We start from the raw sequence: 56,423 nt of genomic DNA on the forward strand, positions 1-56,423 counted from the left end.
CTCACCGAGCCGACGACGGACCTCGTCTACGTGCGGTTGCACGGCGACACCGAGCTGTACGCCAGCGGCTACACCCCCGGGGCGCTGGACGAGTGGGCGGCCCGGATCCGCGGTTGGCGCTCCGAGGGGCGCGACGTGTACGTCTACTTCGACAACGACATCAAGGGCTACGCGCCGTGGGACGCGCTCGAGCTGCAACGGCGGGTGTGACACGGATGTCGGTGCAGGCTGGCAGGCTGGCGGCGGCACGTCGGCAACGTGGGAGGACAACGTAGGAGGACAACGTAGGAGGACATCGTGTGGCCAACGCAGTGGCCGGAGATCGCACGCGACGTTGCGGATCACACCGCGACCGCGCTCGCCGCGGCCCGGGCGCAGTCGGTGCCGGCGTGGGAGGACGCGGTGACCGAGCTCGCCGCGTTGCCGTACGAGCAGGTCGCCGGGGTACACGCGACGATGATGCGGGAACTGCTCGAGGAGTTGCATCCGGACGGGCTGACCGGCGAGGACGTGCAGGCGGTGCTGGAGCGCAGCGCGCGCACGGCGTCGACGTGGCTGCCGTCGCTGCAGCCGGACACGCTGGTCTCGGTGCTCACCGGCACGCTCGGGGTGTCCGATCCCGACGCGCCGAAGGCTCGCCCCGACGAGTACCTGCGGGCGGGGCTGGTCGTGCTCGCGGATCTGCTCGCGGCACGCCGGGTGGGTCCCGAGCTCTACCTGCGCCGCGCGCTGGGCGAGATCGAACGCGCCGAGACGATCGAGCTGCCCTGACGTCCCGGATCAGGGCCGGGTCTGCGCCTCGACCTCGCGGGTGAGGCGCCGCAGCAGAGCGGTGAGGGTGTCGAGTTCGCCGTCGGTGAATCCGTCGAGCAGGTGGCGTTCCCGGGTGACCCGGCGCGGGAACTCGGTGTCGACCACGGCTCGCCCCGCATCGGTGAGTGCGAGCAGGACCACGCGACCGTCCCGCTCGAAGCGCTGACGTTCGACGAGTCCGAGCCCGACGAGGCGGTCCGCGTGCTTGGTGGTGGAAGCACCGCTCAGTCCGGTGACGGAGGTGACTTCGCTGGCGCGCAGCGGTGATTCGCTGCGGGCGAGGGCGCACAGCACCTCGAATTCGGGGCGCGTGACGCCGCTGGGGACGAGTTCGCGGTCCAGTTGGGCGAGCACCAGGGAGCTGATCCGCGTGACGCGGCCGACGACGTCGATGGGTCGCGTGTCGATGTCGGGGTACGTCTCGGCCCAGCCGACCCGCACGCGGTCGACGAAGTCCTCGGGCTGGGTGGCGTCCGTCATGGGCCCATTCTAGCGATGAGTCTCACAATCGATTTATATTTAATTTATATGTGAATTATCTACAGTGGGGGAGTGCCCCTCGCTACCTCTGCCCCGGACCGCAGCCGCCTCCGTCACTCGCGGACCGCCCTCGCGCACTCCCTCTCGCCGACGGCGTGGCGCGAGTCGCTCGAGTTCCGCAGTGCGGACGCCACGCGCGCTCCGGCGCTGCGCGTCGGGGCGGCAGTTCTCGTAGTCCTCGTCGCGGGAGGGCTGCTGGATCTGCCGCATCTGGCCGGCTTCGCCGCCCTCGGTGCGCTCGCCTCGGCGTTCGGCCGGTACGAGCCCTACTCGCAGCAGGCCGGCAAGATCGCGGTCGTCGGCCTCGGGGTGGTCGGGTACGCCGCACTCGGTGCCGCCGTGGGGACCACCGGTGCGGCCATGTGGACGCAGATCGCGGTGCTCTCCGTCGCGGCCGCGATCGCCTTCTGGATCCTCGGGGCCTTCCGGCTGTCCGGCCCCGGCCCGGTGATCCTCATCTTCGCCGCGGCCGGTGCCGCCGGATTCGCCCGCACCGCCGTGGACGTGCGCGACGTGGTCGTCGCGACGGCCCTCGGCGCGCTCGTCGGCTGGGCCGTCGCGATGCTGCCCGCGCTGCATCACCCGCACGGTCCCGCCCGGCTCGCCGTGGCCCGGGCCCTGGCGGCGGTCGCGGCGATCGAACGCGACGGCGAACGGGCCGTGCCGGACGCTCGGGCCGCCATCGCCCGCGCCCACGAGGTTCTCGCGCTCGGATTCAGCCGGACCGACCGGCACACCCACGAACTGCTCGCGCTGCTCGACGCGGCCGAGACGGTCGTCGACGGGGCCGCGTCCGGCGTCGCGGCCGATCGCGTCGCCGAATTCGCCCTGTTCGAGGCCGAGCTGCGAAAGGTGCGGCGCGACATCGCCATTCCTCGCGTCGATGCGGCGGGGGCGCCGGTCCTCGAGCGCCCCGCCGGGTTCGTGCGAGAGGGATTCGCCCGGTTGCGCGATCGCGCGCTTCTCGTCGGCGCGGGCCGGGTGCTGCTCGCCGCGCTGATCGCGGGCTGGTTCGCCGAGGCCGCCGGTCTGCAGCACCCGCTGTGGGCGACGATGGGTGCGATGGCCGCGTTGCAGGGGGCCAACTACCGGAACACCGTGCAGCGCGCGATCCAGCGGTTGCTCGGCAACGTCGCAGGCGCGGTGCTCGCCGCCGCGCTGCTCGCGCTGTCCCTCGACTACTGGCCGTACGCGCTGGCCATCGTCGTCCTGCAGACGGTGGCGGAACTGTACGTGATGAAGAACTACGCAGCGACCTCCGTCGCGGTGACCGCGATGGCGCTGCTCCTCACCGGTCTCGGGGCGTCCGTCGGGCCGGAGATCGCGCTGAGCCGGATCGCCGACACCCTCGTCGGCGTGGTGGTCGGCGTGCTCGTCGCGGCCGCGACGATTGACCGCTCCGACCGGCACCACCTCACGGCAGCGCCGGCGCGCTGAGTGAGCCCCGCACGTCGGCGCTGCGTAACCCCGCGGATCGCGGGTCACCCGTTAGCATCGGCGCATGCGCGTGCGCCGGATCGTCGACCTGAGCCGCACCGTCTCCGGCGACACCCAGGTCTACCCGGGCGATCCCGTGCCGGTGCTCACGCCGCACGCGACGCTCGAGCGCGACGGGTACAACCTGCTGCGGGTGGAGATCGGCTCGCAGACCGGAACGCACGTCGACGCCCCGCTGCACATGCGCGCCGGGGCCGCGCCGATCGACCGGGTGCCGCTCGACCATTTCGTGGGTCGCGGGATCATCCTGGACGTGCGGGGCCTGCCGCCGCGCACCGCGGTGACGCGGCAGCACCTCGTCGACGGAGTGGCCGGCGGACCGGACCCGGGCCTCGGCGACATCGTCCTCGTGCATACCGGGTGGGCCGAGCACTACGGCACCGACGCCTACTTCGAGCACCCCTATCTGTCGGAGGACGCGTGCCGGTGGCTGCTCGGGCGGGGCGTGCGCACCGTCGGCCTCGACGCCCCGAGCATCGATTCCGCCCTCGGCAGTGACTACCCCGCGCATCGGCTCGTCGCCGAGGCCGGCGGCATCGTGTGCGAGAACCTGTGCAACCTCGAACTCGTCGACTTTCCCGATCCGCTGATCAGTCTTCTTCCGCTGCGGCTGCGGGACGCGGACGGCGCCCCGGTTCGGGCCGTGGCGATCGCGCTCGAGCCGTGATCAGGGCACCTGCGTCGCGACGATGCGTGCGGTGCCGTACGCCGCGGTACCGAGCGTGACGACCGCGAACGCCACGATCCACACCGTCGTCGGCACCCGGGTGAGCCACCGCAGCTGATCCGCGTCGGAGCCCTGCCCGCGCCCGCGCCGGTGGGTGCGCGCCAGTTCGAGCACCGGCCGGGTGGCCCCGAACAGCAGCACCCAGGTGGTCAGGTACGCGACGGTGTAGCGCACCAGCTCGTCGCCGTAGTAGGCGGCGGTCCCGATCACCGCGCCGGCCGCCAGCACCGAGACGAATCCGAAGAAGTTGCGGATCAACAGGATCAGCAGGGCGAGCGCGGCCAGCACGGACCACAGCACCGCCGCGGGCCGATCGACGGTGAGCAGGGTCGCGGCCACGAACCCGAGCACGGCCGGGCCGGTGTACCCGGCGAACGCGGTGGCGATCATGCCCGGCCCGCGTGGGTTGCCGGAGGACACGGTCACGCCCGAGGTGTCGCTGTGCAGGCGGATGCCCGCCAGCTGCCGGCCCACGAGCCGTGCGACGAGCGCGTGCGAGCCCTCGTGTGCCTGGGTGATCACGTGCCGGGTCACCAGCCACAGCGGGCGCACCGTCACCAGCACCAGCGCGACGGTGGCGGTGAGGGCGACGAGCAGGGGCGGCGCGGGCTCGCTCACCGCGGAGACGGCGTGCCATCCGGCGCGGACCGCCGACCCGAAGGACTCGAGTGGCGTGGACGGATCGGCCTCAGGGTCCACGGTCGGCACCTTTCTCTGGGAGTCCGCCATCGTACGGTCCGGCGATTCGCTCCACGGGCGCCGGGAATGTGTCACCCTCTATAGGGGCTAATCATTCATATCAATAGGGAGGCCGGGTGTCGGTCGAGGTTCTGGAAAGGCGCCGGGTGGCTCGGCCGTCGTGGATCGCACTGTCGGTGTTCCTCGTGTTCGCGGCGAGCAACGCTCCGGCTCCGCTGTATGTGGTCTGGCAGCGCGAGATGGGTTTTCCACCCAGCACGGTCAGCCTGATCTTCGTCAGCTACATAGTCGGGTCGGTCGTGGCGCTGGTGTTCGGTGGCCGCGCTTCGGACCGATTCGGGCGGCGGGCTGTCCTGCTGCCCGCACTGGGCCTCGCGATCGTGGCCTGCCTCGTGTTCGCGACGGCCCGCACGCCGCTGTGGCTCGAGGCGGGGCGGTTCTTCATCGGCCTCGCGTCCGGGGCGTTCGGCGCGGCGGGGTCGGCGGCGATCGCCGACGCGTTCGGGCCCGGCCGCGGAGCGCGTGCCGCCCTGTACGCGAGCGCGGCACCCGTCGCCGGGTCGGCCGTGGGCCCGCTGCTCTCCGGGGTGCTGGCCGACGTCGCGCCGGCGCCCACACGCCTGGTCTTCCTGGTGCTGATCGTTCCACTGGCGGCCGCCGCGATACCGCTGACCGCCGTCGGCGGTCGCCCGGCCGGGGTGGGCGGTCGCTGGGTGCAACTGCCGAGCGTCCCGCGCGAGATCGCGGGAACCGTGCTGCTGGCCATGGCCGTGGCCGGCAGCCCCTTCGCGCTGGCGGGGCTGTTCATCTCCCTCGGCCCGGCGTTGATCGCCGACCTGCTCGGCAACGACTCGCGAACCCTGGCCGGCGCGGTGTCGTTCGTGGTCTTCGGGGCCGGGGCCGGGGCGCAGTTCCTCGTCCGCCGGATGAGCATCTACCGGGTCGCGGTGGTCGGGCTCTCGGTTTCCGCGCTGGCTGCGGTGCTCATCGCCGGCGCCGTCGGCGCCGCCTCGGTGCCCGTCATCGTCGTGGCCGCGATCGCGGCAGGCCTCGGGCAGAGCCTGGCCCAGCTCGCCGGGCTCACCCTCGCGCGCGGGTATGCGCCGGAGGGGCGGACCGCCGAGGTGGTGTCCATGGTGTGGCTCGCCGGATACGCCACCGTCGGGTCGGGGATCCTCGGGCTGGGGTTCCTGGCGGACGGAATCGGCTTGCGCCCGGCGACTTACGCCTTCTGCGGGTTCTTCCTGGCCTGCGTGTGCGGTGCCGGGGTCGCGGTGGTGCGTCGCCGGCCGGTCGTCGAGGCCCTCGGAGCGGACACCCATTGACACCGGACAATCAATGAATATGATTATGACCTAAATCACGCGGTCATCGAATCGGAGGAGTGCGCAGTGACCTACACCATCACCGAGCCCTGTGTCGACGTCCTCGACAAGGCGTGCATCGAGGAGTGTCCGGTGGACTGCATCTACGAGGGCGGCCGGATGATGTACATCAACCCGGAGGAATGCGTCGACTGCGGCGCCTGCGAACCGGTCTGCCCCGTCGAGGCGATCTTCTTCGAGGACGACGTCCCCGAGGACCGCGCCGGGTACACGCAGATCAACGCCGACTTCTTCGCCGAGATCGGCTCGCCGGGCGGCGCTTCCAAGATCGGAAGGACCGACTACGACCCACCGCTCGTGAAGAGTCTGCCCGTACGGGCATGATCGCGGTCCGGGCTCCGCGACCCGGCCGGGGACCGGTGCTCCTGGGGGCCGCGGTGGCGGCCGCGTTCACGTTCGCCGTCGTCGGGTCCAACATTCCGGGCCCGATCCTGCCGTTGTACGAGGACCATCTGGGCCTGTCCCCGTTCGTGCTGGCCGCCCTGTTCGTGACGTACTTCGTCGCCCTGGTGTCGATGTTCCTGCTCGTGAGCAGGACCGCGCTCGGACGGTTCGCGTGGGCGGTCCTGCCGGGTGCGCTCGTCGTCGGGCTTCTCGGCGACGTCGCCCTGTGGTCCGGCGCCGACACCGCCTGGCTGCTCTTCGTCGGCCGTGCCCTGACCGGAACGTGTGTCGGGCTCGCCACCGGATCCGCCGCCACGCTCGCCGTGGCGGCGCGCGGCGACGCGGGCCGCACCCTTGCGGCGACCGGCGCGATCGCCGGCTCGTTCCTCGGCCTGATCGCCGCGGCGACCGTCGCCCAATTGCTGCCGGAGCCCACCGTTCTCATCTATCGGCTGCACGCCGTCTCCCTCGTGCTCTCGGGACTGCTGCTCGCCGCCGCGCTGTGGGGGAACAGGCGCCGACTTTCCGCGCTCCGGCACGCCGAGCCCCCGCGACCGGCGGGGCCCGTTCCGGCCGGCGCGGGCGCCGCGTTCGACCGGAACAGGTTGCCCGCCTACGGATTGGGTGCGGCCGGGTGGACAGTCGGCGGCATCGCCGTCGGCGTGCTGCCGTCGGCGTTGCGCGACGGGATCGGGTCCGAGCTGCTGGTGGTCGGCGTCCTCGCCGCCATCATCCTGCTCGTCACGGCCTGGTCGGGCCCCTACCTCGCCCGGGCCGCAGGCCGTTCCCCGGGGCCCCAGCTGTGTCTGCTCCTGCTCGCCGGCGGTGGCGTGTTCGTCGCCGCCGGCCTCGTCGCCCACACGCTGTGGCCGGTACTGGCCGGCAGCTTCCTGTGGGGCATCGGGCAGGGCTTCGCGTACGCGCAGGGCCTCATCCTGCTCACCGCCGGCATGACGCCGGTGGAGCAGGGGAGGAGCACCTCGCTGTACGCGTGTTCGTCGTACGGCTTCGCGGCGGTGATGATCCTGGTGGCCGGCGCCTTCTCGTCGGCGTGGGGATACTCCTACGGATCCGCCGGTGCGGTAACGATTTTTGTCCTCTTGTGTGTGGCCGTCGCGGGGGCGGGACGGGGTCGGTGGACACCGGCCGTCGCCGTGGACCCCGTACGCGTCCCCGCCCGCAAATAATTCCTGCGCATATCCGGGTCGACCTCTGGACATTTCGTCGGCGTGGCTCTACTGTGACGGGCATCACGACTAATGATGCATATCATTCGACCGGAAGGTGCACACATGTCTCGAGTCGACCGGAAAGTCCGGCGTCGTCTGCTCGGAGCCGCGAGCGCGTTCGGCGTCCTGTTCACGGCCGCCTGCGGTTCCGGCGGAAACAGCACCGTCGCCGACGGTGACCTGCCGGCCGAGATCAAGGTCGTCTCCGTGACCGACCAGACCGGCACCACGGCGTACGTCGGTAACAGCCAGCTCAAGGGCATCGAACTCGCGATCCAAGAGATCAACGAGCAGAACTACCTGGGCGACTCGAAGATCGTTCTGCAGAAGCGTGATTCGGCGAGCGACACGCAGACCGCGGTCAGCCAGGCCACCGAGACGCTGACCGACAAGAGTGTCAGCGCTCTGCTCGGGCCGGTGCTCAGCGCCCATGCCGTCGCCATCGCCCCGCTCGTGGAACGGGCCGGGCTGCCGACGATCTTCACCCAGTCCGGCAGCGAGGGCGTCGTCATCGGCGACTACACCTATCGCGCGACGGCTCCGATGGAGACCTACTTCGTCAAGGCGCTCGAGCGGCTGCAGCAGCAGGGCGTGAAGACCGTGAGCGTGCTCTACAACGCGGGCAACGTCACGCTCGCCGGACTCGGTGAGAAGACCATCCCCGAGGGCCAGGAGAAGTACGGCTACCGGATCCTGTCGAGCACCTCCGTCCAGGCCACCACGCAGGACTTCGGCACCACCGCAACGAAGATCGCCGGTGAGAAGCCCGACGCGGTCATCGTCCTGCTCGTCGGCGCCGGCAACTCCACGGCCATGTCGCAGCTGCGCCAGGCCGGCTACACCGGCACCGTGGTGGGCAACCCCGCCGCCGGCGCGGGCAACCTCGCACCCGCCGGTGCCGCGGGCGCGGGCATGTACTGGGCCACCGACTTCAGCTTCCACCAGAAGGACGAGTCGTCGCAGCAGTTCGTCGAGGCGTACCGCGCCGAGTACAACGGGGAGAATCCGCTGAACTACGCGGCCGAGGGCTACGACGCGACCTGGATGCTCGCCCACGCTGCCAAGAACTCCGGCGGTGCGTCCCGCGACGACCTGCAGCGCGGTCTCGAGCAGGTCGTGGCCGAGGGCTTCGACGGCGCGCTCGGCCCGGTGCGCTTCGAAGGCAACGACATGCGTGTCAACGGCGTGCTCGTGGAATGGAACGGCACGGAAGAAGTGCTGATCGACGACCAGGAATCGGCGAAGTAGTGCGGATCGCTCCGCACCTGTGCACCAAGGAGTTCGACGAATGACCGGAAGAACATCGCACCGCCGCCGGGGCATCCCGGCCGGAGGAAGGCAGGCGTCATGTCACAGCTGGTGATCGACGCGCTCGTGCTCGGCTCCATCTACCTGCTCTTCTGCCTGGGAATGAGCATCTCCTGGGGAACGATCGACATCCTCAACTTCGCCCACGGCGGGATCTTCATGTTCTCCGCGTTCGTGGCCTCCCAGATCGTGTCCAACGTCGGTCTCGGGCTCGTCACGGTCTGCCTGATCTCCGTCGTGGTCGGGGCGGCGCTCTCGGCGGCCATCGACGTCTTCGCCTTCCAGCCGATCCTGCGCCGGGCCAAGAACCAGCGGACCGCCGAACTGCAGATCCTCATCGGCGGCATCGGAATCGGCACCATCCCGGTCGCCGTCGTGCAGTTCCGCACGCTGAGCGAGCCGTTCGGCTTCGTGGGCAGCTCGTATGAGACGTCGGTCTACACCGTCGGCGACCTGCGACTGACGAGCACGGGCCTGATCGTGCTCGGCTGCGCGCTGATCCTCACGCTGGCGATCTCCTTCTGGCTCAAGAACACCAGCCACGGGCTCGCCCTGCGGGCCATCGGCGTGGACTCGGAGACCGCCGAACTGATGGGTGTCAAGCGGCGCCAGCTGTCGCTGCTGACGATGGCGGTGTCGGGCGGCCTCGCCGGCCTCGCCGGTGCCCTGCTCACCTACAACCTCGGCGCCATCACCGCCGAGAGCGGTGAGACCCTCCTCATCAAGGCGTTCGCCATCATCATCCTCGGCGGCGTGGGCAGCACCGGCGGCGCCGCGCTCGGCGCGATGGTGCTCGCGTTCTCCGAGGTCCTGGTGCTCCGCTACACCGGCGGCGGCTGGGTCGACGCCGTCGGCTTCGGCCTCATCCTCGTGGTTCTGCTGCTGCGGCCGCAGGGCATCTTCGGAAGGAAGGAGGTGCGACGGGTATGAGCGACTTCTACTTCTCCAACATCGTCCTCATCCAGAGCACGTTCACGGTCCTGCTGCTCGCCCTGAGCATCCAGATCCAGTTCCGGATGGGAGTGTTCTCCTTCGCCGGCGCCGCCTTCTACGGCATGGGCTCCTACGGCGCCGCAATATTCGTGCTGCACTACGGATTCGACGCGATCTCCGCGACCGCGGCCATCGTCGCGATCTGCGCGGTCATCGGATACCTGCTCTCGCTGATCCTGCAGCGCCTCGCCGGTCTGTATCTGGCCATGGCCACCGTCGCGTTCGTCATGATCGTCACCGTCGTCGCCCACAACGGGGGCGAGCTCACCGGTGGCTCGGTCGGCCTGTTCGGCGTTCTCACCACCCCGGAGATCTCCGTCCCGCACCTGGCCGTCGTCTGTGCCGCCGTGGTCGCGGCGATGATCCTCAGCGAGCGCGGCCGCATGGGCCGGCGCATCGAGGCGGTCCGCGAAGACCCGGAACTCGCCTCGGCCATGGGCATCAACGTCGCCCGCTACCGCCGGATGTCCTTCGTGATCAGCGGTGTGCTCGGCGCGCTCGGAGGCGCCCTGAACATCCTGATGATGACGGCCATCGCCCCGGAGAACATCGGCTTCCCGCTGATCGTGCTCGCGCTGACGATCATCATCGTCGGTGGTTCCCGGTCCTGGCTCGGTGTGCTCATCGGCGCCCTCATCTTCACGTGGCTTCCGGTGATGCTGGAGCAGGTGGGCACCTACCAGAGCATCGTCTACGGCATCATCGTCGCCATCGCCGCGATCTTCATGCCCGGCGGTATCACCGGCGTCGTCACCGATCTGTACCGTCGGCGCCTCGCCCGCCGCGACAGCGCGGCGCTCGAGGACGAGGCCGCTGCGGAACGTCTCGCCGACGCGGCGGACGACGCGGCCGCCGCCGAACTCGGCGCCGAACTCGCCGGCACCGGTGCCCACTCCGCCTCGACAGGAGAAACGCGATGACCACCGAAGCCGCTCCCCAGGAGGGCCTTCCCGGCCGGCGGGTTCCGGACCAGGTGCTGCGCATCGAGGATCTTGCGGTCCACTTCGGTGGCATCAAGGCCGTCGACGGCATCACCCTCGGCCTCGAGCGCGGCCTGATCTCCGGCATCCTCGGACCCAACGGGTCGGGCAAGAGCACCCTGCTCGGCGCCGTCACCCGGCTCACGCCCCTGACCCGCGGATCGATGCACTTCGAGGGGCGGGACTTCTCCGGCGTCCAACCGGAGCAGGTGGCCCGGCTCGGCATCGGGCGCACCTTCCAGACCGTCCGTCTCCTCGACGATCTCACCGTGCACGAGAACGTCGAACTCGGGCACGATCTGATCGCGGGACCGCGACGGTGGTGGCGACGGGTCGACAGCACCGAACGCGATGCCGCCGAGGCGGCCGTGCGCACCGCCCTCGAGCGCACCGGGCTCGACGGCAAGGAGAAGCTGCGCCCCGGCCAGCTCTCGTACGGCCTGCAGCGCCGGGTGGAGATCGCCCGCGCCATCGTGATGTCGCCGAAGCTGCTGCTGCTCGACGAACCCACCGCCGGCATGAACCGCTTCGAACGCGAGGAGATCGGCCGGCTGATGTCCGACCTGCGCTCGGAAGGACTCACCCAGCTGATCGTCGAACACGACGTGCAGATGATGGTGGACGTCTGCGATCACCTCTTCGCCATGAACTCCGGACAGCTCATCGCCTCCGGTTCCCCCGCCGACGTGGTGCGTGATCCGGCGGTACGCGAGGCCTATCTCGGAAAGCAGGACAACGATGATCGAGATTCGTGATCTGCACGTCGATTACGGCAAGGTCAGTGCGGTGCGCGGGGTGTCTGTCACCGCGCGGCCGGGCCGGGTGACGCTCGTCCTCGGCGCCAACGGCGCCGGCAAGACCACCACCCTGCGCACCGTCGCGGGGCTGACCACGCCCAGCTCCGGGGACGTGCTTCTGGACGGCGAGTCGATCAAGGGATGGCCCGCCCATAAGATCCTCAAGCGGGGTATCTCCCTGGTTCCCGAGGGCCGCAAGGTGTTCGGCTCGCTCACCGTGTACGAGAACCTCAAGATCGGTGGCCTGGTGGCGTCGAAGAAGGCCCGCGAGGAATCGATGCGGACCGTGTTCGAGATGTTCCCCATCCTCGAGGAGCGGCAGTCCGGCCCCGCCGGCCTGCTCAGCGGCGGCGAGCAGCAGATGCTCGCCTTCGGCCGCAGCCTCATGTCGCAGCCCGGGTACATCCTCATGGACGAGCCGTCGATGGGTCTGGCCCCCGCCGTGGTCGACCGGGTCATGGCCAGCGTGCGCAGCATCGCCGACCGTGGCATCGGCGTCCTCATGGTCGAACAGAACGCCGAGGCCGGCATGAAGATCGCGGACGACGTCGTCGTGGTCAACCGCGGCGAATCCGTGTACTCCGGACCGGTCGACGAGGCGCGGAACCACTCGTCCGTGGTGCTGGCCTTCCTCGGTGAAGCCGCGCTCACCGGAACCGACAACTGAACCGAGAACGGAAGAGAATGAAGAACAAGCGTATTGCCGTCGCCGCGTTGGCCGGTGTCGCCGGGCTCGCCCTGACCACCGCGTGCGGCTCGGGCGGCGGCGGAACCGTGGGGTCCGGCGAGATGCCCGGCGAGATCAAGATCGTGTCCGTGACCGACAAGACCGGTCTGACCGCCTTCGGCGGCCTGCCCCAGTTCCGGGGTATCGAGCTCGCCGTCGAACAGGTCAACAGCAGTGGGTTCCTCGGTGAGTCGAAGCTCGTGCTCGAGAGCCGCGATGCGGCCAGCGACACGCAGACCGCTGTGAGCCAGGCGACCGAAGCGACCGCGGACCGCTCGGTCAGCGCGTTGCTCGGCGGCATCTCCAGTGCCCAGGCGATCGCGATCTCGCCGCTCGTCGACCGGGCGAAGCTGCCGACCGTCTACACGCAGTCTGCCAGCGACGGGGTGCTCGGCGGCGACTACACCTTCCGGGCGACCCCGCCGCAGACCACGCACATCGGCACCTCCCTGGCTCATCTCGAGGACCTCGGCGTCGAGCGGGTCAGCGTGTTGTTCAACGCGGCCAACCCGGCCCTCGCGGAGATGGCGGAGAAGAACCTTCCCGAGGGGCAGGCCGAGCACGGCTACCAGATCCTCTCGACGACGTCCGTGCAGAACACCACCCAGGACTTCGCGTCCTCGGCGACGAAGATCGCCGGGGAGCGGCCCGACGCCGTGGCGATGCTGCTCACCGGCGCCCAGAACGCCACGGCCATGCGGCAGTTGCGCCAGGCCGGATACACGGGACCGGTGCTGGGCCAGACCGGTGCAGGCGCGAAGAACCTCGTCCCGGCGGGGGCTGACGGCGCCGGCATGTTCTGGACCGCCAACTTCACTCTCGACCAGCCGGCGGCGTCGTCCCAGGACTTCGTCGCGGCGTACCGGGCGAAGTACAACGAGGACCCGTTGAACTACGCGGCCGAGGGCTACGACGCCGCATGGCTGCTGGCGCGCGCGATCAAGGCCTCCGGCGGTGCGTCCCGCGAGGACATCCAGCGCGGCCTCGAGCAGGTCACCGCCGAAGGATTCGACGGTGCACAGGGCGAGATCACGTTCGACGGTCACGACATGCGCACCCCGGGCGTGCTCGTCGAATGGGACGGCAGCCGTGAGGTGGTCGTCTCCAAGCCGTCGGCCTGATTCATTCTGTGGCCGAATGTCACACCGCTTCGATCTGATCGAAGCGGTGTGACATTCGGTCTTTCGACGCACGAATGCGAGCGGGGCCCGGGGATTTCCTCCCCGGGCCCCGCTCGTCGTACCGCTGAGTCAGCGTCCCTGCCAGACGGGTTCGCGCTTCTCCTTGAACGCCAGCGCGCCTTCCTTCGCGTCGGCGGAGGAACGCACCGGCTCGTAGATCTCGCGCATGCGCTCGAACTCCTCCTCGTTGGACCAGTCCCGGGCCTGCGCGATGATCTGCTTGGTGGCGCGCAGTGCGAGCGGGCCGTTCTTCGCGATGGTCTTCGCCAGGGCGATCGCCTCGGTGAGCGCCTGCCCCTCGGGCACGAGGCGGTTGAGCAGCTTCGCCTCGTACGCGGTCTGCGCGGAGAAGTACTCACCGGTGAGGCACCATTCGACGGCGAGCTGGTGCGGGACACGGCGCGGCAGCCGCAGGAGTCCGCCGCCCCCGGCGAGCAGGCCGCGCTTGACCTCGGGGAGGCCGAAGACGGCTGTCTCGGAGGCGACGATGAGGTCGCAGGCGAGCACGATCTCGAACCCGCCGGCCACGGCGTGTCCCTCGACCGCCGCGACGAGCGGCTTGGCAGGGGACTTCTCGGTGATGCCCGCGAAGCCGCGACCCTCGACGGAGGGGCGTTCGCCGGCGAGGAAGGCCTTCAGGTCCATCCCGGTGCAGAAGGTCTTGCCGGCGCCGGTGATCACGCCGGCGACGAGATCGTCGCGGGCGTCGAGGTCGTCGAGGGCCGCGGCGACGGCGACGGCGGTCTCGGTGTTGATCGCGTTACGCACCTCGGGCCGGTTGATCGTGATGATCTGCACGCCGTCGGACTGTTCGACGTGTACGGGGGTGTCCATGGCTGTCTCCTAGCGGGGCTGCATGCGGATCGCGCCGTCGATACGGATCGTCTCGCCGTTGATCATCGCGTTGTCCACGATCGACAGGGCGAGCTTCGCGTACTCGTCGGGCTGCCCGAGGCGGGCGGGGTGCGGGGTCTGGGCGGCGAGTCCGTCGCGGATCTCCTGCGAGAACCGGGACAGGATCGGTGTGTCGAAGGTGCCCGGCGCGATGCTGTTGACGCGCACGAGCTTCCGGGCGAGATCACGGGCGGCGACGAGGGTCATGCCGACGACACCGGCCTTGGCGGAGGCGTAGGGGATCTGGCCGATCTGGCCCTCCCACGCCGCGACCGACGCGGTGAGGACGATGACGCCGCGTTCGCCGTCGACGGGCTCGTTGTTCACCATGCGGGCGGCCGACAGGCGCAGCACGTTGAACGATCCGATCAGGTTGATCCGGATCAGGTTCTCGTACATGTCCAGCGAACCGGGGGTGCCGTCCTTCTCGACGACGCGGACGGTGCCGCCGCGGCCGGCGCAGTGCACGACGGCCCGGAGCGGAGCGCGTTCCTCGGCCGCGTCGAGTGCGCGGTTCACCGCGTCGGGCTCGGTGACGTCGGCCGGTGCGAATACGGCGAGCTCGCCGAGTTCCTTGGCGACGACCTCCCCGTCGGAGGTGGGCAGGTCGAGGATCACCGTCGGCACGCCGAGGCCGACGAAGCGCTTGACGGTGGCCAGACCGAGGCCGGAGGCCCCGCCGGTCACTACCGCCGATCCCTGGGTGATGTCCATGATTTCTCCTGAGTCGGAAGTGGGTTTCTACAGGCGTTCCACGACGGTCGCGTTGGCCATTCCGCCGGCTTCGCACATGGTCTGCAGGCCGTAGCGCCCGCCGGTGCGTTCGAGGTGGTTGAGCAGGGTGGTCATCAGCCGGGCACCGGACGCGCCCAGCGGGTGTCCGAGGGCGACGGCGCCGCCGAGCGGGTTCAGGACGTCGTCGGACGCGCCGATCTCGCGCTGCCAGGCGAGGGGGACCGCGGCGAATGCCTCGTTGACCTCGAAGGCGGCGATGTCCCGGACGGACAGGCCGGCCCGGGCGAGGACCTTTTCGGTGGCGGGGATGGGGCCGGTGAGCATGAGGGTGGGATCGTCGCCCACGACGGCCGAGGCCACGATCGCGGCCCGGGGGCGCAGGCCGAGCGCGGCCGCCTTCTCCTCGGACATGATCAGCAGGGCGGCCGCGCCGTCGGAGATCTGCGAGGAGTTGCCCGCGGTGACCCTCCAGTCCAGGTCGGGGAAGCGCTCGCGCCACGTGTCGGTGTCGAAGGCCGCGGGCAGACCGGCGAGCCTGCCGGCGGTGGTGCCCTCGCGGATGGTCTCGTCGGCGGTCACCACGCCGTCGGGGGTGGTGACGGGGACGATCTCGCCGTCGAACCAGCCCGCGGCGCGCGCGTGTGCCGCGCGTTCGTGCGAGCGGGCCGAGTACTCGTCCAGCTCGGCTCGGCTCAGAGCCCACTTCTGCGCGACGAGCTCCGCGGCGATGCCCTGCGGGACGAGATCGGGGAAGCGCTCGCGCACGGCGGGCCCGTGCGGGTCCTTGCCCATGGCCGCCGATCCCATCGGGACCCGGCTCATCGACTCGACGCCGCCGGCGACGACGATGTCGTACGCGCCGGCGGCGATGCCCTGGACCGCGAAGTCGACGGCCTGCTGGCCGGAGCCGCACTTGCGTTCGATGGTCACGGACGGCACGTGCGTGGGAAATCCGGCTGCGAGCAGGGCCTGCCGCCCGGGGGTGGCGGACTGTTCGCCGGACTGGTTGACGCAGCCGATGAGGACGTCGTCGATCAGGCCGGGATCGAGGTCGTTGCGGCCGACGAGCCCGGCCAGCACCTGGGCGAGCAGATCGCTGGGGTGCACCCCGGCCAGCGCTCCCTGTGCTTTGCCCCGTCCGATGGGGGATCGGACGGCGTCGACGATGACAGCGCGGGTCATGGGCGTTCCTCCAGTCGGGAGATCAATTCATGATGATGGTTACTATAAACCATTGTCCGGCCGATCGTATGGCCCGCGTCACACCGGTAGGGCCCTCATCGGTAGGTCGACCAGGTCGGCAGGGACTCGGGGAAGTCGGCGCGCCGGGGCGGGGTGCCCGGCCACTGGATGCGCTCGGTCGTGCACAGGCCCGCATTCATCCGCTCGAACGGCACGGCGTACATGAACCGCAGGTCCCGGCGCCGGAACAACCAGCGGCCGTCCACGCGGGCGTACTCGTCGGAGTACCGGTACGCCGCCATCATCAACGTCCCGTCGAGCGCCAGTTCTGCTCGGCCCGTGAGCAATCCGCGTGCGCGGTCCCCGTCGACGGAGATCTGGTCGCTCTGCGGCGAGTGCAGGGTCAGGCTGTAGCGGTCCATGGCGGCGACGTAGAACTCGCGGATCTCCTCGCGCCCGTGGGCGATGGAGCCGGCGCGCTCGAACTCGCCGTCCTCGGTGAACAGCGAGAGCAGGGTCTCGAGGTCGTGGTCGTCGACGGCGATGGCGTAGGCCGCGACGAGGTCCTGGATGCGCGCACGGTCCTCGAGCCGGGTGAGGCGCCGGGCCAGGTCCTCCAGCGCCCCGGGGGACGAGTCGAGTGTCGTCATGTGACCTCCGCAGAAACTGATAACGATTGTGATGTATTGCACAATAGGTGGTGGAGGCGCGGGAAGGACAGGGCGGCGCCGGCGACGTCACGGATTCCGCAGGTGACGGCCCTCTCGGGCCTGGATGGCGACCATCAACCAGAGAAGCGATTGCCTCTTAATCATTATCATGGTTAGTATGTGAGTCATCGAACTGAGTGACCTTGACCACATCCGGTGGGCGCTTTAGGTTAATGATGAACACAGAAAGGTGGGGACATGGCGACATCGCACGTCGACGACGAGCTCCGGGACATCCGTGCGGCCGCGGCGACCGTAGCCCGGGAGCGCTACGCACCGAAGGCTGCGCAGTGGGATCTCGAACGCACCGCGTTCCCGCACGACGAGCGTCGCTTCCTCGGCGAGCTGGGCTATCTCGGCATCTCGCTGCCGGAGGAGTACGGAGGGTCCGGCGCCCCGCTGTCCCACGCCCTGGCGGTGATCGAGGAGTTCGCGAAGGTGTGCCGGCCGGCGGCCTTCCAGATCTTCGAATCCAACACCGGCCCGGCGCAGGCCATCGCCCGCCTGGGCACGGAACACCAGAAGAAGACGTTCCTGCCGCAGATCGTCGCCGGCGAGAAGACCATGGCCGTCGCGATCTCCGAGCCCGACGCCGGCTCCGCCGCCACCGACATGACCACCAAGGCCGTGCGCACCGACAAGGGTGTCGTCGTCAACGGCATGAAGCGGTGGATTTCCAACGGCAGCGAGGCCGACGTCTACCTCACCTACTGCCGCATGGGCGATGCCCCCGGCGCCAAGGGCATCGGGGCCGTCCTCGTCGAGGCCGACCGGCCCGGCATCAGCTACGGCGCCCGCGAAAAGCTCATGGGTTTCCGGGGCATTCCGTCGGCCGACATCTTCTACGACGACGTGGTCGTTCCGGAGGAGAACATCGTCGCCGAGGCCGGCGGCTTCAGGAAGCTGTTCGGCGCGTTCACCATCGAGCGCCTGGGCAACACGACCATGAGCCTGGCCATCGGGCAGGAGGCGCTCGACCGCACCGTCACCTACGTGCAGGAGCGCCACCAGTTCGGCAAGCCGCTCGTCGAGTTCCAGTCCGTCCAGATGACCCTGGCCGACATGGTCCTGCAGGTCGAGGCCGCTCGGCTGCTCCGCGATCGCGCCGTCGCGAACATCACCGACGGCCTGCCCGATCCGCTCGAGGTCTCCCTCGCCAAGTGCACCGCCAACGAGATGGCCAAGCGCGTCACCGACATGGCGATCCAGCTGCACGGCGGCAACGGGTACACCGAGGAGTTCGGAATCGAGCGGCTGCACCGCGATTCGCACGGATGGGCGCTGGCGGGCGGCACGCCGACCATGCAGCGCACCCGGATCGTCTCCGAGCTCCTGGGCCGCACGTTCGATCAGCGCGCCTGACATTGCACATCAACGAAGAACTTCTCGAGAACGAGGTGAACGAAATGCTGGGTCGTTACGAGGGACGTATTGCCGCGATCATCGGCGGTGGTTCGGGCATGGGCCGCGCGATCAGCCATCGCATCGCCCAGGAAGGCGGCCACGTGTACGTCGCCGACCTGTCCGAGGACGGTGCGGTCACCGTCGCCGAGGAGATCCGGGCCGAGGGCGGTCAGGCCACTCCGATGCGGGTGGACGCGACGAACAACGACGATCTCCGGTCGCTGTTCGGCAAGATCGACGCCGACCACGGCGTCCTCCATGCGCTGCACGCGCAGGTCGGCATGCCCGGCCCGGGCGGCCTCGAGGTCGGCGACGCCGACTGGGAGAAGAACATCGCGGTCAACGTCAAGAGCGCCTACTACTCCACCACCCTCGGCTTCGACCTGCTGAAGAAGGCGGAGGGCAAGGGCTCGGTCACCCTCACGTCGTCGACGTCCGCGCTGATCGGTTCGCCGTTCAGCCCGATCTACTCGATGACCAAGGGCTCGCTCGTCCCGTTCGCCCGCTCCCTCGCGCTCGTCGGCGCCAAGGACGGTATCCGGGTCAACGTGATCTGCCCCGGCCAGGTCGTCACGCCGATGCTCTCGCAGTTCTTCGGGCGCGAGCCCGGCGCCGACGTCTCGGCTCTGACCAAGGACTTCGTCGCCACCATCCCGCTCGGCCGGGGTGCTCAGCCCGAGGAGATCGCGTCGGTGATCGCCTTCCTCAACAGCGACGATGCCAGCTACATCACCGGCGTGACCATTCCGGTCGACGGCGGACTCACCGCTCAGTAACGACCACTTCGACCGGGAGGGACAAGACCATGGTTCAGGTCGGATTGCTGCTCAGCGACGTTCCGAAGTCGGTGAGCCCCGCACAGCAGTTCAAGGACGTACTGCGCATCGTCGACGCGGCGCAGGAGAACGGCTTCACCTACATCGCGATCGGCCAGCACTTCCTCTACGGGGAACTGCGGTGGCTGCAGCCCGTGCCGCTGCTCGCGCGCCTCGCCGCGCACGTCGAGCCGCACATCAAGCTCGTCACCCAGATCATGATCGCGCCGCTGTATCACCCCGTGATGCTGGCCGAGGAGATCGCCACGCTCGACGTGGTCACCGAGGGGCGGCTGATCTTCGGTGCCGGCCTGGGCTATCGACCCGAGGAGTTCGACTACCTCGGTATTCCGTTCAAGCAGCGGGCCGGACGGTTCGACGAGTCGCTGCAGATCATGAAGAAGCTGTGGACGGAGGAAGAGGTCACCTTCCACGGCAAGTACTTCCAGCTCGAGGGCGTCAAGCCGCACCTGTTCCCGGTGCAGGATCCGCATCCGCCGATCTGGATCGGCGCGCACGCGATGGGCGGTGTCCGCCGCGCCGGCAAGTACGGTGACGCGTACGCGACGCCGCCGGAGACCCCGAAAGAAGAAGTGCTCGAACGCTTCCGGGTCGTGCGGGATCTCTTCGCCGAGCGGGGCAAGGAATTCGGCCCGCAGCCGCTGCGCCGCAACGTGCTGGTCGCCGACACCCGCGAGCAGGCGATGCAGGAGTACGCCCGCGTGGCGCAGGGCCGCTACCTCACCTACGCGAACAAGGGCCTGGACGTCATGAAGGGCACCGACCTCGAGAACGAGTTCGCCAAGGCAGTGTCGAGTCACGCCGTCGTCGGCGATCCCGAGCAGGTCGTCGCCCAGCTGACCGACCTGGTGACCACCATGCCGGTCGACCCGCTGCTGATGCGTCCGCAGTGGCCGACGATGGACGCGGACGAGACCATCGCCGCCATCTCCCGGCTCGGCAAGGAAATCGTTCCGTCGATCACCGCGATCCCCGCAAACCGGGAGTTGTCCTGATGCAGACCTACACCGATCTGAAACCGACCTTCACCGACCCGGAGGACTGGACGCTGGGCCACGTGCTGCGCACGTACGCTGCGTCCCAGCCGGATTCGGAGTTCCTCGTCACGCCGGAGGAGAATCGGCGCTTCACCTACGCCGAGATGCTCTCCTCCGCCGAACGGATCGCGAGCTCCTGGTACCGGGCCGGCGCGCACCAGGGTGACCGGGTGATCATCATGGCGCAGAACTCGTCCCAGCTCGTGCGCTCCTGGTTCGGCACGGCGGTCGGCGCACTCGTCGAGGTGCCGATCAACACCAACTACGAGGGCGAGTTCCTCCGCCACCAGGTGGTGACCGTCGAGCCGCGGTGGGCGGTGATCGACGACACCTACGCCGAGCGGTTCGTGGCGATCGCCGAGCATGCGCGTGGCATCGAGAAGTTCTGGGTGGTCGACTCGGGCGCCGGAAACCGCGACCTGGCACTCGAACTGCTGCGCGCCAACGGCTGGGACGCCGAGGCGTGGGAGACGCTGGAGGCGGGCGAGGTGCAGGAGCTGCCGCAGGCACGGCCCCAGGACCTCGGCGCGATCTTCTTCACCTCCGGGACCACCGGCCCGTCCAAGGGCGTGGCGATGCCGAACTCGCAGCTGTACTTCTTCGCGCAGGAGGTGGTGTGCTTCACGCGGCTCACCCGCGAGGACACCTACCTCACCACCACGCCGCTGTTCCACGGCAACGCCCAGTTCATGGCGGTCTACCCCGCCCTGGTGGCCGGGGCGCGGGCCGTGGTGCGCTCGAAGTTCAGCGCGAGCCGCTGGATCGACCACGTGCGCGACGACGACGTCACCGTCACCAACTTCGTCGGGGTCATGATGGACTTCGCGTGGAAGCAGCCGCCGCGCGAGAACGACCTCGACAACCGCCTGCGCTGCGTGTACGCGGCGCCGACGGCCAGCTCCATCGTCGAGGACTTCAAGAAGCGCTACGGCATCGAGGCCTTCGTCGACGCGTTCGGGCTGACGGAGACCTGCGCGCCGATCGTCGCGCCCTACGGGGTGCCCCGGCCGGCCGGTGCCGCGGGGCTCGCGGCCTCCGAGTGGTTCGACATCCGGCTGGTCGACCCGGAGACGGACCGCGAGGTCGAGGTCGGCGAGGTCGGCGAGCTGGTCGTGCGTCCGGTGCAGCCGTGGACGTGCAGCATGGGGTACTACAACATGCCGGAGAAGACGCTCGAGGCGTGGCGCAACCTGTGGTTCCACACCGGCGACGCCCTCAAGAAGGACAAGGACGGCTGGTTCTACTTCGTCGACCGGTACAAGGACGCGCTGCGCCGTCGCGGCGAGAACATCAGCTCCTACGAGATCGAGCAGGCGGTGCTCGGGCACCCGGCCGTCGTCGAATGCGCGGTGATCGGTGTCCCCGCCGACGTCGAGGGCGGCGAGGACGAGGTGCTCGCGACCGTGGTCGGCACCGGCGACGTCGGTCCGGAGGAGATCCTGGCCTGGTGCGACGGCCGGATTCCGGCCTTCGCGATCCCGCGCTACCTTCGATTCGTCGGCGCACTGCCCAAGACACCGTCGGAGAAGGTCCGCAAGGCGGTCCTGCGCGAAGAGGGCATCACCCCCGACACCTACGACCGCACCGCGGTCTCCGACGCCGACCGCACCGCGGTCCCCGCGGTCTGACGGCCGGGAAAGGCAACCGAGATGGACTACAGCAAGAACGAGACCCACGAGGAGATCCGGCGGGGGATCCACGATCTGTGCAAGCGGTTCCCCGACGAGTACTGGGCCGAGCACGACGAGTCCCACGAGTTCCCGTGGGAGTTCTACAACGCCATGGCCGAGGGCGGCTGGATGGGTCTCACCGTCCCCGAGGAGTACGGCGGCGGCGGCCTCGGCGTCACCGAGGCCGCGATCGTCGAGCGGGAGATCGCCGCGTCCGGCGCCGGCATGGGCGGGTGCAGCGCGGTGCACATCGGCATCTTCGGATTCGAGCCGATCATCCACCACGGTTCCGAGGAGATGAAGCGCAAGTACCTGCCGCGCGTCGTCACCGGCGAGCTGCACACCTCGTTCGCCGTCACCGAGCCGGACGCCGGCACGGACACCACCAACATCCGCACCTTCGCCAAGAAGGTCGACGGCGGCTGGCTGGTGTCCGGCAAGAAGGTGTGGATCACCAAGGCGCAGGAGGCCGAGCGCATGCTCCTGCTGTGCCGCACCAGCCCCCGCGACGAGAACGCCAAGCGCACCGCCGGCATGACGCTGATGTTCGCGGAGATGGACCGCAGCAAGGTGCAGATCCGGCCGATCCCCAAGATGGGCCGCAACGCCGTCGACACCAACGAGCTGTTCATCGACGAGCTGTTCGTCGCGGACGAGGACGTCGTCGGTGAGGTCGGGCACGGCTTCCGCACCATCCTCGGCGGCCTCAACGCCGAACGCGTCATCTCGGCGAACGCCGCCCTCGGCATCGGTGAGGCGGCGTTGCGTCGCGGCGTCGACTACGCCAAGCAACGCGAGGTCTTCGGCCGTCCCATCGGGAAGAACCAGGGCATCGCGTTCCAGCTCGCCGAGGCCCGCATCCGCCTCGACGCCGCCGAGGCGGTCCTGGACAAGGCGACGTGGATGGTCGACCAGGGCCTGCCGTGCGGACGGGAGGCGAACGCGGCGAAGTTCCTGTGCGCCGAGGCCGGCTTCTACGCCGCCGACGTCGCCCTGCAGACCCACGGCGGCTTCGGCTACGGCAAGGAGTTCCACGTCGAGCGGTACTTCCGGGAGGCGCGGCTCATGCGGATCGCGCCGATCAGCCAGGAGATGGTCCTCAACTACACGGCCGAGCACGTGCTGGGCCTGCCGCGAAGCTACTAGGAGGACGACGTGCAGCCGTATCGTTCGATCCTGTTCGTCCCGGGGCACCGCCCGCAGTGGGTGGACAAGGCCGTCGCGGCCGGCGCCGACTGCGTCGTGCTCGACCTCGAGGACTCCGTGCCGGCGGCGGAGAAGGCGGCCGCCCGCGCGACCGTCGCCGAGTCCATCGCGCGGGTGCGCGAGTCCAACCGGGACGTCGGGCTGTTCGTGCGCGTCAACCCCCTCGCCACCCGGCTGACCGGGGCCGACCTCGAGGCGGTCGTGGTGCCGGGCCTGACCGGCATCTTCGCCCCGAAGATCGAGCAGGCCACCGACGTCCTGCGCTACGACGCGCTGCTCGACCACTTCGAATTGCGCAACGGGGTGGCGGGGCTCGAGTACATCGTGCCCGTCGAGACGGTGAAGGCCATCCACAACTGTCTCGAGGTGGCCACGGCGTCGCCGCGCGTCGGCGCCATGATCGGCCCGTCGGCCGAGCACGCCGACATCGCCCGCGAGGTCGGCTACGAGTGGACCCCCGAGGGGCAGGAAACCCTCTACCTGCGCAGCCGGGTGCTGCTCGCCTGCCGGGAGGCCGGCATCCACGCCCTGACCGGCCTGTGGGAGGATCTCGAGAACCTGGACGGGCTTCGCGACTTCGCGGTGCGAGGCCGGCAGCTCGGGTTCCGCGGGATGATTGCGATCCACCCCTCCCACGTGGCCACCGTCAACGACGTGTTCAGCCCGTCGGAGCAGGACCTGGAGTTCTACCGCGGACTCGCCGAAGCCTACGAGAAGGCGGAGGCGGAGGGCGTCGGCGCGCTGCGGTATCGCGGCCTGCACATCGACAAGGCCCACTACGACAAGGCAATTCAATGGCTCGAACGAGCCGAGGCGATCCTACGGAGAGGTGAACGGTGATGCGCGGTCTGTACTTCGAGGAGTTCGAGGTCGGGAAGCACTACAAGCACTCGATGACCCGCACCGTCACCGAGATGGACAACGTGCTGTTCACCTCGCTGACGATGAACATTCAGCCGCTGCACCTCGACGAGGAGTTCTGCAAGACGACGATCCACAAGCAGCGGGTGGTCAACAGCCTGTTCACCGTCGCGCTCATCGGTGCGTTCCACGTTCCCGAGCTGACCATGGGGACCACGCTCGGGAACCTCGGCTACGACAAGGTCAAGTTCCCGAATCCGGTCTTCCACGGCGACACCCTGCGCGCGGAGACCACCATCCTGAAGAAGCGGGAATCCGAGAGCCGCACCGACAGCGGCATCGTGTGGTTCGAACACCGCGGCTTCAACCAGCGCGACGAACTCGTCTGCCTGCTCGAGCGCGTCGGCCTGATGGCCAAGCGCCCCACCACCGAGGAAGGTGCCTGAGATGACTGCAGCGCCCGAAACCGAATTCCCGTTGAAGGACTGGGTTCCCGAAACCCGGACCCTGCTGATCGGCGACCGGGAGGTCGAGCCCGCCGGTGAGACGTGGGACGTCTACAACCCGGCCACCGAGGAGGTCATCGCCACCGTCGGCGGCGCCTCCACCGACCAGGTCGATGCCGCCGTCGCCGCCGCCCGCGCCGCCTTCCCGGCGTGGTCCGCCCTGAGCGGCGAGGAGCGCTCCCGCCACATCCACCGCTTCGCCGACGTGCTCGAGAAGGCCGCCGACCGGCTGCTGCCCTCGATCGTCAACGAGGTCGGCACGCCGGTCGCGCTCGCCGAGTACCTGCAGGTCAAGATGGCCGTCGACGAGCACCTGCGGTGGGCCGCCGAGGCCGCGAAGACCGACCGCACCGTCCATCTCGGCGAGTACGACAAGCCGGTGCCGACGATGAGCGACGTCGTGTACGAGCCGGTGGGCGTCGTCGCGGCGATCACCGGGTACAACTACCCGCTGAACCTGGCGATCTTCAAGTTCGGCGCCGCGCTCGCGGCCGGCTGCACCGTGGTGCTGCTCCCGTCCCCGCGCACCCCGCTGACCACCCTTTTCCTGGGCGATCTCATCCGCGAGGCGGGTCTGCCGCCGGGCGTGATGAACGTCGTCATCGGCGGCGCGGACGTCGGGCAGCGGCTGTCCTCGCATCCCGACGTGGACCGGGTGTCCTTCACCGGTTCCGACGGTGTGGGCGCGAAGATCATGGAGCAGGCCGCGGCGAACCTGGCCGGCGTGACCCTCGAGCTCGGCGGCAAGTCGCCGAACATTGTGCTGCCCGGCGTGGACGTGCAGAAGATCGCCGTCGAGATGCACCTGCGCTGGTCCCGCAACGGCGGTCAGGGCTGCGCCGCCCTCGCCCGGCTGCTGGTGCACGACTCGGTCTACGACGAGTTCCTCGAGGCCGGCGCGTCGGCGTTCGACCAGATGGTCGTCGGCGACCCGTGGGACCGTGCGACGAACATCGGCCCGATGATCCGGCCCGACCACCAGGGCCGCGTGCAGGGCTTCATCGACGGCGCGGCAGCCGAGGGCGGCAAGAAGCTGCTCGAGGTGACCAAGCCACTGCCCGAGAAGGGCTGGTTCGTCAATCCGGTTCTGCTCGGCAACCTTCCGCCCAACGCGCGCGCGGTGCAGGAAGAGATCTTCGGTCCCGTCGCGGTGATCCTGCCGTTCAAGGACACCGAGGAGGCCATCCGCCTCGCCAACGACACCCCCTTCGGTCTCGCCGCGAACGTGTGGTGCGACGACCCGGTCGAGGCGCGCCGCGTCGCGGAGAAGATCCGCGCCGGAACGGTGTGGATCAACGGCGGCGGTGCCATGCGGCCGGACGCGCCCTTCGGCGGCTACGGGCGCTCGGGAGTCGGCCGCGAACTCGGTGAGTGGGGGATGCGCGAGTACCTCGAGGTCAAGCACATCCAGTGGCGGATCTGATTCGCCGGCAAGGTATTCGGCAACATCGCATTCGGCAGGGCCGAACCGGACGACAAGGCTAGGAGAGACGACGATGAACGCATCCGCTGCGGGTCCGCTCGCGGGAGTCAAGGTGCTCGAGCTCGGCACCATGTATGCCGCCCCCACCGCGGGGCGCATGCTCCGCGACTTCGGCGCCGAGGTGGTCAAGGTCGAGGACCCGACGACCGGAGACTTCGCACGCCAATGGGTTCCGCAGAAGGAGGGGTTGTCGCTGGGCTTCTCCCGTCTCAACGCCGGGAAGAAGTCCCTCGGCATCGACCTGCGTTCGCCGGAAGGCCGCGACCTGGTGCGCCGGCTCGCGGCCGAGGTCGACGTCGTCGTCGAGTCGTTCCGTCCCGGCCGGCTCGAGGAGTGGGGCCTGGGCTACGACGTGCTGAGCGCGGACAACCCGGGGCTCGTGCTGGCCCGGGTGTCCGGGTTCGGGCAGACCGGACCCAATCGCAGCCTGCCGGGATTCGGCACCGTCGCCGAGACGGCCAGCGGTTTCGCGCACGTCAACGGCTGGCCGGACTCGCCGCCGACCTCCCCGCCGTTCGGGTTCGCCGATTCCATCGCCGGGCTGTCCGCCGCGATGGGCGTCGCGATGTCGTTGTACAAGCGGGAGCGGACGGGGCAGGGCGACGTCGTCGACGTCGCGCTGTACGAGCCGCTGATGTTCATCATCGGTGACATGTTCCTGCGCTACACCGCGCTCGGCGAGATCCAGCAGCGCATCGGCAACGCCACCGGCGCGGCCTCGCCACGGGGCATCTACGAGGCCCAGGACGGGCGCTTCCTGTCCATCGCGGCGTCCAACCAGGGCATCGCCAAGCGGCTGTTCGCCGCGATGGGGCGGCCCGAGATCATCGAGGATCCCCGCTACGCCACCAACGCCGCGCGTCTCGAGCACAACGACGAGGTGCAGGCGATGGTGAAGGAATGGGTCGGCTCGATGCCGCGGGCGAGCGTGCTCGAGACCCTGGAGAAGTTCGAGGTCGTCAGCGCACCGGTGAACGATGCCGCGGACGTCGTCGCCGACCCGCACTTCCAGGAGCGCACCCTCGTCGAGATCACGGGCAACGAGATCATGAAGGGTGTGCTGATGCCGGGGCCGGTGCTGCACCTCGGCAGCTACGACGGTCCCAGCTACGACGGTGTGCCCACCATCGGCGAGCACACCGCCGAGGTGCTCTCGGACCGGCTGGGGCTGAGCGGGGACCAGCTCGCGGCGCTCGCCGAGGCGGGCGTGATCGGCAAGTCCTGAGAGTCGCACGGGCCGCAGTCCGAAAATCGATGCGGTGAACCGGAATCCGCCCACGGCACGGCGTGCGCGGATTCCGGTGTCCCGCGCGCTCCGGATTCGCCGACGCACGCAACGAGACGAGGTACCAATGCAGCTGAGTATCGGCTCGGGTTCGGCCTACGCCAACGACCGGCTCGAGACAGCGGCCGCCATGGCCGACAGCGGCCGGGTCCGGTACATGGGCTTCGACTGCCTGGCCGAACGCACGATGGCGCTGGCCCAGATCCGCCGCCTGCGCGATCCGTCGACCGGCCAGGACGAACGAATCTCCGCCCTGGTGCCGATCCTGCGCCGCTTCCTCGCATCGGGAGGGCGCGTCGTCGGCAACTTCGGTGCCGCCAATCCCGACGCCGCGGCGGCCGAATTCGCCGTCAATCTGCGCACTCTGGGGCTTGGGGGGACCCGGATCGGCATCATCCGCGGCGACGACGTGCGGGACGCCGTCACGGCCGCCGACGTCGCGCTCCCCGAACTCGGCACCACCACGCGCGCGCTCGCCGACCGGATCGTCTCCGCCAACGCCTACATCGGAGCCGACCCGATCGTCGACTGCCTGCGGCAGGACGCCCAGATCGTGCTCGGCGGCCGGATCGCCGACCCGTCCCTGTTCGTCGGGCCGATCTGCCACGAGCTGGGATGGTCGCTCGACGACTGGGACCGCGTCGGCACCGCGACCCTCGCCGGGCACCTGCTCGAGTGCGGCGTCCACAGCACCGGCGGCAACTTCGAGGACCCGCCGTACCGGGTCGTCCCCGACCCGCACAACCTGAGCTTCCCCCTGGCCGAGATCGACGACGACGAGCTGATCGTCACCAAGCTCGACGGCACCGGCGGGGCCGTCGACCTGCGCACCACCCGCACCCAGCTCTACTACGAGATCCACGATCCCGCGCGCTATCTCACCCCCGACGTGACCGCGGACTTCAGCGGCGTGCGGATCGAACAGGTCGGGCCCGACCGGGTACGCCTGTCCGGCGCCCGCGGATCCGCCCGGCCCGACACCCTCAAGGTGCTCGTCGGCGTCGACCTCGGATACAAGGCCGTCGCCGAGATCTCCTACGGCGGACCGGGCTGCGTCGACCGCGCCCGTCGCGCCGAGGAGATCGTGCGCCGGCGCCTCGAACCGATCCGGGCGCAGATCGACGAACTGCGGATCGAACTGCACGGCGTCGACACCCTCTTCGGCGACCGGATCGCCGGCGGCGAGCCGGCGGAGGTGCGGCTGCGGCTCGCGGCACGGGCCCTCGATCCCGACGTCGCCAAGGCCGCCGCCTACGAGGTCGAATACCTGTACTTCGGTCCCGCAGGTGGAGGTGGCGTGGTCACCTCGGTCGTCCCCGCCATCGTCGTGACGCCCGCCCTGCTGCCCCGCAGCGAGGTACCCCTGTCCGTGGAGGTGACCACCGCATGAAACTTCGTGACGTCGCGTACAGCCGCTCCGGCGACAAGGGCGACACCAGCAACATCTGCGTGTTCCCGCACGACGACGCCGACTACGACTGGCTCCGGTCGGTGCTGACCGAGGACATCGTCGCCGAGGCGTTCGGGAACCTCGTCGAAGGCGAGGTGACCCGCTACGAGATCCCGGTGAACTGCTGCCTGAACTTCGTCCTCACCCGTGCGCTCGCGGGCGGGGTCTCCAAGTCCCTGCGGGTGGACCCGCACGGAAAGTCCTACCAGTCCCTGATTCTCGACATCGACGTTCCGGGACGCGAGGAGAGGCGATGATCCACGACCTGCTCGCCCGGGCGGCGCACGGCCCGTCCGTGCACGTCGGCGGCAGCTGGGAGACCGGGCGCGGCGAGGCGTTCGACTCGATCGATCCCGCCACCGAGGAGGCGCTCGCACGGTGGACCGCCGCTGATCGGGAGCAGACCGAACGCGCGATCACGGCCGCCCGCCGCAGCTTCGACGCCGGGGAATGGCGCGCCGCCTCCCCGGACCAGCGCGCCAAGGTCCTGCGGCGGCTGGCGGACCTGATCGACGAGCACGCCGGGCAACTCACCGAACTGGTCGTGCGGGAGGTCGGATCACCCGTCGGTCTGGCCCGCACCCTGCAGGTGGCGCAGCCGGCGATCAACTTCCGGTGGTTCGCCGACGCGGCGCTGCGCGGTCCCCGCGGCGGTTACCAGGAGCGGCTGCCCGGCATCCGCGGCGCGGTGTCGTCCGAGAGCCTCCTGCTGCGCGAGCCGATCGGCGTGGTCTCGGCGATCGTGCCGTACAACTACCCGCTGAACATGATCTCGTGGAAGGTGGCGCCCGCGCTCGCCGCCGGCTGCAGCGTGGTCCTGCTGCCCTCGCCGCGGGGCACGTTGTCCGCGCTGGCCTTCATGCACCTCGCCGACGAGGCCGGATTGCCGCCCGGCGTGCTGAATCTCGTGCCGGGCGGACCGGCCGTGGGCGAACTGCTCAGCTCCCACCCCGGCGTGGACATGGTGAGCTTCACCGGATCCTCCGCCGTCGGCGCGGCCGTGATGGCACAGGCCGCGGCCACCCACAAGAAGGTCGTGCTCGAACTCGGCGGCAAGTCCCCCAACATTCTTCTCCCGTCGGCGGACCCGTCCACCGCCGTGGGACCGTCGATCCTGCGGTTCTGCCGCAATGCCGGACAGGGCTGCGGCGCCACCACCCGGATCCTCGTGCCCCACGATCGCGTCGACGAATTCCTCGATCTGGCGGCGGGATTCATCGAGGAGAACGTGCCGACCGGCGACCCGTTCGACGAGCGCACCGAAGTGGGGCCGCTGATCTCCGCCGAGCACCTCGCGCGCGTGCGCGGCTATCTCGACCGCGCCGTCGCCGCCGGCGGCCGGATCGCGGTCGCCGGCGAGCGGCCGGTGGGCAAGGGCTGGTTCCTGCCGCCGACCCTGGTGACGGGCGTGGACAACTCCGCCGAGATCTGCCGGGAGGAACTGTTCGCCCCCGTCGCGGTGGTCCTGCCGTACCGGGACGTCGACGAGGCGGTCGCCGTCGCGAACGACTCCCCGTACGGACTCAACGCGAGCCTCTTCGGCGACCACGCCGAGGCGGTGGCCGTTGCTCAGCGCCTCGACACCGGCACCGTCGCGATCAACGGTGGCGGCCCCATGCGGGCCGACGTGCCGTGGGGCGGATCGAAGCGTAGCGGCACCGGCGTCGAGATGGGCGAGGACGGGTTCGCCGAGTTCTTCCGGATCAAGCACCTGAACTGGCAGGTTCCGTCGTGACCACCGAAACCCGAATGCCCGCACACGCTCCCGCGTACCCGATCCTCGACGGACCGGCACCCGACCTCGCCGTCCGCGCGTCTACCGGAAGCCGTACCGTGCCGTGGCTGCTCGACCGGTGGCGCACCGACCGGCCGGAGACGACCTTCCTCATCTGGGAGCCGCACACCGGCGCCGAGGCGCAGCGCTGGAGCTACGCGGAATTCGCCGCCGCGGTGGATCGGCTCGCCGCCGGACTGCAGGCGCGCGGCATCGCACCCGGTGACCGTGTGGTGCTGCTGATGGACAACTGCCCCGACTTCCTCGTCGGATGGGCGGCGATCGTGTCGACCGGCGCGGTCGCGGTGTGCCTCAACACCCGCAGCAGCGCCGACGAACTCGCCTACTACGACCGGCACTGCGCCCCCCGGGCCGCGCTGATCGGAACCCGGTCGGCCGAGGCCGCACGGGCCGCCATGCCCGGACTCGAGTGGATCGCGACGACCGGCGGCACCGAGACCCTCCAGGCCGCGGCACCGGGGGGCACCGTGCCCGACGGCGCGTCCGGCAGCCTCGGCGCGCTCGGACGGACCGCCGGGGCACCCGCGCCGGTGTCCATCGATCCGCTCGCGCCCGCGAGCATCCAGTACACCTCCGGGACGACGGCGCGGCCCAAGGCCGTGGTCTGGACGCACGCCAACTGCCTCTGGGCCGCACAGGTCAACGCCGCCCACGCCGGGCTGCGCGGCACCGACGTCGGGCTGATCACCCTGCCGCTGTTCCACACCAACGCCCTGGGCTACTCGTTCCTGGGACTGCTGTGGGTGGGGGCCACCGTGGTGCTGACCCCGAAGTTCTCCGCGTCCCGCTTCTGGGACGTCTCGCTCCGGCACCGGTGCACGTGGGCATCGGTGGTGTCGTTCATGCTCCGGGCCCTCGACGGTGCTCCCGTTCCGGCCGACCACACCTACCGGCACTGGTCGGGCAGCGCGACGCAGCACTCGGTGGCCGACGGGATCCGTATGACCGGATGGTTCGGCATGACGGAGACCGTGTCGCACCCCGTCGTCAGCGAACTGGCCCATCCCGACCCCGACGGGGCGATGGGACGTCCGGCCCCCGAATACGCCGTCGCCGTCGTCGACGACGACGGCCGTCCCGTCGCGCCCGGCACGGTGGGTGACCTGTGGGTGCGCGGAACACCGGGCGTGTCCCTGTTCGCCGGGTACCTGCACAACGACGACGCGACGCGGGAGGCCTTCACCGCCGACGGCTGGTTCCGCACCGGAGACCGGGTGCGCCAGGACCGCTCCGGACAGTTGTGGTTCGTCGAGCGATCCAAGGACATGCTCAAGGTCGGCGGTGAGAACGTCGCCGCCGCCGAGATCGAACGCGTGGTCGCGGCGGTGCCCGGCGTCCGGGAGGCCGCCGTCGTGGCGAAACCGGACCCGATGCTCGGTGACGTCCCGGTCGCGTTCGTGATTCCGGACGGCGCCGCACCCGACGGCCTGCCGGCCGACATCGAACAGGCCTGCGCAGAACTGCTGTCCGACTTCAAACGACCGCGCGAGGTCCACCTGGTGCCGGAGTTCCCGCGCGCCACCTTGAACAAGGTCGCCAAGGCGAAGTTGCGGCACTGGCTGCTCGAGCCGTCGACGGAAGCGGGGAAGACATGGACCTGGGCGTGATCCTCGGCGACGTGCACTCCACGCTGTCGCCGCGCGAGCACCTCGACGGACTGCTGCGCCAGGTCGAGGCCGCGCAACGCAACGGCGTGCGCTACATCGTGATGGGCCACCACTACATCTACGGCAACCTGCGCTGGCTGCAGCCGATCCCGACCCTGGCGCGGATCGCGGCGGAACTGGACCCCGGGGTGAAGATCGGCACGATGGTGGTGCAGGTGCCGCTGTTCCATCCGGTCGCGCTCGCCGAGGAACTCGCCACTCTCGACATCCTGACCCGGGGCAATCTCATCGTCGGCGCCGGCGCGGGATACCGGCGCGAGGAGTTCGCCGCGTTCGGCGTCGACTTCGACCGGCGGTTCGCCATGATGGACGAGGCGCTGCAGATCATCCGGCTCATGTGGACGCAGGACGAGGTCGACTTCCACGGCAAGTTCTGGCGGCTCGACGGGGTCAAGACCCACATCCGTCCCTGGCAGGATCCCCACCCGCCGATCTGGATCGGCGCACTGAAGGATTCCGGCGTCCGGCGCTCCGCGCGACTGGGCGACGCGTGGCCGGTGACGCCCGAAACCCGGACCGACGACATGCACCGCATGTTCGGCGTCTATGCCGCGGCGCGGCACAGGCACGGGCGGCCGCCGGTGGCGCGGCATCCGCTGCGCCGCGAGATCGTTCCCGGCGCCACCACCGAGGATGCGTTCCGGCGCTTCGAATCCATGGCGCGGGACCGCCTCCTGGCCTACGCGCAGCGGGAACTGGACACCCGCGATGCCACCGCGCTCACCGAACGATTCCGGCAGGTCGCCGCCGAGGAGGCGATCGTCGGAACCCCCGACGACTGTCTCGGCCAGTTGCGCGCTCTCGCGGCGCAGGTGCCGGTCGATCCGGTGATCGTGCGCGCACAGTGGCCCGACATGACGGCCGACGACGTCGTCGCGTACCTCGACGACCTCGGCCGCGACATCGTTCCCGGAATGCGCGAGATCGTGTCGATCGACGCCCGCACCATGGCGGACCCCTCGGCGATCGCGTACACGAGCCCGACAGGAGGAGTCCGATGACACTCGACGACCGGAGCATCGAACCGCGTTGTCCCGTGGTCGACTTCGACCACAACTCCGCCGCGCACGCCGAGGACCCGGTCGGCTCCTACCGTCGGATGCGGGCGACAGGGCCGGTGGTCCGCTCGACCCGTCACGGCGGCTTCTGGGTGCTCACCGACTACGACGGCGTGTTCGAGGCCGCCCGCGACGACCAGACCTTCTCGTCCGCGCGGTGCCCCTACGGCGGCGACGGCCTGGCCACCGTCATCCCCAAGACGCCGGTGAACCACCACATCCCCGTCGAACTCGATCCTCCGGAACATCGCAAGTACCGCAAGCTGATCAACCCGCTGACCTCCCCGGCGGCCGTCGAGCACCTGCGGCCGGCGATCGAGAAGTACACGACGTGGTTCATCGACCAGGTCATCGAGGCCGGCACGTGCGACTTCGCGACGGTCATCGGCGTGCCGGCCGTGGTGACGATCGACTGGCTCGGCCTGCCGCCGACGGACTGGGAGCGCTACGCGCATGCCCATCACGCGGCGCTCTCCGACCTGCCCGGCACGCCGGAGTTCGAGCACGCCATCTCCGTCGAGTTCCCGTGGATGGAGGAACAACTGCGGGCCGCGATCGCCGAGCGGCGCGTACGTCCGCGGGAGGACGTGCTGAGTCACCTCGTCGGCTCGGAGGTGGACGGCCGGCCCGTCACGGACGACGAGGTGTTCGCCATGGCGGAGCTGCTGATCTCCGGCGGCGTGGGCACCACCGCCTCCCTCGTCAGCCAGACGCTGATGTACCTCGACCGCAACCACGAGCTGCGCCGCACCCTGGCCGAGCGCCCGGAGAAGCTGCCGCGCGCGATCGAGGAGTTCCTGCGCGTCTTTTCGCCCACGCAGGCCTTGGCCCGCACGGTGACTCGGGATGTCGAGTTCCACGGGCACGACTTCCGCACGGGCGATCGTGTGCTCCTCGGCTGGGCGTCGGCGAACCGCGACCCGAAGGCGTTCGACGACCCGGACACCGTGGACATCGAGCGGTGGCCGAACCGGCACACGGCGTTCGGCATGGGTGTGCACCGGTGCGCCGGAGCGCACATCGCCCGCGCGCTGTCCCTCGAGATGCTCGGCCAGATCCTGCGCCGCATGCCGGATTACGAAATCCTGCACGACCGGGTGGTGCCGTTCGCGCACCAGGCGGTCAATCCCGGTTGGAAGCGAATTCCCGCGCGCTTCACGCCGGGACCGCGTATCGGCCCCACGGCCGGGAACGCGCGCCCCTTCTCGATCTGACGGGTTCGCCTTCAAGGGATTTCGCGCCGGCGGAACGGGACGGGCGGACCGCGCATCCGGGGGTGTTCCCCGAATCGACCATTGACCTCCCGGGCTCCATGTGAGCATAATCATATGCAGAGATTCCTTCCGCTTCCGTTTTCTCGCGTCTCGCGATCCACCGCTCTGCACGCAAGCCCGGCCGACCCCCTCGCGGGGACGGTCGCCCGGTCCGTGACGCGAACCGAAGAGCGAGTCGAGAGAGAGGTTCACGTCATGGGATTCGACGGCATGGTTGCCTTCGTCACCGGTGCGGCGAGGGGGCAGGGGCGCAACCACGCGGTGCGCCTCGCCCGCGAGGGCGCCGACATCATCGCGCTCGACCTGTGCGCTCCGGTGCAGGGCGCCCCGTACGACATGGCCACCCGGGCGGACCTCGACGAGACGGTCCGCCTGGTGCAGGCCGAGGGGCGGCAGATCGTCGCCACCGAAGCGGACGTGCGGGATTCGGCCGCGGTCGCCAAGGCCGTGGCGACGGGGGTCGAGCGGTTCGGCCGCCTCGACGTCGTCGTCGCCAACGCCGGGATCGCCGGTAGCTATCCGGTCGAGGAGCTCACCGACGAGATCTGGCGCGACATGATCGACATCAATCTCACCGGCGTGTGGAACACGGTGAAGGCCTCCGTCCCGCACCTGCGTGCCGGCGGCCGCGGCGGCAGCATCGTGCTGATCAGCTCCATCGCCGGACTGAAGGGCTTGCCGAACAACGCCCACTACGCGGCGGCCAAGCACGGCGTGCTGGGTGTGATGCGCAGTCTCGCCAACGAACTCGGCCCCGACGGTATCCGGGTCAACGCGGTCCTGCCGACCAACGTGGAGACCCGGATGCTGCTGAACGACGCGATCTACAAGTTGTTCCTCCCGGACGAGCCGCAGCCCACCCGGGAACAGGTCGAACCCCTGCTGCACGGCATGCACGCCCTCGACGTCCCGTTCGTGCAACCCGACGACGTCAGCAACGCCGTTCTGTTCCTCGCCGGAGCCGAGTCCCGCTTCGTCACCGGCATCACGATGCCGATCGACGCCGGCGCCTTGGTGAAGTAGTGACAGGCCCCGAAACGCGCTCCGCGACGGAAGGACACGACATGCTCGACGGCCGGGACCGCCACCCGCGACGGACGGAGGATGTCCTCGAGATCCGCGAACTGGCGACGCGGTACGCCCTGGCCGTCGACGACCACGACATGGAGACGCTGGCCGCGCTGTACGCGCCGGACGCCGCGTTCCACGGTCTGTCGGAATCGCTGTGGGGGCGGGGCGCGATCGTCACCTACGTTCGTGCCGCGCTCGACGGATACGACGGGGTCAGCGTGCACACCCCGCACCCCGGCACGGTGGACTTCACCGATGAGGACACGGCGCAGGGGGTCGTGCCCTGCCACGTCGAGTTCGCGCAGGCGGGGGTGCAGAACATCCTCGCGTTGCGGTACCACGACCGCTACGTCAGACGGAACGGGCATTGGTACTTCGGCGAACGCCGGCTCGAGGTCCGGTACGCGACGCCGACCGCGACGTACGGGACGGTCCTCACGGCTGCGACAGCACCCGACCCGCCGCCCCTCGCCGAGCAGGACGGACGACTCCGACCGAGTCCGTCACCCACCTTCGACTGAACCACCCCGAGAGAGGGAATTGCGATGCAAGACAACGACGGATCGGCCGCATACGACGTCATCGTGCTCGGCAGCGGGGGCGCCGGACTGTGCGCCGCCCTGTCGGCTGCCCGGTGCGGTGCCCGAGTGGGCGTGTTCGAGAAGGGCGAACTGCTCGGCGGTACCACGTGCCTGTCGAGCGCCGTGGCGTGGCTGCCGAACAACCGGTACGCGCGGGAGGCGGGGATCGTCGACTCGCGCGAGCAGTCCCTCGCCTACCTCGAATCCCTGTCGCACGGGATGATCCTGCCCGAGCTCGCGGAGGCGTTCGTCGACACCGTTCCCGAACTGCTCGACTGGCTCGACACCACGCCGCTGAAGATGCGCCTCGTCGCCGGTTACCCCGACTACCACCCCGAGCGGCCCGGCGGCATGCCGCAGGGCGGACGCTCCCTCGAACCCGACCTGTTCAGCTTCATCGACCTCGGCCGATGGGAGGACAAGCTCGTCGGCGTCCCGCGCCGTATGACGGTCGCGGAGACCCCCATCGGCGGCGGCACCGGCCACCTTCCACCCGACGTGCTCGAGCAGCGGGAGCGGGACCGCGTGGAGGGCCTGGGCCGCGGCATGATCGCGGCCCTGCTCCAGGGCTGCCTCGACGAGGGCGTCTCCGTGCACACCGGGGAGCGGGGCGTGCGGCTGATCCAGGACGAGTCCGGCCGCATCACCGGCGTGCGGTTCGAGGGGCGGGACGGGGCGCACGACGTGCGCGCGGAGCACGGCGTCGTGCTCGCCACCGGCGGCTTCGAATGGGACGAGCGGTTGCGGCGCGACTTCCTGCGCGGACCGATGGCGCACCCGGCCACCGTGCCCACGTGCACGGGGGACGGATTGCGCATGGCGATGCGCGTCGGCGCGCAGCTCGGCAACATGCGCGAGGCCTGGTGGGCGCCGGTCGCGGTGCTGCCCGGGCAACGGGCGAACGGTGCCCAGGCCGTCCAGCTCGTGCACCGGGAGCGCACTGCGCCGCACTCGATCATGGTCAACCGGCTCGGCCGGCGGTTCACCAACGAGGCGACCAACTACAACGCGCTCGGCGGGGCGTTCCACCAGCTCGACGCACACGACTTCGACTACCTGAACCAGCCGTGCTGGCTGATCTTCGACGCCGACCACGTCGAGAAGTACGGAGCGTTCGGGGCCGCGCCGGGCACCGAAGCCCCGGAGTGGGTGGTACGGGCCGACACTCTCGCCGATCTGGCACGGCAGATCGACGTCCCCACGGACACCCTCGAATCGACGGTCGCCCACTGGAACGAGGACGTGCGCCGGGGCCACGACAGCGACTACCACCGCGGCGAGAGCGTGTACGACGGGTTTGTCGGTGACAAGAACAAGTACCCCGGCGTGGAATCCACCCTGGGACCCGTCGCGCGGGCCCCCTTCCATGCGGTGCAGATCCACAGCAGCACGCTCGGCACGAAGGGCGGTCCGCGCACCGACGCGGACGGCGCGGTCCTCGACGTCGACGATCGGGTCATCCCCGGACTGTTCGCCGCCGGAAACGTCATGGCGGCCCCCACCGGGATGGTCTACGGCGGAGCCGGCGGAACCCTGGGCCCTGCGCTGGTGTTCGGCTACCGGGCGGGCCGGGCCGCGGCACGGGCGTCGGTCGGCGCGGCCGAGCCGTCGGCGGATCCGGCCGCGGCGCCGTTGCGGCCGGTGTCGCTCGCCTGACGGATCAAGGGAGGGATCCCTGCCGAATATCCGCGCGGTCCCCGGTCAGCTGCGACAGCCGTTGCTGTCGCGGCTGACTGGCGTGCGCGCGACTCCGGGACCTTCGCCCCTTGCGGACCGTCTAGCTAATAATCATGATAAGCATTAAAGTGCGGTTCGTCACAATATGCATAGAATGAGAACGGGAGCACCCATGGGACGAGTAGCCGGAAAGGTCGCGCTGGTCACCGGCGCCGCCCGGGGCCAGGGACGATCGAACGCCGTCCGCCTCGCGGAGGAGGGCGCCGACGTCGTCATCCTCGACTCCTGCAAGGACGTCGACACGGTCGCGTATCCGCTCGCCACCACCGACGACCTCGCCGAGACCCGGCGGCTCGTCGAGGCGACCGGCCGCCGCTGTCTCTCCCGGGTGGTCGACGTGCGTGACCAGGCGGCCCTCGACCTCCTCGTCTCGGACGCCGTCGACCAGTTCGGGCACCTCGACATCGTCAGCGCCAACGCCGGCATCGTCAGCTTCACGCCTACCTGGCATCTCAGCGACGAGGAATGGCAGAACGTCATCGACGTCAACCTCACCGGTGTCTTCCACACCGTGCGGGCCGTCGTGCCCCGGATGATCGAGCAGGGTACCGGCGGCGCGATCGTGCTCACCAGCTCGGTCGCCGCAATCCGGGCGAGCCGCAACCTCGGGCACTACGCCGCCAGCAAGGGCGGGGTGGTCAGCCTCATGCGCACCCTCTCCAACGAGCTGGGCGAACACGGCATCCGGGTCAACACCCTCAATCCCGGCACCGTCCGGACGGACATGATCGAGAACGACGCCATGTACCGCATCTACCGTCCGGACCTCGAGTCGCCCACGCAGGCCGACATCGTCGACCACTGCCGCCGGCGCAACGAACTCGACGTCCCCTGGGTCGAGGCCGTCGACATCAGCAACGCCCTGGTCTGGCTGGCCTCCGACGAGGCGCGGTATGTGACCGGCGTGGTCCTGCCCATCGACGCCGGACTGCTCGCCAAGTCCTAGAACCCGATTCGCCGCCAACGAATCCCGTCCCGGAAGGAACGCACGATGGAAAGCCCCGCTCGCTGTCCGGTCGTCCACTTCGACCACAACTCGCCCGAGCACTCGGCCGACCCGGCCGAGTCGTACCGGAAGATCCGCGAAACCGTCAAGATCGGCTGGACTCCCGCACACGGCGGTTACTGGGTGCTCTCCGACTACAGTTCGGTCTTCGACGCCGCCCGCGACGACGAGACGTTCTCCTCGGCGCGCAGCGAGTACGGCGGCGACGGGCTGTCCGTGGTGATCCCGAAAACCCCGCATCACGACCACATTCCGATCGAGCTCGATCCCCCGGAGTTCCGCAAGTACCGCAGGATCGTCAACCCGGTCAGTGCGCCGGCCGCCGTCGAGAAGATGAAGCCCACCATCGACCGGCACGTCGCGGGCTTCATCGACAGCGTGATCGAGAGCGGTGAGTGCGACCTGACGTCGGTCATCGGAGTGCCCTCGATCGTCACGGTGGAGTGGCTCGGACTCGACGTCTCGGAGTGGCGCCGCTACTCCAACGCCCACTTCCAGGTGCTCGCGGGAATTCCGGGCACCCCGGAGCACACCCGCGCGGTCGAGGTCGACTTCCCGTACCTGGCCGGACGCATCGAGCAGACCATCACCGAACGGCGACGGGATCCGAAGGACGACATCATCAGCTACCTCGTCCAGCAGGAGGTCGACGGCAGCCCGATGAACGATCACGACGTGTTCGCGATCGTCGACCTGCTCATCTCCGGCGGCGTCGGCACCACCGCCTCCCTGGTGAGCAACTCGCTGGTCTGGCTCAGCCGCCACAAGGACGTGCGGCAGCGTCTCATCGACCACCCCGATCTCCTCGATCACGCCATCGAGGAGTTCCTGCGGTACTTCTCGCCGACCCAGGCGCTCGCCCGCACCGTGACGCACGACGTCGAGTTCCACGGCTGCCCCATGCAGAAGGGCGACCGGGTGCTGCTGTCCTGGGCCTCCGCCAATCGCGATTCGGAACTGTTCGACAAGCCCGACGAGATCGACATCGAACGGTGGCCCAATCGGCACACCGCCTTCGGCATCGGTGTGCACCGCTGCGCCGGATCGCACCTCGGCCGGTACATGTCGCAGGCTCTGATCAGCCAGGTGCTCGAACGGATGCCGGACTACGACGTCGACCTCGCGGCGCTGCAGCCGTACCCGCGGCAGGGCGTGAACACCGGCTACCAGCGCATCCCGGCCACCTTCACGCCCGGTCGCCGGGTGCTGACGGACTACACGCTGCAGTAACGGCTTTCGCCGACGCGGCAGTGCCGGCTTTCGCCGACGCGGCAGTGCCGGCCGTCCGCGCATGCGGATCGCATACGCGGACGGCCGGCGATCCGGCGGGATGTCAGCCGAGCTTCCCGTCGAACTTCACGCGCAGTTCGGGGATGCTGCGGGTGTAGAGGCCCTCCTCGCGCGGTACGAACCCGTCCTGGTACTCGATCGAGTCCATCGTGTCGAGTACGAGGTTTAGCGCAATGGTCATCTCCGTCTTCGCGAGCATCGAGCCCACGCAGAAGTGGCGGCCGAGGATGAACTGCACGTGGTTGGCCGCACCACTGAATGCCCGGTCGACGTTGAGGTCGGTTCGGAAGATGTCGAACTCGTCCGGATTCGAGAAGTGGCGCTCGTCGCGGTTGGCGGCCGCGAGCATCATGATGCACGTCGCCCCTGCGGGGATGGTCGAGTCCTCGATCTGCACCTCGTCCTCGGTCTGGCGCATGATCATGTGGACGGGTCCGGAGTACCGCAGCGTCTCGGCGATGACGCGGTCGGCGAGGCTGCGGTCCTCGCGGACGGCCCGCATCTGATCGGGATGGTCGATCAGATTGCGAATCATGCTGGCGATGGCCTTGTCCGTCGTCTCGCCACCGGCGACGAGGAGCAGACTGACGAAGGCCTTGATCTCCTCGTCGGACATCTGCTCGCCGTCGACCTCCGCGCGGCACAGACGCGAGAGCAGGTCGTCGCCGTCGCCCGAGCGTCGTTCGCGGATGATCGGCAGCATGTACTCGCGCAGCTCGACATGGGTGCGTTCGGCGGCGGCGTTGATCTCGGGGTCTCCGGCCAGGTTGTTGAGATAGGCCATGATCGAGAAGTACCAGCCGCGGAACCGCTCGTGATCGCTCTTGGGCAGGCCCAGCATGTCGACCATCACGTTGATGGGGAATCGGCTGGTGAACTGGGAGACGAGTTCGGCCTCGCCCTGCCGGGCCACCGCGCCGAGCAGCTCGCCGGCGTTGCGCGCGACGATGTCGCCGATCAGCTGGGCGGCATTGTGGGTGATGGCCGGCATGAAGCGTTCGAGTCCGTTGCCGCGGAAGAACGGGTTGAGCAGCGCGCGGTGCGTGGAGTGCTCGCGCCCTTCCATCTGCAGGATGGTGCGGCCGTGGATGGGCTCGAGCTGCCATTCGTAGTTGCGGCTGGAGAACTTCGGGCTGCGGAAGGCCTCGGCGCAGTCGGCATACCTGCTGATCAGGTAGCTGTCCGTGCCCTCGTGGTGCAGGGCCGGGTAGTGGTCGCGCAACACGCGGTGGAGCGGGTACGGGTTGTCGAGGAACTCGGGGGAGAGGATGTCGGGGGCGATGGGGCGGGGATCGACTGCGGTCACTCTGGGATCTCCTGATCGTCGAATCGAGGGTCGAGCAGGATCGGTGCCGGGAGCACCGGTCGGGGTCGTGCCGCTCCGCCGAGGGTCTGGGGCCGGAGGTGGACAGTGATCCGGATCACTAGGTGCTGATAACTATAAATACGATTCGAATGATGTCAACGCATATCGGTGAAACGAGTTCTCGACGGGAACGGGCGCCCACTCGTGAGGAGTGGGCGCCCGCACCGAATCCGCCGTCCAGCTCGACGGTGCTGCCACGCCGGCGGTAGTCGGCGAGCACCGCGTCGTTCTCATCGTCCGATCCGAGCCGGCTGCGCATGTTGGAACCCGCAGCGCGTGCTCAGAAGAACCGTTTGACGACCTTCGCTGTCGGCGCGACGTCCATGTCCGAGCGGACGTAGAGGGCGTCTGTGATCCGCTTGATCGGCAGGGTGTGCCATGGATCGAGTTCGGATTCCACACCGAACGAGATCGAGCCGCGCCCGGACCATGCTTGCTTCGGGGTCACACGGCAGGAGTTGAGCACCAGATCCGCGAGCGACGGATCCCCACCCTCGGGATTCGGGATGACCCGCAGGCCCATCGGCTTCATGTCGTAGGGCTCGAGGTCGACCGGACGCTCCGGCTTCATCTGTACGGTGCAGATGCGGCTTCCCTTGGGACGTTCCACGATTCCCTGCATGACCTCGCTTTCCTGCTGCCACTCGATGTGGCCGAACTTCTTGGGGTTGCCCCAGATCTCACGGCCGGCGGCGAGTGCCGACTCCTGGTTGAGCAGGATGCGGACGGGATAGATGCACGGCTCGCCCTCCCACGTGCAGTCGAGGAACTGGTAAGCCTCCTCGTACGCGCCGAACGTTGTGAACGGCATCTTGGCGATGACGATGCGGACGGTTGCGGGGAGAGTGAGTTCGAAACCCGCTGCTTCCGGAAGGAGGTCGAGCGCGGCGTTCTCGTCGGTCTCGTAGGCGACCGTGATGGTCTCCATGTCGCGATAGTAGACGGGCGGCTTCGGGTAGAGCGGCTCGTCCACCGGCATCGTGTAGCCGAATTTCTCCCGGGTGAGTCGTCCCTGCTTGGCCATGATTGCTCCTTGCGTCGAGGGAAATGTGGCGGATCAGTGTTCGTAGACGGGGGTGGTGGTACCCCGGGGAACGATCATCTTGTCGAACTGCGCCTGCTCGATCAGGGCGGTGTCGCAGAACTCGAGCATGGCCGCGATCTTGTCGTCGCGGACGGTGACGATCCAGCAGTACTGGTTCTTGTACGGAACCCCGTTGCGGCCCATGCCATCCGAGCGGCAGAAGACGACGACGCGCCCGTCCTCGAGGGAGAGGACGTCCTCGACCTCGAGTGGCTTGATGCCGTACTCCTGGCTCAGGCCCTGCACGGACGGGCCTTCGCGCTCCTCGCCGCGGAAGTTCGCGCCGAGAAAGTCGTTCTGGATGGACTCGAGACCCTTGTAGGTGCCCGAGATGGGAGTGGATCCGATGAGGGTCCAGGTGGCATCGGGATGGAAGTAGCGGGTGAACGCGTCTCCCACCCCCTCCGAATCGCCGCGGACGGCGGCGAGCCAGTTCTGTACGACCTTCTTTTCGTTGGTTCCCATGTCCATATTCGCTTTCGTGATTCCGGGGCGGGCTGCTCCCGCGCCGGTCGACAGGTCCGTCCCGAGGAAAGCCGCCGTCGATGCTCGCGCATCGGCTGGATGGGACGTGGGCTCTCCTGCGGTCGCTCGGGCCTCTGCGGATCGTCGAATCGACGGTCGAGCGGGAGTTGCGTCGCTCAGGGGCGAGCGCCTCCGCGGACGGTTCGGGACCGGAGTCGAAGTGATCCAGGTCACCGATGCTGACGACTGTATGCGGAATTTGGGGATTGTCAATGGATTTCGCGTACGCCGAAGATGTCGAAGGGGCGTCCACTCGGTGGAGTGGACGCCCCCTTCGCGTGCGGGAACTCGCGCGGGAACTACTGTTCCGTCGTCTTCGGCGGCTCCAGCGTCCGGAGGGCGGCGAGCAGCCGCTCCGGGATCGGGGCCTTGTTTCCGTCGGCGCCGCGCACGGCGAACGTGATCTTGCCGTGGGCGACGAGTTCGTCGCCGCGCTCGAAGTCGAATCCCAGCGCGTACGAGGTGGTGCCGAGGTGGTCGAGGACGACCGTGCAGGTCAGCTCGTCGAACACCTCGCAGCTGGTGATGTACTGGCACTCCGACTTCAGGCCCACGGTGTAGACGCCGACGGTGTCGAGCAACGTGTGGCTGTCGAGGCCGAACGAGTGCAGCCAGACGCTGTACGTGCGTTCCATCCACGGGTAGTTGATGGCGAAGTACGAGATCCCGACGGCGTCGCAGTCGCCGTAGGCGAGCTGGAAGCGCTGCTGCGTGACGGCGGTGGTGGCGGTGGTCATGTCGTGTCCTTCCGGGTGGATCAGGGGTGGCCGCCGTCGACGGTGACGATGGAGCCGGTCGTGAAACTCGAGGCGTCGCTCGCGAGGTAGAGGGCGGCGCCGACGATCTCGTCGGGCTGTCCGCCGCGCTTGGCGGCGAAGCGCTGCGCCCGCTGGGAGAACGCCTCCATGTCCCACGAGTTGCTCACGTCCGTGAGGAAGGTGCCGGCCATGATTGCGTTGCTGCGCACGGTGGGACCGAACGCGTGCGCCATGCCGATCGTAACGGCGTTGAGTCCGGCCTTGGCGGCGGCGTAGGGCAGGATGTCCGGCCTGGGGTGGACGGACCCGGCGCTGGAAATGTTGATAATGGATCCGCCGTCGCCCTGCGCCATGCGGGTTCCGACGAGTGCCGCGAGCCGGAACGGGCCCTTGAGGTTCACCCCGATCACCTTGTCGAACAGCGTTTCGCTGACGGTGTCGAGGCTGTCGTACAGCGGGGACATGCCGGCGTTGTTGATCAGCACGTCGATCTTCCCGAAGTGGCCGTAGGCCGCCTCGACGAGTTCCTCGATCGACTCCCATCTGCCGACGTGGAACGAATGCGCAAGCGTCTTGCGTCCCGTCTCCTCGGTGATCTCGTCGGCGGTGGCCTGGCAGGAGGCCAGGTCACGGCTGGCGATGACGACGTCGCAGCCGGCGCGAGCCAGCCCGAACGCCATGGCGCGGCCGAGGCCCCGGCTGCCGCCGGTGACGATCGCCGTGCGGTCGGTCAGATCGAACGCGCGCGCGGGGTCGAACCCCGGGCGGGTCCGGCCGGTCGTTGAATCGGTCATCGAGTTCCTCCACTGGTCCTGGTTGACGGTATCCAATTCCTTGCTATTGTGATCATAGATTAGCGGATAGTGATCCAGTTCACGACAATGGCCGAGACCGCGCCGAGTCACACCGCCGTGTCGCACCCGGTGGATCGGACGCATCGCCAGAACGGAGTACAAGGTGAGTGACGACCAGCAGGACCTGTTCGCCCTGCCGCAGCGGTACCTCGACCTCCAGCGGGAAGCCCGTGACCTCGCGGCCGAGTGCACCGACGTCGCCGCGCGCGCCGACGAGGCGGACAGCTTCGATCCGGACGTCCGCAAGCGGCTGACCGCGTCCCGGCTCACCGAGGTCGTCGTGCCGGCTGCCTACGGTGGTCGCTTCGAGAAGGTCGACTCGCTCGCGGTGACCATCGTGCGCGAGGCCCTCGCCGCCGAGTCGGCCCACCTCGACTCCATGTTCGGCATGCAGGGCATCGGCAGCTACTGCATCAGCGTCGGCGGCTCCGAGGAACTCAAGGCGGAGTGGCTGCCCAAGGTGGCCCGGCTCGAGGCCGTGGCCGCGCTCGGCCTGACGGAGCCGCACGTCGGCTCCGACCTCAAGGCACTCAGCACCACCGTCGTCGAGCGCGACGGCAAGCTGATCGTCGACGGGCACAAGTCCTTCATCACCAACGGCGGCGACGCGGACTTCTACAGCATCCTCGCCCGCGAGGGCGACGGATACTCCCTCGTGCTGGTCCCGGCCGACGCGCCGGGCCTGCGCATCGAGCGCCCGCACCAGATCATCGCGCCCCACGTGCTCAGCGACGTCATCCTCGAGAACGTCGAGGTTCCGGTCGGCAACCGCATCGGGGAACCGGGCAAGGGCTTCGGGCTCGTCCTCGCGACCCTCGCCACGTTCCGCGTGTCCGTGGCCGGCGCCGCCGTCGGCGTGGCCCAGGCCGCGCTGGACGAGGCTGTCGCCCACGCCAAGACCCGGGAGGGCTTCGGCGTCAGCCTCGCGCGTCTCGGATCGGTGCCCGAGCACCTCGCCTCCTGCTGGACCGACATCGAGATGGCGCGCTCGCTGACCTACCGCGCGGCCGCCGCGTCGGCCCGCGACGCACGCGCCAATCTGCACCTGTCGTCGATGGCAAAGGTCGGTGCCACCGAGGCGGCCGCCCGCGTCGTCGACCGCTCGGTGCAGATCATGGGCCGCTTCGGGCTCGTGCGCGGCGGGAAGCTCGAGCGCCTCTACCGGGAGGCCCGTCCCATGCGGATCTACGAGGGCTCGACCGAGGTGATCTTCGATTCCCTGGCCAAGCAACTCGTGAAGGAAGCCCACTAGGGGCAGAATGCGGACCAGAGGCAGGCACCTATGACAACGGACGCGAACACCACCAAGCTGGAGCGAGTCGTCATCCGCTTCGCGGGCGACTCGGGCGACGGCATGCAGCTGACCGGCGACCGGTTCACCTCCGAAGCGGCCGCGTTCGGCAACGACCTCGCGACGCAGCCGAACTTCCCCGCCGAGATCCGGGCGCCGCAGGGCACGCTGCCCGGGGTGTCGTCGTTCCAGATCCAGATCGCGGACCACGACATCCTCACCGCGGGTGATCGCCCGGACGTCCTCGTCGCGATGAACCCGGCGGCGCTGAAGGCGAACATCGGCGACCTGCCGCGCGGCGGCACCGTCATCGTCAACACCGACGAGTTCACCAAGCGCAACCTGTCCAAGGTCGGCTACGCCGCCAGCCCGCTCGAGGACGGCAGCCTCGACGAGTTCGTGATCCACCAGGTGCCGATGTCGAGCCTGTCGGTCGGGGCGGTCGAGCCGGCCGGCCTGAGCCGCAAGGACGGGGAGCGCGCGAAGAACATGTTCGCGCTCGGGCTGCTGTCGTGGATGTACAACCGGCCGGTGGGGCGGATCGAGGAGTTCCTGCGCACCAAGTTCGCCAAGAAGCCGCAGGTCGCCCAGGGCAACCTGCTCGCGTTCCACGCCGGGTGGAACTACGGCGAGACCACGGAGACGTTCGCGACGACGTTCGAGGTGGCCAAGGCGGACCTGCCGCCCGGTACATACCGGCAGATCACCGGCAACACCGCCCTGGCCTACGGCCTGGTGGCCGCCGGTGAGCTGTCGGGGCTCGAGGTGTTCCTCGGGACGTATCCGATCACTCCCGCCTCCGACATCCTGCACGAGCTGACCAAGCACCGCAGCCTCGGCGTGACCACCTTCCAGGCGGAGGACGAGATCGCCGCCATCGGCGCGGCAGTCGGGGCCTCCATCGGCGGCGCCCTGGGCGTCACCAGCACCTCCGGTCCGGGCCTGGCCCTCAAGAGCGAGGCCATCGGCCTGGCCGTGATGACCGAAATCCCCCTCGTGGTGATCGACGTGCAGCGCGGCGGACCGTCGACGGGTCTGCCGACCAAGACCGAGCAATCCGACCTGCTGCAGGCGCTGTACGGGCGCAACGGCGAGTCGCCGGTCGCGGTGCTCGCGCCGCGCTCGCCGGCCGACTGCTTCGCCACCGCGGTCGAGGCGGCCCACATCGCCCTGACCTACCGGACCCCGGTGCTGCTGCTGTCCGACGGCGCCATCGCCAACGGCTCGGAACCCTGGCAGATCCCGCGGGTCGACGACCTCGCCCCGATCGAGCCGGGCTACGAGACGGGCCCGGACGCCGGCGGTGCGCCCCTGCGCCCCTACGCCCGGGACCGCGAAACCCTGGCCCGCACCGTGGCGATCCCCGGAACGCCCGGCCTCGAGCACCGGATCGGTGGCCTCGAGAAGGCGAACGGCAGCGGCAACATCTCCTACGACCCGGCCAACCACGACCTGATGGTGCGCCTGCGCCAGGCGAAGATCGACGGGATCTCGGTCCCGGACGCCGAGGTCGACGATCCGTCGGGGCGGGCCGAACTGCTGATCGTGGGATGGGGCAGTTCCTACGGGCCGATCGGCGAGGCGTGCCGCCGGGCCCGACGTCGCGGCACCGCGGTCGCCCACCTGCACCTGCGGCACCTGAACCCGTTGCCGCGCAACCTCGGTGAGGTGCTCGGCCGGTACCGCACGGTGATCGCGCCCGAGATGAACCTGGGACAGCTGACGAGCGTGCTGCGGGCGCGCTACCTCGTCGACGTCCAGCCGGTGACGAAGGTTCAGGGTCTGGCCTTCCTCGCCGACGAGATCGTCGATGCGATCGATGCCGCGCTCGCCGGCACCCTGCGCGAGCTGGAACACGCCAAGACCACCGCCGCGCTGGCTGCGGCCGAGTACCGTCCGGAGCCGGACCGCGAGGAGGAATCGGCATGACCGAGTTGATCAGCCGCGTGGGCACCGATCTCGGACTGAGCGCCACCGCGCTCGTCCCGACGACCGACACCCCGCAGAAGGCCAAGGACTTCACGAGCGACCAGGAGGTGCGCTGGTGCCCGGGCTGCGGTGACTACGTCATTCTGGCCGCGATCCGCAACTTCCTGCCCGAACTCGGCCTGCGGCGCGAGAACCTGATGTTCGTCTCGGGCATCGGCTGTTCGAGCAGGTTCCCGTACTACCTGGAGACGTACGGCCTGCACTCCATCCACGGCCGTGCGCCGGCCATCGCGACCGGTCTGGCCGTCACCCGGCCCGACCTGTCGGTGTGGGTGGTCACCGGTGACGGCGATGCTCTCTCGATCGGCGGAAACCACCTGATCCACGCGCTGCGCCGCAACGTGAACCTCACGATCCTGTTGTTCAACAACCGGATCTACGGCCTGACGAAGGGCCAGTACTCGCCCACGTCCGAGGTCGGGAAGATCACCAAGTCCACGCCGATGGGTTCCGTGGACCACCCGTTCAACACGTTGTCCCTCGCTCTCGGTGCCGAGGCCACCTTCGCGGCCCGGGCGCTCGACTCCGACCGCAAGGGTCTGACCGACGTGCTGCGCCGCGCGGCCGAGCACCGGGGCACCTCGTTCGTCGAGATCTATCAGGACTGCCCGATCTTCAACGACGGCTCCTTCGACGTGCTGCGCAAGGAGGACGCCGAGCAGCGGGTGATCCCGCTGCGCCACGGTGAGCCGATCGTGTTCGGTGCCGAGGGCCAGAAGTGCGTCGTCCGTGACGGATTCGGACTGCGCGTGGTGGACACGGCGACGGCCGATCCGGGGTCGATCGTGGTGCACGATGCGCACGCCGACGATCCGGAGTACGCCTTCGCGCTGTCGCGGCTGTCCGACCAGGACCTCGAACACACCGTGTTCGGCGTGTTCCGCAGCGTCGCCCGTCCGACGTACGACGACCTGGTTCGGGAGCAGAACGAGAGCGCCCGCACCGGCGGTCTCGACCGCCGAGACTCCCTGCAGTCCTTGTTGACCGGGCACGACACCTGGACTGTGTCCGAATAGCGCCGATGTCCGAACAGCGCCGATCGCCGTCCCCCGGCGCGGAAACTGGGGTCCTCGTACCCCTAGACAATGCGCATGATTAGTATAAAGTGACTGCCATCACACCCTTCCTTCCCTCCCTCCCCTCGGCAGGAGTAGTCGTAATGTCGCTCAGGAACGAAATCGAAAACGCCCTCGCCCGCTACGCTCTCGCCTACGACGACGGCGACATGGACGGCGTCGAGCGCGTCTTCGGCGAAACCGCCGTGTTCACCATGAAGATCGGCGACGGCGACCTCATCGGGCCGCTGAACGGCCGCGAGGAGATCATGGGCCTGTTCCGCGGCGCGCACGAGTCGCAGACCGACCAGCGGCGGCACATCACCACCAACCTGCTGATCGACGAGATCGACGAGAAGAACGTCCGCACGGTGTCCTACCTGCTCATCACCTCTGCGGAGAACGGTGCGCTGAAGGTGTTGTCCACGGGCAAGTACGAGGACGAGTGGACCAGGAGCGGCGGCGACTGGGTGCTCACCAAGCGGCACATCGCCCTCGACCTCCCGTACTGAACCCTCCCGCATCCGGAGACACCCATGACGATGAACCAGGGCCTCATCCCCGCCAAGTGGGCCGCCCTCACCCCGAACCGCATGGCGTTGTACGACGTCCCCAACGATCGCCGCATCACGTTCGCCGACCTCGACGAGCGCGTCCGGCGCCTGGCGAACGGACTGCGCGGACTCGGCCTCGAGAAGGGCGACCGCGTCGCCGTGCTGACCAAGAACAGCATCGAGTTCCAGGAACTGTTCTTCGCCGTCGGCCGAGCGGGACTGATCCTGCAGCCGCTGAACTGGCGGCTGGCAACTCCGTCCCTGCTCGGGCTCGTTGCCGACGCCACCCCGAAGGTGCTCATCACCGCCTCCGAGTTCCGTTCCGTGGCAGAGGAACTGAGTCGATCCACCACGGTCGACCACTGGCTCGAGTTCGGCCCGGGCGGAAACGGGACGTACGAGGAGCTGCTCGCGAGCTCCAGCCCGGCCGAACCGATCTGGACGCCGAGCGTCGGGGGAGACGACCCGTTCTTCATCCTCTACACCGGCGGCACCACCGGCGAGTCCAAGGGCGCGCTGCACTCGCACACCAGCGCGGCCGCCGGCATGCTCAACCAGACCGTCGCCGAGCGGGTCGTTCCGACCGACGTCTACATGCTCACCGGCCAGATGTACCACATCCCGGTGGTGCTCTCGATGAACTACATGAAGCACGGATGTCCGGTCGTGCTGGTCAATTTCGAGGCCAAGCAGGCGCTCGAGATCATCGAGTCGGAACGGGTCTCGGCGTTCCTCGGCATCACCACGATGCTGAACTGGATGATGGCCGTGGAGAACTTCGACTCCTACGACCTGTCGAGCCTGCGCAACATCCAGTACGGCGGCGGCCCCATGCCGTCCGCGATCGTGCGCAGCGCGCTCGAGGCGTTCCCGTGCACTCTCATCCAGGGATACGGCCAGACCGAGGGCACGACCATGTCGTTCCTGTCCCAGGAGGACCACCTCGACGCGGTCAACGGCATCAACGAGCACCGGCTGAAGTCCTGCGGCCGAGAAGGATTCGGCACCACGATCCGGGTCGTCGACTTCGACGGCAACGAGGTCCCCAAGGACGGCAGGACCCCCGGCGAGATCGTGGTCCGCTCCGAGGCCAACATGCTCGGCTACTGGAACAAGCCGGAGCTGACCGCGCAGACCCTGCGCGACGGCTGGATGTGGACCGGCGACGTCGCGGTCTGGGACGAGGACCACTACGTCTACATCGTCGACCGGGCCAAGGACATGATCATCTCCGGCGGCGAGAACATCTACAGCATCCAGGTCGAAGAGGCCATCGGCGCCCATCCCGCCGTCCTCGAATGCGCCGTCATCGGCATCCCCGACGACGAGTGGGGCGAGGTCGTCAAGGCCGTCGTCGTGCTCAAGCCCGGGCACACCGCCACCGAACAGGAGATCATCGACACCGCCAAGCGGAACCTGGCCTCCTACCAGAAGCCCCGGTCGGTCGACTTCGTCGACGCCCTGCCGAAGGCGCCGACGGGGAAGATCATGAAGCGGGACCTGCGGGCGCCGTACCTCGAAGCGACGGCGGCCCGATGACCGTGGACACCGGACGCCGGGTGCCGACCGAGACCGAACTCGCCGAACTGGTCGGCACCCGCTTCCCCGGCGGGCAGGCCACGCTCGAGCCGTGGTGGGTGCACCTCGTCCTCGACAGCATGCTCGCCGACCCCGCCGACGGCGGTGCGCACCCGGTGCTGGTCTTCCTCGTCGCCACCGGCGCGATGGGCTGGAGCTGGGACGAGTTGTTCGCGGTGTTCGGGGCCACCGAGACCGACGGCCCGATGGCCGGGGAAACCGAGACGGTGGTGCACCGGCCGCTGCGCGTCGGTGCCACCTACCGCGTCTCGGGCGAGATCGTCTCCGCGACGCGCAAGGTGGGCCGGCGCACCGGCGTCTTCGACATCGTCGGCTACCGCCTCGACCTGCACGACGAGGACGGCGCGCACTGTGCCTCCACCACCAACTCGATCGTGTTCCCGCGGCGAGGAGAGACCGCATGAAGCCGACCGTCGGACAGAAGATTCCCGAGCGCACCATCGACGCGGTGGATCCGGCCCGGATGAAGACCCTCTCGGCGCTCATGCGTGACCCGAACCCGATCCACTTCGATCGGAAGGCGGCGAGCGCGCTGGGTCTCGGCGACCGCACGGTCAATCAGGGCCCGAGCAACATCGCCTACGTCGTGTCCATGCTCGGCTCCTGGGCCGGCGGCGTGGACCGGGTCACCGGATACCGGTTCAGGTTCCTCGGCAACGTATTCGAGGGAGACAGGCTGCGGGCCGCGGGCGTGGTGACCGACGTGGAGGAGACCGCCGACGGCCTCCTGGTGCGCTGCGACCTCACGCTCGACGTCCTCGGCGGAGCGCGCGTCCTCGAGGGCACCGGGACCGTCCGGTTCCCCGCCGATCGTTAGACAACATTTCCCACGAGAGGGGCGACAATCATGGCAGGACGAGTAGAAGGCAAGGTCGCGTTCATCACCGGGGCCGCCCGCGGCCAGGGTCGCAGCCACGCGCTGCGGCTCGCCGAGGAGGGCGCCGACATCATCGCGGTCGACATCTGCGAGAACATCGACTCGGTGACCCCGTACTACCCGCTGGCCACCGAGGACGAGCTCAAGGAGACCGTCCGGCTCGTCGAGGCCCTCGACCGGCGGATCGTGGCGCACCGCGCCGACGTGCGGGACCGCGCGGCGCTGCAGCGCGCTTTCGACGACGGGGTGGCACAGCTCGGCGGCGTCGACATCGTGGTCGCCAACGCCGGCATCGCCACCTACGGCCGCTCGTGGGAACTCACCGCCGAGCAGTGGCGCGACATGATCGACGTCAACCTCACCGGCGTCTTCAACACCGCGGTCGTCGCGATCCCCACGATGATCGAGCAGGGCCGCGGCGGGTCCATCATGTTCACCAGTTCGATCGGTGGCCTCAAGGGCATTCAGCAGGTCGCCCACTACGTCGCCGCCAAGCACGGCATCGTCGGGCTCATGCGGACCATGGCGAACGAGCTCGGCCCCCACAGCATCCGGGTCAACACCATCCACCCGACGAACGTCGACACCATCATGATCCAGAACCCCGGGACGTACGGCATGTTCTCCCCGGGGGATCCGGAGCCGTCGCAGGAGAAGGCGATGCCGGGCTTCATGTCGCTGAACACGCTGCCGGTGCCCTGGGTCGAACCGATCGACATCAGCAACGCGGTGCTGTTCCTCGGCAGCGACGAGGCACGGTACGTCACCGGAGTCACCTTCCCGGTGGACGCCGGCGCGTACGTGAAGTGATGTGACGATGGCCGTCGGAATCGACGACAACGAGGATCTGCGTACGCTGCGGGTCGACGAGGAAGGCATCGCCGAACTCGTTGCGGCGCAGACCGAATGTACCTTCGCCTTCGGCACGGCGGCCGGGTGGCCCGCCGGGGTGGTGATGAGCTACCTGCACCACGACGGCCGGTTCTGGCTCACTGCCGCGAAGGACCGCACGCACGTACGTGCAGCGATGCGCGAATCCCGTGTGACGCTCGTGATCTCGAATGCCGGCACCGGCCTGCCCGGCAGGCGGATGCTCGCCGTCCGCGGCCGCGTCACCGTCCACGCCGACGCGGAGACCAAACGCTGGTTCTATCCGGCGTTCGCGGAGCGCCATGCTCCGACCGATCCCGCAGCCTTCCAGCGACTGCTGGACAGCCCCAACCGAGTCGTCCTGGAAGTCCGTCCCGTGCGCATCGCGGTCAGTCACGACTCGACCAGGATGCCGGGCGACGGACGCGGCGGCTCGCTCGGGCCTCGACCGAACAAGGAGTGAACGATATGACCGCGGATCCGGACTCCGCCTACGCCCATCTGCTCTCGCCGTTCCAGATCGGCCCGGTGAAGCTGCGCAACCGCGTGGTGCTGCCGCCGCACGCCTCGGCGATCGGCAACATCTTCGGGTCCGAGGCCGACGCCGAACGCAACCTCGCCTACTACGTGTCCCGGGCGAGGGGCGGAGCCGCGTGGTTCGACAGCCTCAGTGCCTGGGTTCCGAACACCGGTGTGATCCCGGGGTTCGAGCCCACCGGCGTCGGGGCCACGGTCGAGGGCCACTACAGCCTGCCGATCTTCGTCGAACGCGTACAGGCGTATTCCGATGCCCTGCACGCCGAGGGCGCGGTGGCGACGGGGCAGATGGTGCACCAGGGCGGCATGCCGCACGGTGCGTCGTCGGTCCTGAGCGCTCCGGTGATCAACAACGTTCCGCACAAGCTGAACCGGGACGAGATCGCCTACTTCGTCGGCCAGTACAAGTTCTGTGCGGAGCAGGCCCAGAAGGCACGCCTCGACGGCGTCGAACTCCACATGAACCACGACGATCTGCTCGAGTACTTCCTCTCGCCGCTGACCAACAAGCGCGACGACGAGTACGGCGGCTCGATCGAGAACCGTTGCCGATTCCCGGTCGAGGTGCTGCGGGCCATCCGCGACGTGATCGGATCGTCCATGGTCATCGGCATCCGGCTGAACCTGCGCGAGGAGGTCCCGGGCGGCTACGACATCACCGGGGCCATCGAGATCGCGCAGTACCTCGAGAGCACCGGGCTCGTCGACTACTTCCACGGCGTGGTGGGCAGCCCGTGGGGCAACCCGTCCTACATCCAGCCGCACTTCTACGAGGCCGGCCAGTGGAGCGATCTCGCCGGGCAGCTCAAGCGGGCGGTGTCGCTGCCCGTCGTGCACACGGGCCGCATCAACCACCCCGACGTCGCCGAACGGATCCTCGCGGCGGGCGACGCCGACGTCGTCGGCATGGCCCGCGCGCACATCGCCGAGCCGTCGATCATCGAGAAGGTGCGCACCGGCCGCGTCGACGAGATCCGGCCCTGCGTCGGCGGCAACGAGTGCATCAGCCGTCGCTACGTCGAGGGCCTGCCGTTCGGCTGCGCGGTCAACCCCGTCACCAGCAACGAGGTCGACGGGCCGTGGCCCACCGTGACCGACCCCAGGCGCGTGCTCGTCGTCGGTGGCGGCCCGGCGGGCATGGAGTTCGCGGCCCTGGCCCGGGAGAAGGGCCACGACGTGGAGCTGTGGGAGGCGTCCGAGGTGCTCGGCGGCCAGCTGCGCACCGCGATCAACGCGCCCACGTACGACATGTTCGAGAAGTACCTGGACTGGCAGCAGCGCCGGCTCGAGCGGGCGGGCGTGAAGATCGACTACCGGCACGCGGCGACGAAGGCCGAGATCGAGGCCGCCGGATTCGACGTGGTGGCGGTCGCCACCGGCTCCACCCGCCGGATCCCGGACATCCCGGGCGTGTACGGCGACAACGTCGCCGACATCCGCGACGTCCTGAACGGCGACGCCGCGGTCGGCAAGCGGGTCCTGATCGTGGCGCAGGACGATCACATGCCGCCGCTGTCGCTCGCCGATTTCCTCACCGATCGCGGTCACGACGTCACCCTCGTCTACGCGACTCAGGTCGCGGGCCAGTTGCTCGGCCGCTACATCGTCGGTGCGATCCTCGGGCGCCTCGACGAGAAGGGCGTGCAGTACCGGTTCATGGAGGACGTCGTCGAGATCACCCCGACCGGAGTGGTCACCCGCAACGTCTACTCCGGCCGCACGCACCGGGTCGACGGCTTCGACTCGGTGGTGCTCGCCTGCGGTGGCATCGGGGACGCGGACCTGTACGAGAGCATCAAGGACGGGCCGGCTGCAGAGGGCGAGCGGGAGGTGCACATCCTCGGTGACGCCTACGCACCGCGCCGCCTGGTGTTCGCCACCCGTCAGGCGTTCGCGCTCGCGAAGCTGATCTGACGGACACCACGACGGGGGTGCGGGCTTCGGGCCCGCACCCCCGTCGTGGTGTCCGTCGGCGATGAGCGGGATGTTGCTGCGTCGAGCGGGAGGTTGTCGTCGTCGCTTCTCGCATTTCGGCGCGAGATCCTCCCGCTCGGCGCGAGATCCTCCCGCTCGGCGCGAGATCCACCCGCGCGACACGAACGACGCAGCGAAACGCGCCGGGCGATCGCTGGTCGCGATCGTCCGGCGCGAGATCCGCCGCATCAGGTCAGGACGAATCCCTTGAAGTCGGCGTCCCGGACCTCGTTCCACGTCTGCTCGTAGAGCACGATGCCGCCGGCGTAGGGCATGAAGATCTGCGGCTTACCGGGCACGTTCGCGCCGCGGTACCACGAGCCGGACTCGCCCTGCGGCCACAGGGTCATGTTCGCGATCTCCTCGACCGTCTCGACCCATGCGTTCTGCGCTTCCTCGGTGGCCTCGATCGTGGTCAGTCCGTGCTCGCGCATGTGATCCATCGTCTCGACCGTCCATTCGACGTGCTGCTCGATGGCGGTCACCATGTTCGACAGCACCGACGGGCTGCCGACATTGGCGATGATGAACATGTTGGGGAAGCCGGCGGTGCCCAGGCCGAGGTGCGTCTTCGGGCCCTCCTGCCACGCCTTCTGCAAGGGCAGGCCGCCCCGGCCGCGAATGTCGATCTGGGTGAACGCGCCGGTGAAGGCGTCGAATCCGGTGGCGAGAACGACGGCGTCGAACTCGTACTCGGTGCCGTCGGCGAGATGCATGCCGTGTGCGGTGAAGCTGTCGAGGGGCTTCTTGCGCAGGTCGACCATTTCGACGTTGTCGCGATTGAAGGTCTCGTACCAGTCGGTGCCGACGACGGGCCGCTTCGCCCCCATCGGGTAGCCGAACGGCTTGAGGCTGTCCGCGACGTCCGGATCGTCGACGATCTCGTCGATCTTGGCCCGGATGAAGTCACACACCGAGTCGTTCGCCCGCTGGTCCACCATCAGGTCCGCAAAAGCGCCGAGGAAGGCGATTCCGCCGCCCTGCCAACGCGTTTCGTACTCGTTCCACCGCTCCTCGTCGCTGACGTCGAACGCGGCCTTGGGGTTGTCGTCGCGGATGCAGCCGGCGGCGGCGGTCCGGCAGGCACGGCGT

General features: G+C 69.1%; 55 protein-coding genes (2 of these 55 only partly in view). 43 read left to right on the forward strand and 12 right to left on the reverse strand.

The genetic code is table 11. The features are described from left to right. Together ACWPOB_RS19610 and ACWPOB_RS19615 are read left to right on the forward strand one after the other, a co-directional pair. Positions 1-210: the 3' end of a DUF72 domain-containing protein gene (locus ACWPOB_RS19610; RefSeq protein ID WP_100056037.1), read on the forward strand. It extends 603 nt beyond the left edge of the window; only the last 210 of its 813 coding nucleotides appear in the window; its start codon lies beyond the left edge, outside the window; its stop codon occupies positions 208-210. Positions 211-297: 87 nt separating this feature from the next. Beyond that, the gene (locus ACWPOB_RS19615) at positions 298-771 is read left to right on the forward strand and encodes a hypothetical protein (protein ID WP_455401839.1); all 474 of its coding nucleotides are present in this window, start codon (positions 298-300) and stop codon (positions 769-771) included. Between the two features lie 9 nt (positions 772-780). Here the strand turns inward: ACWPOB_RS19615 and ACWPOB_RS19620 are convergent, their stop codons facing one another. After that, on the reverse strand, positions 781-1,293 hold the full coding sequence (locus ACWPOB_RS19620) for a MarR family winged helix-turn-helix transcriptional regulator (RefSeq protein WP_100056035.1): 513 nt from the start codon (positions 1,291-1,293) through the stop codon (positions 781-783). 72 nt (positions 1,294-1,365) lie between these two features. On the opposite strand from ACWPOB_RS19620, the gene ACWPOB_RS19625 reads away from it, so the two are divergent. Next, positions 1,366-2,790: an FUSC family protein gene (locus tag ACWPOB_RS19625; RefSeq protein ID WP_455401840.1), complete on the forward strand. Its 1,425-nt coding sequence runs from the start codon at positions 1,366-1,368 to the stop codon at positions 2,788-2,790. Between the two features lie 64 nt (positions 2,791-2,854). After that, the gene (locus ACWPOB_RS19630) at positions 2,855-3,517 is read left to right on the forward strand and encodes a cyclase family protein (protein ID WP_100058838.1); all 663 of its coding nucleotides are present in this window, start codon (positions 2,855-2,857) and stop codon (positions 3,515-3,517) included. On the opposite strand, the gene ACWPOB_RS19635 is transcribed toward ACWPOB_RS19630, so the two are convergent. Beyond that, entirely contained in the window at positions 3,518-4,276 is a 759-nt protein-coding gene (locus ACWPOB_RS19635) for a M50 family metallopeptidase (protein ID WP_455401841.1), read from the reverse strand. Between the two features lie 116 nt (positions 4,277-4,392). Here ACWPOB_RS19635 and ACWPOB_RS19640 point away from each other — a divergent pair, with 116 nt between their 5' ends. The 9 genes from ACWPOB_RS19640 (at position 4,393) to ACWPOB_RS19680 (ending at position 13,200) form a co-directional block, all read left to right on the forward strand. Further along, complete coding sequence (locus ACWPOB_RS19640) at positions 4,393-5,601, forward strand: MFS transporter (protein WP_455401842.1); 1,209 nt, start codon at positions 4,393-4,395, stop codon at positions 5,599-5,601. A gap of 66 nt (positions 5,602-5,667) precedes the next feature. After that, positions 5,668-5,985 (forward strand): ferredoxin, encoded by a 318-nt coding sequence (gene fdxA / locus ACWPOB_RS19645; RefSeq protein ID WP_100059118.1) that lies wholly within the window; start codon positions 5,668-5,670, stop codon positions 5,983-5,985. Next, the gene (locus ACWPOB_RS19650; protein WP_455401843.1) at positions 5,982-7,232 is read left to right on the forward strand and encodes a quinolone resistance protein norA; all 1,251 of its coding nucleotides are present in this window, start codon (positions 5,982-5,984) and stop codon (positions 7,230-7,232) included. Before fdxA ends, ACWPOB_RS19650 begins: the two co-directional genes overlap by 4 nt. Before the next feature lie 105 nt (positions 7,233-7,337). Continuing rightward, positions 7,338-8,522 (forward strand): ABC transporter substrate-binding protein, encoded by a 1,185-nt coding sequence (locus ACWPOB_RS19655; RefSeq protein WP_100055525.1) that lies wholly within the window; start codon positions 7,338-7,340, stop codon positions 8,520-8,522. A gap of 99 nt (positions 8,523-8,621) precedes the next feature. Beyond that, positions 8,622-9,512: a branched-chain amino acid ABC transporter permease gene (locus tag ACWPOB_RS19660; RefSeq protein ID WP_006941660.1), complete on the forward strand. Its 891-nt coding sequence runs from the start codon at positions 8,622-8,624 to the stop codon at positions 9,510-9,512. Then, positions 9,509-10,495, forward strand: a complete 987-nt coding sequence (locus ACWPOB_RS19665; RefSeq protein WP_455401844.1) for a branched-chain amino acid ABC transporter permease — start codon at positions 9,509-9,511, stop codon at positions 10,493-10,495. The genes ACWPOB_RS19660 and ACWPOB_RS19665 overlap by 4 nt, the downstream gene beginning before the upstream one ends. Then, positions 10,492-11,310, forward strand: a complete 819-nt coding sequence (locus tag ACWPOB_RS19670) for an ABC transporter ATP-binding protein (RefSeq protein ID WP_100055526.1) — start codon at positions 10,492-10,494, stop codon at positions 11,308-11,310. Before ACWPOB_RS19665 ends, ACWPOB_RS19670 begins: the two co-directional genes overlap by 4 nt. Next, positions 11,294-12,019, forward strand: coding sequence for an ABC transporter ATP-binding protein (locus ACWPOB_RS19675; RefSeq protein ID WP_100055527.1), 726 nt, complete (start codon positions 11,294-11,296; stop codon positions 12,017-12,019). The genes ACWPOB_RS19670 and ACWPOB_RS19675 overlap by 17 nt, the downstream gene beginning before the upstream one ends. Positions 12,020-12,036: 17 nt before the next feature. Beyond that, positions 12,037-13,200 carry an ABC transporter substrate-binding protein gene (locus ACWPOB_RS19680; RefSeq protein WP_100055528.1) on the forward strand — a complete coding sequence of 388 codons (1,164 nt, stop codon included), beginning with the start codon at positions 12,037-12,039 and terminating at the stop codon, positions 13,198-13,200. Positions 13,201-13,329: 129 nt separating this feature from the next. On the opposite strand, the gene ACWPOB_RS19685 is transcribed toward ACWPOB_RS19680, so the two are convergent. The 4 genes from ACWPOB_RS19685 to ACWPOB_RS19700 form a co-directional block, all read right to left on the reverse strand. Further along, on the reverse strand, positions 13,330-14,094 hold the full coding sequence (locus ACWPOB_RS19685) for a crotonase/enoyl-CoA hydratase family protein (protein ID WP_100055529.1): 765 nt from the start codon (positions 14,092-14,094) through the stop codon (positions 13,330-13,332). Positions 14,095-14,103: 9 nt separating this feature from the next. Beyond that, positions 14,104-14,868 (reverse strand): SDR family NAD(P)-dependent oxidoreductase, encoded by a 765-nt coding sequence (locus tag ACWPOB_RS19690; protein WP_100055530.1) that lies wholly within the window; start codon positions 14,866-14,868, stop codon positions 14,104-14,106. A gap of 27 nt (positions 14,869-14,895) precedes the next feature. Continuing rightward, positions 14,896-16,071, reverse strand: a complete 1,176-nt coding sequence (locus ACWPOB_RS19695; RefSeq protein WP_455401845.1) for a thiolase family protein — start codon at positions 16,069-16,071, stop codon at positions 14,896-14,898. A gap of 95 nt (positions 16,072-16,166) precedes the next feature. Then, positions 16,167-16,721 carry a nuclear transport factor 2 family protein gene (locus ACWPOB_RS19700; protein ID WP_100055531.1) on the reverse strand — a complete coding sequence of 185 codons (555 nt, stop codon included), beginning with the start codon at positions 16,719-16,721 and terminating at the stop codon, positions 16,167-16,169. A gap of 258 nt (positions 16,722-16,979) precedes the next feature. Here ACWPOB_RS19700 and ACWPOB_RS19705 point away from each other — a divergent pair, with 258 nt between their 5' ends. The 20 genes from ACWPOB_RS19705 (at position 16,980) to ACWPOB_RS19800 (ending at position 39,938) form a co-directional block, all read left to right on the forward strand. Further along, a complete protein-coding gene (locus tag ACWPOB_RS19705; protein ID WP_029546558.1) occupies positions 16,980-18,143 on the forward strand; it encodes an acyl-CoA dehydrogenase family protein in 1,164 nt (387 codons plus the stop codon). A gap of 44 nt (positions 18,144-18,187) precedes the next feature. Continuing rightward, positions 18,188-18,961: an SDR family NAD(P)-dependent oxidoreductase gene (locus ACWPOB_RS19710; protein WP_196813340.1), complete on the forward strand. Its 774-nt coding sequence runs from the start codon at positions 18,188-18,190 to the stop codon at positions 18,959-18,961. A 29-nt stretch (positions 18,962-18,990) separates the two neighbouring features. Beyond that, a complete protein-coding gene (locus tag ACWPOB_RS19715) occupies positions 18,991-20,016 on the forward strand; it encodes an LLM class flavin-dependent oxidoreductase (RefSeq protein WP_006941639.1) in 1,026 nt (341 codons plus the stop codon). Further along, complete coding sequence (locus tag ACWPOB_RS19720; protein WP_455401846.1) at positions 20,016-21,686, forward strand: AMP-binding protein; 1,671 nt, start codon at positions 20,016-20,018, stop codon at positions 21,684-21,686. Before ACWPOB_RS19715 ends, ACWPOB_RS19720 begins: the two co-directional genes overlap by 1 nt. Positions 21,687-21,707: 21 nt before the next feature. Beyond that, entirely contained in the window at positions 21,708-22,874 is a 1,167-nt protein-coding gene (locus ACWPOB_RS19725; RefSeq protein WP_006941637.1) for an acyl-CoA dehydrogenase family protein, read from the forward strand. A gap of 9 nt (positions 22,875-22,883) precedes the next feature. Next, on the forward strand, positions 22,884-23,774 hold the full coding sequence (locus ACWPOB_RS19730) for an HpcH/HpaI aldolase/citrate lyase family protein (RefSeq protein ID WP_100055532.1): 891 nt from the start codon (positions 22,884-22,886) through the stop codon (positions 23,772-23,774). After that, positions 23,774-24,241: a MaoC family dehydratase gene (locus ACWPOB_RS19735; protein WP_029546556.1), complete on the forward strand. Its 468-nt coding sequence runs from the start codon at positions 23,774-23,776 to the stop codon at positions 24,239-24,241. Before ACWPOB_RS19730 ends, ACWPOB_RS19735 begins: the two co-directional genes overlap by 1 nt. A 1-nt stretch (position 24,242) precedes the next feature. After that, on the forward strand, positions 24,243-25,724 hold the full coding sequence (locus ACWPOB_RS19740) for an aldehyde dehydrogenase family protein (RefSeq protein WP_100055533.1): 1,482 nt from the start codon (positions 24,243-24,245) through the stop codon (positions 25,722-25,724). Between the two features lie 73 nt (positions 25,725-25,797). Further along, positions 25,798-27,009, forward strand: coding sequence for a CaiB/BaiF CoA transferase family protein (locus ACWPOB_RS19745; RefSeq protein WP_100055534.1), 1,212 nt, complete (start codon positions 25,798-25,800; stop codon positions 27,007-27,009). A gap of 127 nt (positions 27,010-27,136) precedes the next feature. Further along, the gene (locus ACWPOB_RS19750) at positions 27,137-28,459 is read left to right on the forward strand and encodes an acyclic terpene utilization AtuA family protein (RefSeq protein WP_100055535.1); all 1,323 of its coding nucleotides are present in this window, start codon (positions 27,137-27,139) and stop codon (positions 28,457-28,459) included. Continuing rightward, positions 28,456-28,776, forward strand: coding sequence for an AtuA-related protein (locus ACWPOB_RS19755; protein WP_006941630.1), 321 nt, complete (start codon positions 28,456-28,458; stop codon positions 28,774-28,776). Before ACWPOB_RS19750 ends, ACWPOB_RS19755 begins: the two co-directional genes overlap by 4 nt. Beyond that, positions 28,773-30,254: an aldehyde dehydrogenase family protein gene (locus ACWPOB_RS19760; protein WP_100055536.1), complete on the forward strand. Its 1,482-nt coding sequence runs from the start codon at positions 28,773-28,775 to the stop codon at positions 30,252-30,254. The genes ACWPOB_RS19755 and ACWPOB_RS19760 overlap by 4 nt, the downstream gene beginning before the upstream one ends. Before the next feature lie 14 nt (positions 30,255-30,268). Further along, positions 30,269-31,921: an AMP-binding protein gene (locus ACWPOB_RS19765; RefSeq protein ID WP_455401858.1), complete on the forward strand. Its 1,653-nt coding sequence runs from the start codon at positions 30,269-30,271 to the stop codon at positions 31,919-31,921. Further along, positions 31,906-32,982, forward strand: coding sequence for an LLM class flavin-dependent oxidoreductase (locus tag ACWPOB_RS19770; protein ID WP_100055538.1), 1,077 nt, complete (start codon positions 31,906-31,908; stop codon positions 32,980-32,982). The genes ACWPOB_RS19765 and ACWPOB_RS19770 overlap by 16 nt, the downstream gene beginning before the upstream one ends. Beyond that, the gene (locus tag ACWPOB_RS19775) at positions 32,979-34,253 is read left to right on the forward strand and encodes a cytochrome P450 (RefSeq protein ID WP_100055539.1); all 1,275 of its coding nucleotides are present in this window, start codon (positions 32,979-32,981) and stop codon (positions 34,251-34,253) included. The genes ACWPOB_RS19770 and ACWPOB_RS19775 overlap by 4 nt, the downstream gene beginning before the upstream one ends. Positions 34,254-34,508: 255 nt before the next feature. After that, on the forward strand, positions 34,509-35,336 hold the full coding sequence (locus ACWPOB_RS19780) for a mycofactocin-coupled SDR family oxidoreductase (RefSeq protein ID WP_100055540.1): 828 nt from the start codon (positions 34,509-34,511) through the stop codon (positions 35,334-35,336). 41 nt (positions 35,337-35,377) lie between these two features. Next, positions 35,378-35,905 (forward strand): nuclear transport factor 2 family protein, encoded by a 528-nt coding sequence (locus ACWPOB_RS19785; RefSeq protein WP_100055541.1) that lies wholly within the window; start codon positions 35,378-35,380, stop codon positions 35,903-35,905. 24 nt (positions 35,906-35,929) lie between these two features. Next, a complete protein-coding gene (locus ACWPOB_RS19790) occupies positions 35,930-37,621 on the forward strand; it encodes an FAD-dependent oxidoreductase (protein WP_455401847.1) in 1,692 nt (563 codons plus the stop codon). A gap of 193 nt (positions 37,622-37,814) precedes the next feature. Beyond that, positions 37,815-38,648: a mycofactocin-coupled SDR family oxidoreductase gene (locus ACWPOB_RS19795; RefSeq protein WP_100055899.1), complete on the forward strand. Its 834-nt coding sequence runs from the start codon at positions 37,815-37,817 to the stop codon at positions 38,646-38,648. A 45-nt stretch (positions 38,649-38,693) separates the two neighbouring features. Next, positions 38,694-39,938 (forward strand): cytochrome P450, encoded by a 1,245-nt coding sequence (locus tag ACWPOB_RS19800; RefSeq protein WP_455401848.1) that lies wholly within the window; start codon positions 38,694-38,696, stop codon positions 39,936-39,938. A 103-nt stretch (positions 39,939-40,041) separates the two neighbouring features. Here the strand turns inward: ACWPOB_RS19800 and ACWPOB_RS19805 are convergent, their stop codons facing one another. From ACWPOB_RS19805 to ACWPOB_RS19825, 5 genes are all read right to left on the reverse strand, one after another. Next, a complete protein-coding gene (locus ACWPOB_RS19805) occupies positions 40,042-41,304 on the reverse strand; it encodes a cytochrome P450 (protein ID WP_455401849.1) in 1,263 nt (420 codons plus the stop codon). A gap of 340 nt (positions 41,305-41,644) precedes the next feature. After that, positions 41,645-42,388 (reverse strand): acetoacetate decarboxylase family protein, encoded by a 744-nt coding sequence (locus tag ACWPOB_RS19810; RefSeq protein ID WP_006934121.1) that lies wholly within the window; start codon positions 42,386-42,388, stop codon positions 41,645-41,647. A 33-nt stretch (positions 42,389-42,421) separates the two neighbouring features. Continuing rightward, positions 42,422-42,913: a nuclear transport factor 2 family protein gene (locus ACWPOB_RS19815; protein ID WP_144415056.1), complete on the reverse strand. Its 492-nt coding sequence runs from the start codon at positions 42,911-42,913 to the stop codon at positions 42,422-42,424. Positions 42,914-43,272: 359 nt separating this feature from the next. Then, positions 43,273-43,710 (reverse strand): acyl-CoA thioesterase, encoded by a 438-nt coding sequence (locus tag ACWPOB_RS19820; RefSeq protein ID WP_100055896.1) that lies wholly within the window; start codon positions 43,708-43,710, stop codon positions 43,273-43,275. A 20-nt stretch (positions 43,711-43,730) separates the two neighbouring features. After that, entirely contained in the window at positions 43,731-44,525 is a 795-nt protein-coding gene (locus ACWPOB_RS19825) for an SDR family NAD(P)-dependent oxidoreductase (RefSeq protein WP_100055895.1), read from the reverse strand. Between the two features lie 163 nt (positions 44,526-44,688). Here ACWPOB_RS19825 and ACWPOB_RS19830 point away from each other — a divergent pair, with 163 nt between their 5' ends. The 10 genes from ACWPOB_RS19830 to ACWPOB_RS19875 all read left to right on the forward strand — a co-directional run bounded on the left by ACWPOB_RS19830 (position 44,689) and on the right by ACWPOB_RS19875 (position 55,271). Continuing rightward, a complete protein-coding gene (locus ACWPOB_RS19830) occupies positions 44,689-45,837 on the forward strand; it encodes an acyl-CoA dehydrogenase family protein (protein ID WP_100055894.1) in 1,149 nt (382 codons plus the stop codon). 30 nt (positions 45,838-45,867) lie between these two features. Continuing rightward, on the forward strand, positions 45,868-47,805 hold the full coding sequence (locus ACWPOB_RS19835; protein ID WP_100055893.1) for a 2-oxoacid:acceptor oxidoreductase subunit alpha: 1,938 nt from the start codon (positions 45,868-45,870) through the stop codon (positions 47,803-47,805). Next, positions 47,802-48,881, forward strand: coding sequence for a 2-oxoacid:ferredoxin oxidoreductase subunit beta (locus tag ACWPOB_RS19840; protein ID WP_100055892.1), 1,080 nt, complete (start codon positions 47,802-47,804; stop codon positions 48,879-48,881). The genes ACWPOB_RS19835 and ACWPOB_RS19840 overlap by 4 nt, the downstream gene beginning before the upstream one ends. A 143-nt stretch (positions 48,882-49,024) precedes the next feature. Then, positions 49,025-49,432: a nuclear transport factor 2 family protein gene (locus ACWPOB_RS19845; protein WP_006934104.1), complete on the forward strand. Its 408-nt coding sequence runs from the start codon at positions 49,025-49,027 to the stop codon at positions 49,430-49,432. Positions 49,433-49,456: 24 nt separating this feature from the next. After that, on the forward strand, positions 49,457-51,013 hold the full coding sequence (locus ACWPOB_RS19850; protein ID WP_100055891.1) for an AMP-binding protein: 1,557 nt from the start codon (positions 49,457-49,459) through the stop codon (positions 51,011-51,013). Next, positions 51,010-51,477: a hypothetical protein gene (locus ACWPOB_RS19855; RefSeq protein WP_100055890.1), complete on the forward strand. Its 468-nt coding sequence runs from the start codon at positions 51,010-51,012 to the stop codon at positions 51,475-51,477. The genes ACWPOB_RS19850 and ACWPOB_RS19855 overlap by 4 nt, the downstream gene beginning before the upstream one ends. Next, positions 51,474-51,890, forward strand: coding sequence for a MaoC family dehydratase (locus tag ACWPOB_RS19860; protein ID WP_006934099.1), 417 nt, complete (start codon positions 51,474-51,476; stop codon positions 51,888-51,890). The genes ACWPOB_RS19855 and ACWPOB_RS19860 overlap by 4 nt, the downstream gene beginning before the upstream one ends. 30 nt (positions 51,891-51,920) lie before the next feature. Further along, on the forward strand, positions 51,921-52,760 hold the full coding sequence (locus ACWPOB_RS19865) for a mycofactocin-coupled SDR family oxidoreductase (protein WP_100055889.1): 840 nt from the start codon (positions 51,921-51,923) through the stop codon (positions 52,758-52,760). 7 nt (positions 52,761-52,767) lie between these two features. After that, a complete protein-coding gene (locus ACWPOB_RS19870; protein WP_455401850.1) occupies positions 52,768-53,283 on the forward strand; it encodes a pyridoxamine 5'-phosphate oxidase family protein in 516 nt (171 codons plus the stop codon). Between the two features lie 5 nt (positions 53,284-53,288). Further along, positions 53,289-55,271 (forward strand): oxidoreductase, encoded by a 1,983-nt coding sequence (locus tag ACWPOB_RS19875; protein ID WP_455401851.1) that lies wholly within the window; start codon positions 53,289-53,291, stop codon positions 55,269-55,271. Positions 55,272-55,519: 248 nt separating this feature from the next. On the opposite strand, the gene ACWPOB_RS19880 is transcribed toward ACWPOB_RS19875, so the two are convergent. After that, positions 55,520-56,423: the 3' portion of a flavin-containing monooxygenase gene (locus tag ACWPOB_RS19880; protein ID WP_100055887.1), read on the reverse strand. 722 nt of this gene lie beyond the right edge of the window; only the last 904 of its 1,626 coding nucleotides appear in the window; the start codon falls outside the window, past its right edge; the stop codon is at positions 55,520-55,522.

Source organism: Rhodococcus sp. 2H158 (assembly GCF_053764755.1).

What these genes read in the sequence shown, in the direction of transcription:
- ACWPOB_RS19620 (WP_100056035.1), bottom strand. Translation starts at nt 1,293, where the DNA reads ATGACGGACGCCACCCAGCCCGAGGACTTCGTCGACCGCGTGCGGGTC.
- ACWPOB_RS19630 (WP_100058838.1), top strand. Translation starts at nt 2,855, where the DNA reads ATGCGCGTGCGCCGGATCGTCGACCTGAGCCGCACCGTCTCCGGCGAC.
- ACWPOB_RS19650 (WP_455401843.1), top strand. Translation starts at nt 5,982, where the DNA reads ATGATCGCGGTCCGGGCTCCGCGACCCGGCCGGGGACCGGTGCTCCTG.
- ACWPOB_RS19655 (WP_100055525.1), top strand. Translation starts at nt 7,338, where the DNA reads ATGTCTCGAGTCGACCGGAAAGTCCGGCGTCGTCTGCTCGGAGCCGCG.
- ACWPOB_RS19660 (WP_006941660.1), top strand. Translation starts at nt 8,622, where the DNA reads ATGTCACAGCTGGTGATCGACGCGCTCGTGCTCGGCTCCATCTACCTG.
- ACWPOB_RS19665 (WP_455401844.1), top strand. Translation starts at nt 9,509, where the DNA reads ATGAGCGACTTCTACTTCTCCAACATCGTCCTCATCCAGAGCACGTTC.
- ACWPOB_RS19670 (WP_100055526.1), top strand. Translation starts at nt 10,492, where the DNA reads ATGACCACCGAAGCCGCTCCCCAGGAGGGCCTTCCCGGCCGGCGGGTT.
- ACWPOB_RS19675 (WP_100055527.1), top strand. Translation starts at nt 11,294, where the DNA reads ATGATCGAGATTCGTGATCTGCACGTCGATTACGGCAAGGTCAGTGCG.
- ACWPOB_RS19680 (WP_100055528.1), top strand. Translation starts at nt 12,037, where the DNA reads ATGAAGAACAAGCGTATTGCCGTCGCCGCGTTGGCCGGTGTCGCCGGG.
- ACWPOB_RS19685 (WP_100055529.1), bottom strand. Translation starts at nt 14,094, where the DNA reads ATGGACACCCCCGTACACGTCGAACAGTCCGACGGCGTGCAGATCATC.
- ACWPOB_RS19690 (WP_100055530.1), bottom strand. Translation starts at nt 14,868, where the DNA reads ATGGACATCACCCAGGGATCGGCGGTAGTGACCGGCGGGGCCTCCGGC.
- ACWPOB_RS19695 (WP_455401845.1), bottom strand. Translation starts at nt 16,071, where the DNA reads ATGACCCGCGCTGTCATCGTCGACGCCGTCCGATCCCCCATCGGACGG.
- ACWPOB_RS19700 (WP_100055531.1), bottom strand. Translation starts at nt 16,721, where the DNA reads ATGACGACACTCGACTCGTCCCCCGGGGCGCTGGAGGACCTGGCCCGG.
- ACWPOB_RS19705 (WP_029546558.1), top strand. Translation starts at nt 16,980, where the DNA reads ATGGCGACATCGCACGTCGACGACGAGCTCCGGGACATCCGTGCGGCC.
- ACWPOB_RS19710 (WP_196813340.1), top strand. Translation starts at nt 18,188, where the DNA reads ATGCTGGGTCGTTACGAGGGACGTATTGCCGCGATCATCGGCGGTGGT.
- ACWPOB_RS19715 (WP_006941639.1), top strand. Translation starts at nt 18,991, where the DNA reads ATGGTTCAGGTCGGATTGCTGCTCAGCGACGTTCCGAAGTCGGTGAGC.
- ACWPOB_RS19720 (WP_455401846.1), top strand. Translation starts at nt 20,016, where the DNA reads ATGCAGACCTACACCGATCTGAAACCGACCTTCACCGACCCGGAGGAC.
- ACWPOB_RS19725 (WP_006941637.1), top strand. Translation starts at nt 21,708, where the DNA reads ATGGACTACAGCAAGAACGAGACCCACGAGGAGATCCGGCGGGGGATC.
- ACWPOB_RS19735 (WP_029546556.1), top strand. Translation starts at nt 23,774, where the DNA reads ATGCGCGGTCTGTACTTCGAGGAGTTCGAGGTCGGGAAGCACTACAAG.
- ACWPOB_RS19740 (WP_100055533.1), top strand. Translation starts at nt 24,243, where the DNA reads ATGACTGCAGCGCCCGAAACCGAATTCCCGTTGAAGGACTGGGTTCCC.
- ACWPOB_RS19745 (WP_100055534.1), top strand. Translation starts at nt 25,798, where the DNA reads ATGAACGCATCCGCTGCGGGTCCGCTCGCGGGAGTCAAGGTGCTCGAG.
- ACWPOB_RS19750 (WP_100055535.1), top strand. Translation starts at nt 27,137, where the DNA reads ATGCAGCTGAGTATCGGCTCGGGTTCGGCCTACGCCAACGACCGGCTC.
- ACWPOB_RS19755 (WP_006941630.1), top strand. Translation starts at nt 28,456, where the DNA reads ATGAAACTTCGTGACGTCGCGTACAGCCGCTCCGGCGACAAGGGCGAC.
- ACWPOB_RS19760 (WP_100055536.1), top strand. Translation starts at nt 28,773, where the DNA reads ATGATCCACGACCTGCTCGCCCGGGCGGCGCACGGCCCGTCCGTGCAC.
- ACWPOB_RS19765 (WP_455401858.1), top strand. Translation starts at nt 30,269, where the DNA reads ATGCCCGCACACGCTCCCGCGTACCCGATCCTCGACGGACCGGCACCC.
- ACWPOB_RS19770 (WP_100055538.1), top strand. Translation starts at nt 31,906, where the DNA reads ATGGACCTGGGCGTGATCCTCGGCGACGTGCACTCCACGCTGTCGCCG.
- ACWPOB_RS19775 (WP_100055539.1), top strand. Translation starts at nt 32,979, where the DNA reads ATGACACTCGACGACCGGAGCATCGAACCGCGTTGTCCCGTGGTCGAC.
- ACWPOB_RS19780 (WP_100055540.1), top strand. Translation starts at nt 34,509, where the DNA reads ATGGGATTCGACGGCATGGTTGCCTTCGTCACCGGTGCGGCGAGGGGG.
- ACWPOB_RS19785 (WP_100055541.1), top strand. Translation starts at nt 35,378, where the DNA reads ATGCTCGACGGCCGGGACCGCCACCCGCGACGGACGGAGGATGTCCTC.
- ACWPOB_RS19790 (WP_455401847.1), top strand. Translation starts at nt 35,930, where the DNA reads ATGCAAGACAACGACGGATCGGCCGCATACGACGTCATCGTGCTCGGC.
- ACWPOB_RS19795 (WP_100055899.1), top strand. Translation starts at nt 37,815, where the DNA reads ATGGGACGAGTAGCCGGAAAGGTCGCGCTGGTCACCGGCGCCGCCCGG.
- ACWPOB_RS19800 (WP_455401848.1), top strand. Translation starts at nt 38,694, where the DNA reads ATGGAAAGCCCCGCTCGCTGTCCGGTCGTCCACTTCGACCACAACTCG.
- ACWPOB_RS19810 (WP_006934121.1), bottom strand. Translation starts at nt 42,388, where the DNA reads ATGGCCAAGCAGGGACGACTCACCCGGGAGAAATTCGGCTACACGATG.
- ACWPOB_RS19815 (WP_144415056.1), bottom strand. Translation starts at nt 42,913, where the DNA reads ATGGGAACCAACGAAAAGAAGGTCGTACAGAACTGGCTCGCCGCCGTC.
- ACWPOB_RS19820 (WP_100055896.1), bottom strand. Translation starts at nt 43,710, where the DNA reads ATGACCACCGCCACCACCGCCGTCACGCAGCAGCGCTTCCAGCTCGCC.
- ACWPOB_RS19825 (WP_100055895.1), bottom strand. Translation starts at nt 44,525, where the DNA reads ATGACCGATTCAACGACCGGCCGGACCCGCCCGGGGTTCGACCCCGCG.
- ACWPOB_RS19835 (WP_100055893.1), top strand. Translation starts at nt 45,868, where the DNA reads ATGACAACGGACGCGAACACCACCAAGCTGGAGCGAGTCGTCATCCGC.
- ACWPOB_RS19840 (WP_100055892.1), top strand. Translation starts at nt 47,802, where the DNA reads ATGACCGAGTTGATCAGCCGCGTGGGCACCGATCTCGGACTGAGCGCC.
- ACWPOB_RS19845 (WP_006934104.1), top strand. Translation starts at nt 49,025, where the DNA reads ATGTCGCTCAGGAACGAAATCGAAAACGCCCTCGCCCGCTACGCTCTC.
- ACWPOB_RS19850 (WP_100055891.1), top strand. Translation starts at nt 49,457, where the DNA reads ATGACGATGAACCAGGGCCTCATCCCCGCCAAGTGGGCCGCCCTCACC.
- ACWPOB_RS19855 (WP_100055890.1), top strand. Translation starts at nt 51,010, where the DNA reads ATGACCGTGGACACCGGACGCCGGGTGCCGACCGAGACCGAACTCGCC.
- ACWPOB_RS19860 (WP_006934099.1), top strand. Translation starts at nt 51,474, where the DNA reads ATGAAGCCGACCGTCGGACAGAAGATTCCCGAGCGCACCATCGACGCG.
- ACWPOB_RS19865 (WP_100055889.1), top strand. Translation starts at nt 51,921, where the DNA reads ATGGCAGGACGAGTAGAAGGCAAGGTCGCGTTCATCACCGGGGCCGCC.
- ACWPOB_RS19870 (WP_455401850.1), top strand. Translation starts at nt 52,768, where the DNA reads ATGGCCGTCGGAATCGACGACAACGAGGATCTGCGTACGCTGCGGGTC.
- ACWPOB_RS19875 (WP_455401851.1), top strand. Translation starts at nt 53,289, where the DNA reads ATGACCGCGGATCCGGACTCCGCCTACGCCCATCTGCTCTCGCCGTTC.